The 56899-nt window shown below is 65.9% G+C and carries 49 protein-coding genes and 2 tRNA genes (1 of these 51 cut by a window edge); 19 read left to right on the top strand and 32 right to left on the bottom strand.

The window, feature by feature from the left end; genetic code table 11:
- The 7 genes from zwf to aceA all read right to left on the bottom strand — a co-directional run.
- Nucleotides 1-794, bottom strand: the 5' portion of a protein-coding gene (gene zwf / locus SMD10_RS17190; RefSeq protein WP_331686963.1) for a glucose-6-phosphate dehydrogenase. Its footprint begins 685 nt before the window's first position; only the first 794 of its 1479 coding nucleotides appear in the window; the start codon lies at nucleotides 792-794; its stop codon lies beyond the left edge, outside the window.
- Nucleotides 795-859: 65 nt separating this feature from the next.
- Nucleotides 860-3457: an HWE histidine kinase domain-containing protein gene (locus SMD10_RS17185; RefSeq protein WP_331686962.1), complete on the bottom strand. Its 2598-nt coding sequence runs from the start codon at nucleotides 3455-3457 to the stop codon at nucleotides 860-862.
- Complete coding sequence (locus SMD10_RS17180) at nucleotides 3454-4089, bottom strand: biliverdin-producing heme oxygenase (protein ID WP_331686961.1); 636 nt, start codon at nucleotides 4087-4089, stop codon at nucleotides 3454-3456. The genes SMD10_RS17185 and SMD10_RS17180 overlap by 4 nt, the downstream gene beginning before the upstream one ends.
- 147 nt (nucleotides 4090-4236) lie before the next feature.
- Complete coding sequence (locus SMD10_RS17175; protein ID WP_331686960.1) at nucleotides 4237-5529, bottom strand: NAD(P)/FAD-dependent oxidoreductase; 1293 nt, start codon at nucleotides 5527-5529, stop codon at nucleotides 4237-4239.
- The gene (locus SMD10_RS17170; RefSeq protein WP_331686959.1) at nucleotides 5522-7003 is read right to left on the bottom strand and encodes a glutamine synthetase family protein; all 1482 of its coding nucleotides are present in this window, start codon (nucleotides 7001-7003) and stop codon (nucleotides 5522-5524) included. The genes SMD10_RS17175 and SMD10_RS17170 overlap by 8 nt, the downstream gene beginning before the upstream one ends.
- A gap of 160 nt (nucleotides 7004-7163) precedes the next feature.
- Nucleotides 7164-7415 (bottom strand): SMc00767 family acetate metabolism repressor, encoded by a 252-nt coding sequence (locus SMD10_RS17165; RefSeq protein ID WP_331686958.1) that lies wholly within the window; start codon nucleotides 7413-7415, stop codon nucleotides 7164-7166.
- Between the two features lie 40 nt (nucleotides 7416-7455).
- Nucleotides 7456-8778: an isocitrate lyase gene (aceA, locus tag SMD10_RS17160; RefSeq protein ID WP_331686957.1), complete on the bottom strand. Its 1323-nt coding sequence runs from the start codon at nucleotides 8776-8778 to the stop codon at nucleotides 7456-7458.
- A 580-nt stretch (nucleotides 8779-9358) separates the two neighbouring features.
- Between aceA and SMD10_RS17155 the strand changes: the two genes are divergently transcribed.
- Both SMD10_RS17155 and SMD10_RS17150 read left to right on the top strand, forming a co-directional pair.
- The gene (locus SMD10_RS17155; RefSeq protein WP_331686956.1) at nucleotides 9359-10783 is read left to right on the top strand and encodes a helix-turn-helix domain-containing protein; all 1425 of its coding nucleotides are present in this window, start codon (nucleotides 9359-9361) and stop codon (nucleotides 10781-10783) included.
- 98 nt (nucleotides 10784-10881) lie between these two features.
- Nucleotides 10882-11673, top strand: coding sequence for an aspartyl/asparaginyl beta-hydroxylase domain-containing protein (locus SMD10_RS17150; RefSeq protein ID WP_331686955.1), 792 nt, complete (start codon nucleotides 10882-10884; stop codon nucleotides 11671-11673).
- Nucleotides 11674-11757: 84 nt separating this feature from the next.
- Here the strand turns inward: SMD10_RS17150 and SMD10_RS17145 are convergent, their stop codons facing one another.
- Complete coding sequence (locus SMD10_RS17145; protein ID WP_331686954.1) at nucleotides 11758-13617, bottom strand: AsmA family protein; 1860 nt, start codon at nucleotides 13615-13617, stop codon at nucleotides 11758-11760.
- Between the two features lie 178 nt (nucleotides 13618-13795).
- Complete coding sequence (locus SMD10_RS17140; protein ID WP_331686953.1) at nucleotides 13796-17599, bottom strand: ATP-binding protein; 3804 nt, start codon at nucleotides 17597-17599, stop codon at nucleotides 13796-13798.
- Nucleotides 17600-17896: 297 nt separating this feature from the next.
- Between SMD10_RS17140 and SMD10_RS17135 the strand changes: the two genes are divergently transcribed.
- Together SMD10_RS17135 and SMD10_RS17130 are read left to right on the top strand one after the other, a co-directional pair.
- Nucleotides 17897-17973: transfer RNA gene (locus SMD10_RS17135), tRNA-His, on the top strand.
- A gap of 55 nt (nucleotides 17974-18028) precedes the next feature.
- Nucleotides 18029-19231, top strand: coding sequence for a M20/M25/M40 family metallo-hydrolase (locus SMD10_RS17130; RefSeq protein ID WP_331686952.1), 1203 nt, complete (start codon nucleotides 18029-18031; stop codon nucleotides 19229-19231).
- A gap of 33 nt (nucleotides 19232-19264) precedes the next feature.
- Here the strand turns inward: SMD10_RS17130 and xseA are convergent, their stop codons facing one another.
- Nucleotides 19265-20857 carry an exodeoxyribonuclease VII large subunit gene (xseA, locus tag SMD10_RS17125; protein ID WP_331686951.1) on the bottom strand — a complete coding sequence of 531 codons (1593 nt, stop codon included), beginning with the start codon at nucleotides 20855-20857 and terminating at the stop codon, nucleotides 19265-19267.
- Between the two features lie 59 nt (nucleotides 20858-20916).
- Nucleotides 20917-21876 carry a LysR family transcriptional regulator gene (locus SMD10_RS17120; protein WP_331686950.1) on the bottom strand — a complete coding sequence of 320 codons (960 nt, stop codon included), beginning with the start codon at nucleotides 21874-21876 and terminating at the stop codon, nucleotides 20917-20919.
- Nucleotides 21877-22060: 184 nt separating this feature from the next.
- On the opposite strand from SMD10_RS17120, the gene SMD10_RS17115 reads away from it, so the two are divergent.
- Nucleotides 22061-22333, top strand: coding sequence for a DUF1127 domain-containing protein (locus tag SMD10_RS17115; RefSeq protein ID WP_331686949.1), 273 nt, complete (start codon nucleotides 22061-22063; stop codon nucleotides 22331-22333).
- Nucleotides 22334-22523: 190 nt separating this feature from the next.
- Here SMD10_RS17115 and SMD10_RS17110 read toward each other — a convergent pair whose 3' ends face one another.
- From SMD10_RS17110 to SMD10_RS17080, 7 genes are all read right to left on the bottom strand, one after another.
- Nucleotides 22524-23300 (bottom strand): hypothetical protein, encoded by a 777-nt coding sequence (locus SMD10_RS17110; protein ID WP_331686948.1) that lies wholly within the window; start codon nucleotides 23298-23300, stop codon nucleotides 22524-22526.
- A 122-nt stretch (nucleotides 23301-23422) separates the two neighbouring features.
- Complete coding sequence (locus SMD10_RS17105; protein WP_331686947.1) at nucleotides 23423-24796, bottom strand: glutamate--cysteine ligase; 1374 nt, start codon at nucleotides 24794-24796, stop codon at nucleotides 23423-23425.
- 121 nt (nucleotides 24797-24917) lie between these two features.
- Nucleotides 24918-25664 (bottom strand): 16S rRNA (uracil(1498)-N(3))-methyltransferase, encoded by a 747-nt coding sequence (locus tag SMD10_RS17100; protein WP_331686946.1) that lies wholly within the window; start codon nucleotides 25662-25664, stop codon nucleotides 24918-24920.
- Between the two features lie 113 nt (nucleotides 25665-25777).
- On the bottom strand, nucleotides 25778-25978 hold the full coding sequence (locus tag SMD10_RS17095; RefSeq protein WP_331686945.1) for a hypothetical protein: 201 nt from the start codon (nucleotides 25976-25978) through the stop codon (nucleotides 25778-25780).
- 178 nt (nucleotides 25979-26156) lie between these two features.
- Complete coding sequence (locus SMD10_RS17090; protein WP_331686944.1) at nucleotides 26157-26792, bottom strand: LysE family translocator; 636 nt, start codon at nucleotides 26790-26792, stop codon at nucleotides 26157-26159.
- A gap of 136 nt (nucleotides 26793-26928) precedes the next feature.
- Nucleotides 26929-27639, bottom strand: coding sequence for a L,D-transpeptidase (locus tag SMD10_RS17085; RefSeq protein WP_331686943.1), 711 nt, complete (start codon nucleotides 27637-27639; stop codon nucleotides 26929-26931).
- Nucleotides 27640-27874: 235 nt separating this feature from the next.
- Nucleotides 27875-28756 (bottom strand): L,D-transpeptidase, encoded by an 882-nt coding sequence (locus SMD10_RS17080; RefSeq protein WP_432757264.1) that lies wholly within the window; start codon nucleotides 28754-28756, stop codon nucleotides 27875-27877.
- 203 nt (nucleotides 28757-28959) lie between these two features.
- Here SMD10_RS17080 and SMD10_RS17075 point away from each other — a divergent pair, with 203 nt between their 5' ends.
- The 4 genes from SMD10_RS17075 to hisG all read left to right on the top strand — a co-directional run bounded on the left by SMD10_RS17075 (nucleotide 28960) and on the right by hisG (nucleotide 33404).
- The gene (locus tag SMD10_RS17075; protein ID WP_331686942.1) at nucleotides 28960-29610 is read left to right on the top strand and encodes a DNA-3-methyladenine glycosylase I; all 651 of its coding nucleotides are present in this window, start codon (nucleotides 28960-28962) and stop codon (nucleotides 29608-29610) included.
- A 380-nt stretch (nucleotides 29611-29990) separates the two neighbouring features.
- Nucleotides 29991-31586 (top strand): histidine--tRNA ligase, encoded by a 1596-nt coding sequence (gene hisS / locus SMD10_RS17070; protein WP_331686941.1) that lies wholly within the window; start codon nucleotides 29991-29993, stop codon nucleotides 31584-31586.
- Nucleotide 31587: 1 nt separating this feature from the next.
- A complete protein-coding gene (locus SMD10_RS17065; protein ID WP_331686940.1) occupies nucleotides 31588-32718 on the top strand; it encodes an ATP phosphoribosyltransferase regulatory subunit in 1131 nt (376 codons plus the stop codon).
- On the top strand, nucleotides 32715-33404 hold the full coding sequence (hisG, locus tag SMD10_RS17060; protein WP_331686939.1) for an ATP phosphoribosyltransferase: 690 nt from the start codon (nucleotides 32715-32717) through the stop codon (nucleotides 33402-33404). Before SMD10_RS17065 ends, hisG begins: the two co-directional genes overlap by 4 nt.
- A gap of 25 nt (nucleotides 33405-33429) precedes the next feature.
- Here the strand turns inward: hisG and grxB are convergent, their stop codons facing one another.
- The 5 genes from grxB to SMD10_RS17035 all read right to left on the bottom strand — a co-directional run bounded on the left by grxB (nucleotide 33430) and on the right by SMD10_RS17035 (nucleotide 39186).
- A complete protein-coding gene (gene grxB / locus SMD10_RS17055) occupies nucleotides 33430-34077 on the bottom strand; it encodes a glutaredoxin 2 (RefSeq protein WP_331686938.1) in 648 nt (215 codons plus the stop codon).
- A gap of 244 nt (nucleotides 34078-34321) precedes the next feature.
- Nucleotides 34322-34708: a DoxX family protein gene (locus SMD10_RS17050; protein ID WP_331686937.1), complete on the bottom strand. Its 387-nt coding sequence runs from the start codon at nucleotides 34706-34708 to the stop codon at nucleotides 34322-34324.
- 161 nt (nucleotides 34709-34869) lie between these two features.
- A complete protein-coding gene (locus SMD10_RS17045) occupies nucleotides 34870-35862 on the bottom strand; it encodes an SDR family oxidoreductase (RefSeq protein WP_331686936.1) in 993 nt (330 codons plus the stop codon).
- A gap of 83 nt (nucleotides 35863-35945) precedes the next feature.
- Nucleotides 35946-38057, bottom strand: coding sequence for a GumC family protein (locus SMD10_RS17040; RefSeq protein ID WP_331686935.1), 2112 nt, complete (start codon nucleotides 38055-38057; stop codon nucleotides 35946-35948).
- A 124-nt stretch (nucleotides 38058-38181) separates the two neighbouring features.
- Nucleotides 38182-39186, bottom strand: coding sequence for an endo-1,4-beta-xylanase (locus tag SMD10_RS17035; RefSeq protein WP_331686934.1), 1005 nt, complete (start codon nucleotides 39184-39186; stop codon nucleotides 38182-38184).
- A 175-nt stretch (nucleotides 39187-39361) separates the two neighbouring features.
- Between SMD10_RS17035 and SMD10_RS17030 the strand changes: the two genes are divergently transcribed.
- The gene (locus SMD10_RS17030) at nucleotides 39362-40663 is read left to right on the top strand and encodes a lipopolysaccharide biosynthesis protein (protein WP_331686933.1); all 1302 of its coding nucleotides are present in this window, start codon (nucleotides 39362-39364) and stop codon (nucleotides 40661-40663) included.
- Here SMD10_RS17030 and SMD10_RS17025 read toward each other — a convergent pair.
- From SMD10_RS17025 to SMD10_RS17015, 3 genes are read right to left on the bottom strand one after another with little or no spacing between them, the layout of a single operon-like run.
- On the bottom strand, nucleotides 40635-41522 hold the full coding sequence (locus SMD10_RS17025) for a DUF6492 family protein (protein WP_331686932.1): 888 nt from the start codon (nucleotides 41520-41522) through the stop codon (nucleotides 40635-40637). The two genes, SMD10_RS17030 and SMD10_RS17025, sit on opposite strands and share 29 nt — an antisense overlap.
- Nucleotides 41519-42316: a WecB/TagA/CpsF family glycosyltransferase gene (locus tag SMD10_RS17020; RefSeq protein ID WP_331686931.1), complete on the bottom strand. Its 798-nt coding sequence runs from the start codon at nucleotides 42314-42316 to the stop codon at nucleotides 41519-41521. The genes SMD10_RS17025 and SMD10_RS17020 overlap by 4 nt, the downstream gene beginning before the upstream one ends.
- 5 nt (nucleotides 42317-42321) lie before the next feature.
- Nucleotides 42322-43551: a glycosyltransferase gene (locus SMD10_RS17015; RefSeq protein ID WP_331686930.1), complete on the bottom strand. Its 1230-nt coding sequence runs from the start codon at nucleotides 43549-43551 to the stop codon at nucleotides 42322-42324.
- A gap of 164 nt (nucleotides 43552-43715) precedes the next feature.
- On the opposite strand from SMD10_RS17015, the gene SMD10_RS17010 reads away from it, so the two are divergent.
- The 5 genes from SMD10_RS17010 to SMD10_RS16990 all read left to right on the top strand — a co-directional run bounded on the left by SMD10_RS17010 (nucleotide 43716) and on the right by SMD10_RS16990 (nucleotide 47760).
- Nucleotides 43716-44708, top strand: coding sequence for a glycosyltransferase family 2 protein (locus tag SMD10_RS17010; RefSeq protein WP_331686929.1), 993 nt, complete (start codon nucleotides 43716-43718; stop codon nucleotides 44706-44708).
- Between the two features lie 160 nt (nucleotides 44709-44868).
- A complete protein-coding gene (locus SMD10_RS17005; RefSeq protein ID WP_331686928.1) occupies nucleotides 44869-45324 on the top strand; it encodes a DUF2948 family protein in 456 nt (151 codons plus the stop codon).
- Nucleotides 45325-45416: 92 nt separating this feature from the next.
- Nucleotides 45417-46709, top strand: a complete 1293-nt coding sequence (gene hisD, locus SMD10_RS17000) for a histidinol dehydrogenase (RefSeq protein WP_331686927.1) — start codon at nucleotides 45417-45419, stop codon at nucleotides 46707-46709.
- Nucleotides 46710-46716: 7 nt separating this feature from the next.
- A complete protein-coding gene (locus SMD10_RS16995) occupies nucleotides 46717-47190 on the top strand; it encodes a UPF0262 family protein (RefSeq protein WP_331686926.1) in 474 nt (157 codons plus the stop codon).
- A 90-nt stretch (nucleotides 47191-47280) separates the two neighbouring features.
- Nucleotides 47281-47760 (top strand): arsenate-mycothiol transferase ArsC, encoded by a 480-nt coding sequence (locus SMD10_RS16990; RefSeq protein ID WP_331686925.1) that lies wholly within the window; start codon nucleotides 47281-47283, stop codon nucleotides 47758-47760.
- Nucleotides 47761-47793: 33 nt separating this feature from the next.
- On the opposite strand, the gene yihA is transcribed toward SMD10_RS16990, so the two are convergent.
- The 4 genes from yihA to rpmH are packed head-to-tail and all read right to left on the bottom strand — an operon-like array spanning nucleotide 47794 to nucleotide 50891.
- A complete protein-coding gene (yihA, locus tag SMD10_RS16985; RefSeq protein WP_331686924.1) occupies nucleotides 47794-48489 on the bottom strand; it encodes a ribosome biogenesis GTP-binding protein YihA/YsxC in 696 nt (231 codons plus the stop codon).
- A 33-nt stretch (nucleotides 48490-48522) separates the two neighbouring features.
- Nucleotides 48523-50343 carry a membrane protein insertase YidC gene (yidC, locus tag SMD10_RS16980; protein ID WP_331686923.1) on the bottom strand — a complete coding sequence of 607 codons (1821 nt, stop codon included), beginning with the start codon at nucleotides 50341-50343 and terminating at the stop codon, nucleotides 48523-48525.
- Entirely contained in the window at nucleotides 50343-50732 is a 390-nt protein-coding gene (gene rnpA, locus SMD10_RS16975; RefSeq protein WP_331686922.1) for a ribonuclease P protein component, read from the bottom strand. The genes yidC and rnpA overlap by 1 nt, the downstream gene beginning before the upstream one ends.
- Before the next feature lie 24 nt (nucleotides 50733-50756).
- A complete protein-coding gene (rpmH, locus tag SMD10_RS16970; RefSeq protein ID WP_026501365.1) occupies nucleotides 50757-50891 on the bottom strand; it encodes a 50S ribosomal protein L34 in 135 nt (44 codons plus the stop codon).
- Between the two features lie 408 nt (nucleotides 50892-51299).
- On the opposite strand from rpmH, the gene SMD10_RS16965 reads away from it, so the two are divergent.
- The 4 genes from SMD10_RS16965 to SMD10_RS16950 all read left to right on the top strand — a co-directional run bounded on the left by SMD10_RS16965 (nucleotide 51300) and on the right by SMD10_RS16950 (nucleotide 55482).
- Nucleotides 51300-52070, top strand: coding sequence for a TVP38/TMEM64 family protein (locus SMD10_RS16965; RefSeq protein WP_331686921.1), 771 nt, complete (start codon nucleotides 51300-51302; stop codon nucleotides 52068-52070).
- Nucleotides 52071-52074: 4 nt separating this feature from the next.
- Nucleotides 52075-53517 (top strand): dihydrolipoyl dehydrogenase family protein, encoded by a 1443-nt coding sequence (locus SMD10_RS16960; RefSeq protein WP_331686920.1) that lies wholly within the window; start codon nucleotides 52075-52077, stop codon nucleotides 53515-53517.
- A 69-nt stretch (nucleotides 53518-53586) separates the two neighbouring features.
- Nucleotides 53587-55170 carry a HAMP domain-containing sensor histidine kinase gene (locus tag SMD10_RS16955; protein ID WP_331686919.1) on the top strand — a complete coding sequence of 528 codons (1584 nt, stop codon included), beginning with the start codon at nucleotides 53587-53589 and terminating at the stop codon, nucleotides 55168-55170.
- A 235-nt stretch (nucleotides 55171-55405) separates the two neighbouring features.
- A tRNA-Arg gene (locus SMD10_RS16950) sits at nucleotides 55406-55482 on the top strand.
- 491 nt (nucleotides 55483-55973) lie between these two features.
- On the opposite strand, the gene SMD10_RS16945 is transcribed toward SMD10_RS16950, so the two are convergent.
- Together SMD10_RS16945 and SMD10_RS16940 are read right to left on the bottom strand one after the other, a co-directional pair.
- Nucleotides 55974-56120 (bottom strand): hypothetical protein, encoded by a 147-nt coding sequence (locus SMD10_RS16945; protein ID WP_331686918.1) that lies wholly within the window; start codon nucleotides 56118-56120, stop codon nucleotides 55974-55976.
- Between the two features lie 42 nt (nucleotides 56121-56162).
- On the bottom strand, nucleotides 56163-56576 hold the full coding sequence (locus tag SMD10_RS16940; RefSeq protein WP_331686917.1) for a hypothetical protein: 414 nt from the start codon (nucleotides 56574-56576) through the stop codon (nucleotides 56163-56165).
- Nucleotides 56577-56899 lie beyond the last annotated feature (323 nt).

The raw sequence follows: 56899 nt of genomic DNA, 5'->3' as shown, positions 1-56899 counted from the left end.
CGCAGAGTGCCGGCTTCCATGGCGGCCGGCGGCTCCATGGCGACGAGGCACATGACCTGCACCATATGGTTCTGCACCATGTCGCGCAGCGCGCCTGCCTTGTCGTAATAGCCGGCGCGGCCTTCCAGCCCGACCTCTTCGGCGACGGTAATCTGGACGTGGTCGATGTAGCTCGCGTTCCAGATCGGCTCATAGAGGGTGTTGGCAAAGCGCAGTGCCATCAGGTTCTGCACCGTTTCCTTGCCGAGATAGTGATCGATGCGGAAGACTTGGTCCTCGCGAAAATGCCTGCCGATGGTGTCGTTCAGTTCCTTGGCGGAGGCGAGATCACGGCCCACCGGCTTTTCCACCACGATGCGGCTCGTCGACGTGGCCAGCCCTTCGCTGCTGACGCGTCGCGCGATGTCGCCGAAGAGGCCGGGCGCAACCGCGAGGTAGAAGGCCCGGATGCGCTCCGGTTCGGCCTCGTCGAGGAACGCCTTCATCTCGGCCCAGCCCTCGTCGGCGCGCGCATCGAGAGAGCGGTAGTGCAGGCGCCCGAGGAAGCGATCGACGGCTTCCGGCTTCTGATCGTCTGAGGCGACGTGGGCGTTCAGCGCCTCGCGGGCGAAATTGCGGTATTCCTCGTCCGACATCGTGCTGCGCGAGGCGCCGATGATGCGGGCCTGCTCGGGGACTTGGCCGTCCAGGTCGCGGTGGTAGAGCGCCGGCAGGAGCTTGCGCTCGGCCAAGTCGCCGCTGCCGCCAAAGACGACGCAGTCGAATGGGTCGACGGGAATGATCTGGCTGGACATCGGATTCCTCAAAGCAATCGGCGGAGTGGAACCGGTGCCGAGATGCCGCACGGGATCCGACGCTGTTAGTTCGTGCGCTTCCCCCATCGGGTCAAGGCCGCAACGATCGCCGTCACCAATTGCTCGCTGGAGAACGGTTTCTTGATCGTCTCGGCATTCGCCGCGTCACTCGGCAGCTCGAGCTGCTCTCCATAGCCGGTGGCGAAAATGAAGGGAACGCCTTTGGCGTTGAGATCGGCGACCAGCGGGAAGCTCGATTCGGACCCCAGATTGACGTCGAGCAGGGCGATGTCCACCGCTTCCTGTTCGATGATCCTGCGCCCCTCCGCGACGTCGGCGGCGGTGAAGACCGCCCGCATTCCATGTTCGACCATGGTCTGCTCGGCATCGAGCGCGATGATCATGTTGTCCTCGACGATCAGGCCGGTCAGGCCGGACAGCGCATTGGGCTGCGTCGAGGAATTGCGTGACTGTTCCATCTTGCGGGTCTGCTGAGAGAGCTTGTGTGGGGCCTGTTCGAGGCGGAAAACTTGCGGCGGCAGGACGAAGCGCGCTTCCAGTCCCGCCAGCTTGTAGTCGATCCGGGCTTCTCCACCCAGGTCGTGGGGGATGGAGCGCTCGATGATCGTGGTTCCAAAACCCCGACGCTTCGGCGGCTGAACGGCCGGTCCGCCCTGCTCCCGCCACTCCAGCTGGCAGCATCCGCCGTCGTCCACATGCCAGGTCAGATGGACTTCGCCGGCCGAATCCGAAAGGGCGCCATACTTGGCGGAGTTGGTCACCATCTCGTGGAAGACGAGAGCGAGCGTCGGAAAGGCCTTGGCCTCGATATAGAGGAGCGGACCGCCCATGCGCACGCGGCCGACCTTCTGGCTGAGATAGGCCATGACTTCGGTCTCGACGATCTCTCGCAACGAGGTCGTCGAATAGTTGGCGCTGGTCACCTGATCGTGGGCTCGGGCCAGAGCCTGAATACGGCCGCTGATGATGGAGGAGAACTCGTCGATGCCGCTCGCGCCCGGTTTGGACTGCGCCACCAGCGCGCGAATCAGGCTCAGGATGTTGCGCACCCGGTGGTTCAGCTCGGCGATGAGCAGTTCCTGCCGTTGGGCGGCGAGGGTCTGCTGGCGTTCGGTCTCCTCGTTGAAGCGCAGCAGCACTTCCAGGATGCTGACGCGCAAAGCCTCCGCGGCGCGGATTTCGGGCGAAGTCCAGGCCTCGGAATGGCCGCGAACCGTTTCCTTCCATTCCTCGAAACTCTTGCGCGGCGTCAGGCGAGGCCCATTCGGCCCGGTGACCATCTCCTTGCTCTCGGGATTGCCTGCCCAGGTGACGGTCTGAATGATCTCTCGGCGGAAGAACATCAGATAGTCGCGCGGACTGCGCGAAATCGGGATCGACAGGAGACCGGCCGCCTCCTCCACATAGTCGGCCGCGGGCGAATGCACCTCGGAGAGAAAATCGGTGGTATAGATCCGGCCGGCACCAGCCTGATTGAGGAAGCGGGCGAGCGCCGGAAGCGCGCTCTCGGGAGGACAGCGGCCGAAGGTGCGCCCCGTGCCCTTGCTCCAGACGGCAAAACCGTCGCACGGGATCATCTCGCGCAATTCGTCGGAGAAGTCGGCGAGCGCTTCGACGCTCGGTGTCGCCGCGACGATCTTGGAGACGAAGCGGTCGTGCAGGTCGCGCGCCAGCTCCTCGGCCGCCTGCTGTTCCTTATAGAGACGCCCTTCGATGATCAGCGAGATCATCTGTCCGAAGAGTTCGGCAGTCGAGCGCAATTCGAGCGAAAGATGGCGCGCCGAGTAGTGATGCAGCGCGAACAGGCCCCAGAGCTTGCCGTCGATGACGATCGAGATCGACAGCGACGCGCCCACGCCCATGTTCTTCAGGTATTCAATGTGAATGGGAGAAACGCTGCGCAGCACCGACAGGGACAAGTCGAGCGGCTGCCGGTGCGGATCGAGCTCCGGCACGATCGGCACCGGTTGGGCGTTGATATCGGCGATGATACGGATCTGGTTGCGGACATAGAGCGCCCGCGCCTGGATCGGAATGTCGGAAGCCGGATAGTGCAGACCGAGGAACGAGCCGATACCGCTCTTGGCCGATTCGGCAATGACATGACCGTCGCCGGCCGGTCCGAAGCGGTAGAGCATCACCCGATCGAAACCGGTGATCGCGCGGAGCTGGCGCACGCATTCACGATAGAGCCCGTCGAGCGATTCCTGGCGCTGTACCCGGGCGACCATGCCCTTGACGAGCGTCCCGGGATTGACCGAATGCCATTGGGTGGCCGGCTCGGCTTCGATGATGATCGAGGGGCCCGTGGTGTGCACCGCGATGTCGAACCGGCGCCCGTCCTCCATGAGGTCGAAGGCGTAGAGACGCTCGGTGGCATCGGGTGTCGACAGCAGCTGCAATCGCCCGCGAATGGCATGGATGGCCTGGGCGGGCAGAAGCTCGGTCACCGGCTCACCAAGCACCAGATGCGGATCGCAGTTGATGAACTCTCCGATATTGGCCGACACCCGCTCGATCAGCCAGTCGGACGAAACAGCCAGCAGAAAGCCAAAATTCTGGATACCCCCGAGCAGATGAATCGGCTCGCGATCGCAATTCGTCAGATCGACGTGATAGGGAGGGATGGGGGCGTCGTTCAAGAGGCTTCCGAAGGGTAATGGTGGCGGCTGCGAAGCGCATCAAGTGTCATGAGGAAGTAGGCGAAGGTTTGTCGGGCCGCTGCGATGCAGCGTTGTTCGTCCGCCGACGTAAAATCATTGTCTTGGAGCAGGGCGGCCACCATGTCCCATCGCCCGTCGCGCGATGCCGCTTCGTCAAGGAAGCGGGTCGGTATGTCCGGGTGGCGCTGAAGAGCGGCATGCTTTTCCATCGAAACGCGGATATAGCGCGCGCCGAGACGCGATCCTTCCGCCACGTAGGCAATGCCGAGGGCCTGCGGCAGGTCGGGCGTCGCCAGCTCGAACGGCGCGGCTTCGAAGGCCGGCTCGTCCAGCTGTGACAGATCATCGCCGAGGGCCTGGGCGCGAGCAGGCGTGATGAGGTCCGGCGCAGCCTTTTGCAACGTGCTCGCTGCCAGGATCGGGTCGATCTGTGAATAGCATGCCTGGTTCAGCCGCAGAAAATCGACGTAATCGGCCCGCGACGGCAGCTTTTCGATGCCTTCGAAGGTCTGATCGAGCCGATCGTGAAGCGTCCGCGTTTCTGTCCTCAGCGCTCCACGCAGGGCCCGGACCGAATCCGTCGAATCGATTGGAAAGTCGCTTTTCCGCATGGACCTTTTGGCGCGGCGTCAAGGAAGTGAAACCTCATAAGGGACTCGATGGAAGACTGGCAAGTTCCTGTTTCTAAAAATGGTTGTTGCCTGGCTACAGAAAGTCTTCGTGTCTATCAGGCTGCCTTATCTTTATTTCTGGTTTTGCTACACGCGATCTCGGATCGAAAACCAGGTCATCGCGAGAGACAGCAACGGCGTCCGCAGGACGCGGCCGCCCGGAAACGGCGGGATGTCAAGCGCTTCCAGCTGTGCGAGGCGCCGACCGTGGCCGACGACGCGTTCGGCATAGAGGCGCCCGGCAAACGGTGCTAGGGCCACGCCGTGGCCCGAATAGCCGGCAATCGCGGTCACGCCCGGTGCGACATCATGGACGAAGGGCAGGCGGCGTAGGGTGATTGCGACAAAGCCGCCCCAGACGTGGGTCAGCGGAACGTGCGCCAGTTGCGGATAGACCGACGCGATCTGTCGGGCGATGAGCTGTCGGCCGTCGCTACCGGCGGAATGATAGGTCTCGCGTCCTCCGAACAGGAGCCGGTTGTCGGCGCTCTTGCGGAAATAGCGCACGACGAAGCGCGAATCGTCCACCGACTCGCCGCCCGGCAGGATCGCGTCCGGGTCGTCGAGTGGCGCGGTTGCACCGATGAACGACCCGATCGGTGCGATGTGAGCCGCCAATCGGCGATCGAGGTGCCCGCCATGGGCATTGGTGACCAGCAGAACCCGCTCGGCCGAAATTTGCCCGGCCGGTGTGGCGGCGACGATCCGGCCGCTTTCGCGTGTGAAAGACGTCACCGGCGTGGCCTCGAAAAGGCGCGCGCCGGCCGCCTTGGCCGCTCGCGCGAGGCCGACGACGAGCTTCAGCGGATCGATGTGACCCGTGCCGGTGTCGCGAAGGCCGCCCCAATAGGCCCTGGAGCCGAGCCGGGCGGCTGTTTCCTCGGCGTCCATGATCGTCGCGTGCGGATAGAAGTAACGGGTGGCGAGCGTCTCCGCCTGCTCGTGATAGGCTTTGAGATAGCGGCGCTTGTGCACGACCGACAGCTGTCCGGCCCGATAGTCCATGTCGATATCGTGGGCTCGCGCGAAGGAGAAGAGATCGGCCTTGGCGTCCTCGGCGAGATCGAACAGCGCCTTGGCACGCTCGTACCCCACCAGCGGCTCCAGCTCGGACGGCCATAGGCGCGGGCCTGTGCCGATCTGGCCGCCGTTGCGCCCCGATGCGCCGTCGCCGCAGCGATGGGCTTCGGCGAGCGCCACCGAAACGCCGGATCTGGCGAGATGATAGGCGGCCGAAAGCCCGGTGAAGCCGCCGCCCACCACCAGCACGTCGACGTCGAGGCGGTCGCGCAGGGCGGGATAGGTCGGCCGCACGGCGAGGTCGTCCTCATACCACGAGCGGCCCGGCGAGATCGGCGATTGGTAGCGCGACTCAGACATTGAGCAGCAGGAATTCGCGCTCCCAGGGGCTGATCACCTGCATGAAGGTCTCGAACTCGCCGCGCTTGATGCCGGCATAGGTGGCGACGAAGGCGCGCGAGAATAGTTCGCCGAACGCGGCTTCGCTCTCGAACGCCGCCACCGCTTCGAGAAGCCCGCGCGGCAGCGAGATCTGGCCGTCCTCGTTGCAGGCCTGATCGGTCGGCTCGTCCGGTTCGAGGCCACCCACCATGCCGAGATAGCCGCAGGCGAGCGACGCGGCGAGCGCCAGATAGGGGTTGGCGTCGGACGACGGCAGGCGGTTTTCCACGCGACGGCCGGCGGCGTCGGCGATCGGTACGCGAAAGGCGGTGGTCCGATTGTCAAAACCCCAAGCCGTGTTGACCGGCGCGGCCATGCCGAAGGTCAGGCGCCGATAGGAATTGACGTAGGGCGCCATCATCACCAAGGCGCAGGGCACGTAGCGCTGCATGCCGCCGAGGAAATGGGTGAACAGCGGCGAGGGCGAACCGTCGGCGTTGGAGAAGATGTTGGCGCCGGAATGGCAGTCGAGCACCGATTGGTGGATGTGCAGCGCCGAACCGGGCTGGCCCTGGATCGGCTTGGCCATGAAGGTGGCGTAGATGCCGTGCTTCAGCGCCGCCTCGCGGATGGTGCGCTTGAACATGAAGACCTGGTCGGCCAGTTCGAGCGGGTTGCCGTGGCGCAGATTGATCTCGAGCTGGGCCGCCCCCTCCTCGTGGATCAGCGTATCGATCTCCAGCCCTTGCGCGTTGGAAAAGTCGTAGATGTCGTCGATCAGCTCGTCGAATTCGTTGACGCCACTGATGGAATAGGACTGTCCGCCCTGGATCTGGCGGCCCGAGCGGCCGGTCGGCGGCGTCAGGGGATAATCGGGATCGACATTGCGCGAGACGAGATAGAACTCGATCTCCGGCGCCACGATGGGCTCCCAGCCGCGCTCGGTATAGTGCGCGATCACCCGTTTCAGCACGTTGCGCGGCGTATAGGCCACGGCATCGCCGGCGGTGTCGACGAGATCGCAAATCACCTGTGCGGTCGGATCGCTTTCCCACGGCACGGCCGAGAGCGTCGAGAGATCGGGGACGAGCTTGTAGTCGCCGTCATTGGGCGAATAGCGGAAATCGCCGCTCTCGGCCGGATACTCGCCCGAGATCGTATGCAGGAACAGGGAAGAGGGCAGCGCCAGCGAGGTCTCGCCGGTGAATTTCTTAGCGGGCATCATCTTGCCGCGCGGGACGCCGGCGAGATCGGGCGTGATGCACTCGATGTCCTCGATGCCGCGATGGGCGAGCCAGGCCGCCGCCTCGCGCATGGAGGACACGCCGCGGCTGGACTCCAGGAAGGCCCGCCGCCCGCCACCCTCCGTCGGCGGGCGCGCCGGCTGGTCGCCGTTTTCCGCTTGCGCCGGAATGGACCTGCCTGTCGGGCGCGACTTGCTGTGATCGGTCATGGGATCATGTCGACATTGCGTTGCGCCGAGAAATGATAGGCGGCAATCGTGGCCGGAAAAGCGCCGCCAAAGAAAAGGGCCCGAGCGCGGAGAGCGCTCGGGCCCTTTTTACCTGTCGCCGGTGGTCGTCCGATCCTCCCGATCGAACGGCGGCGATGGGCTAGAGCTTGACGACCAGGGGGATCATCAGATCGCCCCAGTTGCCATTGCCGCAGTGGTGGCGCGAGGAGCGGACCAGCTCCACGGAAACGCCGGCCTCGACGGCGGCGATCACCGAGAGATTGAGGCGGTGCAGGTCGTTGGCCAGGCGCCGGACGGCGGCCTGCTGCGCTTCGTCCATCATCGTGGTCTGTTCTTCCGCCCGTTCCTTGACGCGTGTGGTGGGGCGCTTGGCTTCGATCGTGTCGCTCATGTCATTTTCCTCCCGTCGGGTTGGTTGTGCCGTTCGCGGCTCAGGCCGCGTCGCTGTGGCGAGACTGCTCCGCGTGCTCGATCTCGGTCTCGAACTGCGCGCTCTCCGTCGACTCGCCCATCGCGGTCGTTGACGACAAGCCGCCGGTGATCGCCATGGAGACGGCGTCGAAATAGCCCACGCCCACCTCGCGCTGGTGCTTGGTAGCGGTGTAGCCGTTCGCCTCCGCCGCGAATTCGGCCTCCTGCAGCTCGGAATAGGCGGCCATCTGGCGCCCCTTGTAGCCGCGGGCGAGCTCGAACATGCCGAAGTTCAGCTGATGGAAACCGGCCAGGGTGATGAACTGGAACTTGTAGCCCATGGCGCCGAGCTCCCGCTGGAACTTCGCGATGGTCGCGTCGTCCAGATTCTTCTTCCAATTGAACGAGGGCGAGCAGTTGTAGGCCAGCAACTGGTCCGGATGCTCCCTTCTGACGCCTTCGGCAAAACGGCGCGCCTGCTCGAGATCCGGCTTCGAGGTTTCGCACCAGATCAGATCGGAATACGGCGCATAGGCGTTGGCGCGTGCGATGCACGGCTCGATGCCGCTCTTCACCCGGTAGAAGCCTTCCGCCGTGCGGCCGGCGTCATAATCGACGAAGGGCCGGTCGCGCTCGTCGATGTCGGAGGTGAGAAGCTTGGCCGCTTCCGCGTCGGTGCGGGCGATGACGACGGAGGGGACGCCCATCACGTCGGCCGCCAGCCGCGCCGCGGACAGATTGCGGATATGGGCAGCCGTCGGGATCAGCACCTTGCCGCCGAGATGGCCGCACTTCTTCTCCGAGGCCAGCTGATCCTCGAAATGGACGCCCGCGGCTCCCGCCTCGATATAGGCCTTCATGATCTCGAAGGCGTTCAGCGGGCCGCCGAAACCGGCCTCCGCATCGGCGACGATCGGCGCGAACCAAGTGTCGACCGACAGCCCGTTGCCTTCCGAGGTCTCGATCTGGTCGGCCCGTTGCAGCGTCCGGTTGATCCTGCGGCACAGTTCCGGCCCGGCGTTGGCCGGATAAAGCGATTGATCCGGATACATCGCCGAGGCGGTGTTGGCATCGGCGGCCACCTGCCAGCCGGACAGATAGATCGCCTTCAAGCCGGCCCGCACCATCTGCATCGCCTGGTTGCCGGTCATCGCGCCCAGGGCGTTGACGAAGTCGTCCTCGTGGATGAGCTGCCACAGCCGATTGGCGCCGTTTTCGGCCAGACTATACTTGATCTCGACGGAGCCGCGCAGCCGCTTCACGTCGGCTTCGCCGTACTCGCGATGCACGGAATCAAAACGGCCCTTGGGCGCGGACGGAATCAGGTTGTAAAAATCGGACATTGTCGCCTCCTCTTCGATCCGATCCGGCGCGGTCACGAAAAAATCCATTCCGTCAAAAAGACTTGCGCCGGATTTCCTGACCGTGAACTTGGCGGGTGCGGCTTGTTTCGTGAAGAGAGAAGCCCCAAAATGACGCTGGATTTCGGGTCAAATTGTCGCAGCTTTTACTGCGGTGAAATGTCAAACTGTAAAGGTTGTAAAATTTACAGCGCATCTTGAACCGCGGTTTGTGGGGCTTCGGCCCATGGGAGGTCCGCGCATGTTAAACTTTTACCGATCGCCGTCGACGCTTTTTCAACTTTTCTCTGACAGTATCCAGGGTCGAACCAGCAAGTTGACCTTTAATGACCGAGATGGTTTTGGAGAGAAGAGCAATGATCTCGGCGACGATCGCAAAAATAGTTCGGCGTATAATCTGGAATACATATCATCCAGAGAGCCACTACATGCGGGGTCCCGGGCCGGCTTGTGCACGCCGCGCCGCGCGCGATCAACTGGCAGCTCGCGCCTAAGGCGATCCGGCCGATCCTTCGTTGTTGACGGCGCGCCTCGTCGCGCGCCGATCTAGCCGGCGAAGATCATGGCCGAGAACAAGATCTTCGCCGGGCCGCGCATGCGGCGGATTCGCAATGCCCAAGGCCTGACCCAGACCGCGATGGCCGAGGCGCTCGGCATCTCACCGTCCTATCTCAATCTCATCGAGCGCAACCAGCGTCCGCTGACCGTCCAGCTCATCCTGAAGCTCGCCGAAGTCTTCCGGATCGATCCGAGCGAGCTGCAGGCCCAGGAGCAGATCGGTTCAGCGAACGCGCTGCGCGAGGTCTTCGCGGATCCGCTGCTGGTCGATGAACTGCCGGGCGATCAGGAACTTCTGGAGATCGCCGCAGCTGCGCCGAACGCGGCTGCCGGCTTCGTCAAGCTTCACCGCGCCTATCGCGAAGCGCTCGATCGGCTGAGCGATCTGTCCGAGCTGCTTGCCCGCAAGGGGCACGAAGCGTGGAGCGTCGGCGCACGGCTGCCCTTCGACGAGGTGCGCGACGCCCTCGAGACGCGTCCCAACTATCATGCTGCGATCGAGACCGCAGCCGAAGCGTTTCACGAGAGCCTGTCGCCCGGCGACGATCTGGTCGGGGCGCTCAGGGCCTGGCTCCGGAGCCGGCATGACATCGCCGTGCGGGTCCTGCCCGTCGACATCATGCCGAACTGGCGGCGGCGCTACGACCGCCATTCGCGGCGCCTGTTCCTGTCGGAGCGGTTGACGGCGGCGGACCGGCTGCGCGAGATCGCCATCGAGGCGGTGCTGCTGGAGTTCGGTCCCGTGGTCGCCGCCGAGGTGGACACGTTCGGCTTTTCCAGCGCCGAAGCCAATCGGCTGGCTCGCTTCGAGCTTTCGCGATACGCGGCGCATGCGCTGATGATGCCGTATGCGGCCTTCCAGGCGGCGGCCGAGCGGACGGCCTACGACGTGGAAGCGCTGGCCAGCCGTTTCCAGGTTTCGTTCGAGCATGTGGTCAATCGGCTGACGACGCTGCAACGTCAGAGCGCCCCCGGCGTGCCGTTCTTCATGCTGGAGGTCGATATTGCCGGAAACCGGTTCCGGCGCGCGGGAGCCCGCGGCTTCCCGACCGACCGCTTCGGCGGCGATTGCCCGAAACTCGCCGTCTATGCCGCGTTCGCTCAGCCGGGGCAGACCCTGGTGGAGACCGTCGAAATGCCGAACGGCGCGCGGTTTCTCACGATCGCGCGGACCCTGGAAGGCCTGCAGGCCGGCTTCGACCAGCGGGTGCGGCGAACCGCGGTGCTGCTCGGCTGCGACGTCGATTTCAGGGATCGGACGATCTACGGTCGCCATTTGGGCGAGTCGGCGCCGGCCACCGAAATCGGCCGGGCGTGTCAGTTTTGCGAACGCCAGGCCTGCCTGGCGCGCGCCGCGCCGCCGATGACCCGGCCGCTCGGACTTGACGATATGGTGACAGGACTTTCCTCCTTCGATTTCCAGCGCTGAGGCCTATCTCCTCTTGTAGTTCGCCGCGTCGTGCCGCCGGTCGCATTGTGCCGGCCGGCCGGCGGCTGCGTCGCATGCGTTGGAAGGAGTTGCCTCAAATGCCAGACGTCCCTCAGCAGCAATTGAAGACCCAAGGCCTCGAAGACACCATGACGCGCCAGGGCATGGCCGCGCGAATGGTGCAAAAAATCGTCGACGGCGCCGAGGGTCTCAATCTCAAATACTCCTCGGTCGGCAATCCGCCGGTCTTTCCGACCGACGCCTTTCCCTGGGCGCGCGACGTGGAAGCGGAATGGAAGCTGATCCGCGCCGAGCTGGACAAGATTCTGGTGCGCAAGGGCGATCTGCCGGCCTTCCACGAGATCTCCTCGGAGGTCCGCTCGATCTCTTCCGACAACAACTGGAAGACCTTCTTTCTCTGCGGATACGGCATCAAGTCGGAGGAGGCCATCAGGCAGTGTCCCGAGACCTGGCGCATCCTGCAGAAGATTCCCGGCCTGAAGTCGGCGATGTTTTCGATCTTCGAGCCCGGCAAGCACCTGCCGCCGCATCGCGGGCCCTATAACGGCGTGCTGCGGTTCCATCTCGGCCTCATCGTGCCGGACGAGCCGGACAAGATCGGCATCCGCGTGAAGGATCAGGTCTGCCATTGGGAGGAAGGCAAGGCGCTGATCTTCGACGACGCCTATGAGCACGAGGCCTGGAACCACTCCGACAAGGTGCGGGTGGTGCTGTTCGTCGACTTCGAGAAGCCGACGAAGTTTCCGGCGAGCGTCACCAACAAGGCGGTGCTCAACATGGCCGTGTTCACCCCGTTCATCCGCGAAGGCTACAAGGCCCACAAGAAGTGGGAGAAGATGTTTTACGGCGAGGGCCAGAAACACCGCTGAACCCGTACAGACCTCGGGGTCGCGGCCGCCGTTGAACGACGGCCGCCGATGGTTTGTAACGGCGGCGGCTTTATCCCGAGGCCGTCAAAGCCCCGGACCCGTGGTCGCTCGACTGGTGATCGTCGGATTGGGCCATTCTCCGGCCAGGCGGAAGGCGACAGGGCGGCCGCGTCCGGGAAGGCCGGCGGTATTTTGCGCCTCGTCGATCGTCGGCCGGAACAGGCCGGAAATGTCGACGGCTCGCGACGTGGCGCCCAGCGAGCCGTTGGCTTCGAGCGTTCCCCCTGGCATCGCGACGTCGATGGCATCCAGGCGGATTTCCGGGCCGCGAGTCAGCAGCTTCACCGACAGCCGCTCGAACGGGACGGTCCTGGAGCGGACCGCGGCGAAGGGCCGCTCGCCGGGCTGGAGAAACAGGTCCGGGTCGATGCCCTGAACCTGCCCGCCGTTCGACCGGAGCGTCATGTCCAGCCGCGTGCGCCGCAGGATCGTGGCCCAGTTCGTCACGATCGTCGACAGGTCGGCGTCGATGTCGCATCGCCCGACGATGCCGACGCTGGAGAGGCCGCTCAAATCGAGCAGGGCAGCGGCGTCGACATCGTCCAGAGTCGCGGTTCCGTGGGCCTCCGGCCTGGCCTTGGTGACGTCGACGGTCACCCTCGCTTGAGCGCGCCCGTCCAGAAGCCCGACGTCTCCGATGTCGAAGGTGGCGATGCCGTTCTTCATCTTGATCGTGGTGGCGAGATCGCTGATCGGAACCGTCCCGATCGCCGCGCGGCCCGCCGAGAGCCGCAGATCGAGATCCAGTCTCTCGACGAAGTCGATGGGCAATGGCCGGTCGAAGTCGATCGGCGTCGTCGGAAACGGCGCGACGGCACGCTGCAGGTCGTCCAGCGCGAAGGTTTCGAACGCCAGTGTCCCGGCGATCTGCGGTCGCTGGTCGGCTGCCATCACCAGTTCCAGGGCGCCGTGTCCGCGGTTGCCCGCAAGCGTCACGCTGGCGTCCTGAAGGTTGATCTTCCGGCCGAAGGCGGCCAGCTGGCCCTCGAGCGCGAAGGCTCCGACGTCCGGCAGGTTGGTCGCCGAGATGCCGACCCAACGCAGGGCGCGCGTGAGCGACGGCGTTGCGGCATCAACGCTGCCTTGAAGGACGAGGGCGTTGCCAAGCGACCCCTGGCCATTGAAGGCGACTTCGAGCGGCGGAGCCGACAGATCGAATTCCAGTTGGGTCGTCTCGCCGTGCATCATGGCGGCGGGCGAAGCCGCTCTGACGTCGATTTCTGCCGGCTGTCCGTTCCACACGTAATTGCCGGAAACGCGCGCCGACTGGCTGCGGCTCGGCCACGTCGCCACGATATTGGCGCTGCTGACGCCCGAGCCCGCCGTCTGGCCGGCCAGCCGAAAGGCGCCATCGCGGATGACGACGGTGTGCAGATCACCCAAGCGTTCGAGCAGAAAATCCATGAACTGCGACAGCGGCATGCCGCTCGCGGGCTCCTGGCCGGCATGGGAGGCCGAGCGAAGGAAGGCGGCGGCCGACGTCAGTTCGGGCCGCACCAGTATCAATTCGGAGACTTCGGTGCGGCCGCGGATCGCCTGCCAGAAATCCAATTCGGCCTGCAGCCGGTCGACCTCCAATGTCTCCACGCCTTCGCCGATCCGCACGTTCGTCAGCGTCAGCACGGTGCGCGGCAGAAGCCGGAACGACGTCTCGCCGTCGATGCTGACGGGAAGGCCGGTCAATGTCTCCAGGCTGCTTCGGATGTCCCGACGGGCCACGGCCTCGTTGAGCGCGAAGGTCGACATCATCGTCGCCGCGCCGCCGACGGCCAGGAAAAGGAGGACGATCAGAAGGGCCGCAAGGCCAATATGGGGCCGCCACCGGTGGTTTCGGCTGGCACCGTCCCGCGCGGTGTTCGGCTCCGAACGGTTGGCTTGCAGCACGTCGTCTCCCTTTATTTTGGAAGCATCATTTAGCGGGTGTTCGGACCCGTTGCAAAAGGATATGGGCCGCTCTTCCGAAAACACTGCCAGGGCGAGGGACGCTGGCGGCACCAAGCTGTGGCGAAACGAGCGAAGCCGTCATCTGGGCCGGTCGGCCCGCCGCCGGACGGCGGCGCGTTCAGTCGGCCAGGACGCGCTGCGGCGGAAAGGCGATCTCCACCAGCGTTCCTTCTCCCGGAGTGGACTTGATGCTGAAGTGCGCCTCGTTCGCCTCGGTCATCGTCTTGGTCAACGGCAGGCCGAGCCCGGTGCCGTCGCCCCGTTCGCGCAGGCCGGTATGGACCTGCTGGAACGGCTTCAGAGCGATCTCGATCTCGTGCTCGGTCATGCCGATACCGCTGTCGCGAACCCGCATGACGACGTCGCCGCTCGGATTGTAGATGGTCGAGGCCACCACCTGGCCGCCGGGCGGCGTGAAGCGGATCGCGTTGGACAGAAGGTTGAGCGCGATCTGGCGCATCGAGCGGCGGTCGGCGACCACCGGCGGCACGGAAGAGGGCAGATTGGAGCGCACGATCACCCGGCCGCGATTCGCCTGAGGCTGCATCAGCGAGCAGGCCTCGCTGATCACGTCGTTGAGCGAGACCGCTTCGAACACCAGGTCCGCCTTGCCGGCCTCGACCTTGGAGATGTCGAGCAGGTCGTTGACGAGGTCGAGGACATGGTGGCCCGACCGCTTGATGTCGGTCAGATATTCCAGATAGCGTTCATGGCCGATGGGACCGAAACACTCTGATGCCATGACGTCGGCGAAGCCGATGATCGCGTTCAACGGCGTGCGCAGTTCGTGCGAGATGTTGGCGAGGAACTGGCTCTTGTGCAGGCTCGCCTCTTCGGCCTGGCGCCGCGCCTTGACGAGGTCGTCCTCGACTCGCTTCCAATGGGTGATGTCGCGGATGACGACGCAATAGCCGCGGCCCTCGGACAGCCGCGCGGCGGTGATGAACAGCGGAACGAAGCCACCCTGGGCAACCCGGCCGGTTACCTCGCGACCATCGTTGAGCATGGCGGGAAGGCCGTCGTCCTTCAGCATCTCGAGATAGTCGAAGGCCGTGCGCTGGCTCTCGTGCGCGAGCAGCGTCGACAGCGGCCGCCCGGCGCAGATCGTCGGATCCGTGGCGAAGATCGCCTGGGCGGCACCGTTCATGCCACGGATGTTGCCGTCGTGATCGAGCATCACCACGCCGTCGGTGGCGGTGTTGAGCACCGCCTGCAGCTCCTCGACCTCGCGGCGCAGATTGTCGATCTCGCTCAGGTCCTCGCTCGGCGGCTGTTCCGAGCGGGTCTCGACCGGCTGCGGCGTGAAGGAGATCACCAGGCAGGCGCGGTCGGCAAAGCTGACCCGCTGCAAATGAACGGCCACCGTCGCCGCCTCGCCGTCCGCACGGCGCAACGCCACGCGTCCGTCATGAAGGGGTTCGGTCGGTTCGGCGAACAGCGCGTCGAGACCGCCTGCTTCCGTCAGCATGTCGAGGTCTTCGTAGCCGGACAGCGCCAGGAACGGAGCGTTGGCATAAACGAGATGGTCGCGGCGCTGAACCAGGACCGCCAGGGGCAGCGATCCGAAAACCTGATCGAGACGCTCGCGCAGCGGCGCCAGCCAGACTGCCGTGTCGTCGTTGGGTTCGTCCTCGGGAAGCGACCGGTCGATTTCCGTCGCATCGGGGGAGTCGGCCGGCGCCTCGGGAGCCGGCTCGATCTCGGTCGATCCGTTCGCGTCGTCGGAAGTCGCCTCATGTGGGGTGTCTTCGGACCGAAGATCGGCGTCGTCGCCGGCGGCGGACGCACTGAAGTCGTCGGCCGTGACCGGACGCGCGTCGTCGGGCCAGGGTTTTTCCGTTTCGGCGTCCTCATGCCCGTTCCGCTCGCCAAGCTTGCGGCCAATGGCACGGAACGCGGCCGCTTCGGCCTCCGAGAGGATCGCCTCGCGCATGCGCCGATGGTCATCCGGCTGCGGGGTACCGGATGGTGCCGACGTGGCTTCGTCGGGCGGCGTTTCCCGACGGCCGAAGGGCTTCGTTTCCGCAGAAAACGTCGTGAAGATCGAAGACGGGCCGTCCGGTTCGACCGATTCCGGCGCGTCGGCAGCGAACTCGCCTTCGTCGTCGAGCGGCAGAGGCTCCGCGTCCTCCGCATTCAGGGGCAGCGGCTTTTCGCCCGACAACAGCAGACCGATCGCGTCGGGATCGTGCACGGCCTCGCTGAGCCGCACGATGCCGAAGCCGCGGAAGCCGTCGAACCGGCGGTCGCGCGCATAGGTGGGAAGGGCCGCCAGGTCGACGGGCACCTTGCGATCCGTCCCCTGGACCGGCCAGAAGACGCTGCGTCCCGACCAGGTGTCGCGGCGTTCCAAGAGGCGCCCGATCTCGCCGTCACGATCGAAATCGAAGACCTGGGCGACGTCGCGGAAGCTGCGTCCGATGACATCGGCGGCCTGGGGGCCGACGGCGGCCGCAAATTCGGGCGAGAACGAGCGGAACCGTCCTTCGGAATCGATCTGCCATACGAACCGAACGGAGGCGAGGTCGAACCGTGGTTCGAACGGACCCGCCCGAGCCGGGGCAACGGGGCTCTCATCAGCCGCCGCTTCGCGTGTTTCGGCGGCCTCCTCCGGCTCGACCGATGCGGGTTCCTCAGGCGCTTCGGCGTCTAGCGACGGCCCCTCGATCTCGCTTTCCGTCTCGTCGGCGACTTCCATGTCGGTCTCGATGTCGACGACGGCTCCGTCGGCGTCGAGAACCTCGACCTCGAAGCCGGCGGCCGATCGTTGCGGATCATCCGTGTCGACCACCTCCGACTGCGGCTCCTCGCTCGCTTGTTCGTCGACGGACGGCGTGCCGGCCGGCTCCTCCAGCGGGAGCTCATCCCGTGTTGCAACACGCGATGGCTCCTCGTCTGTCTTGAAATGCGGGTCGTCGCTTTCGATCGTATCGTCCGAAAGCTCGACGGGCTCCGGATCGACCGGATCCGGGCCATTCTCGGGGTCCAAGGGAAGGGTCGGCAGCTCGGGCTCGCTGCTCGTCTCGATCTCCGCCTCCGCCATGTCTGGGTCCGTGGGTGAGACCGGGTGAGGATCGCGACGATTGTGCCAGCGCTCGATCAAAGCGCCGATATCGAGGGTGCGGCGGCCGGACGGCAGCGGCTTGCGTTTCACCGAGAAGGAACGAGCGGCTGCGGGCGTGGCGGCCGGTGTCTCTTCCTCGTTGGAGGTCTCCGGTGGCGCGGGTGGCTCGGTCCCGTCGATTGCGGCGGTTTCTTCGGCCGGCGCAGCCTCGATGGCTTCGCTGGCCGGTTCGGCTTCGATCCAAACCAGCACCATTCCGTCCGCTACGCGGGCCAAATGGCGCGTCGTGCCCGCGTCCTGGGCGATCGCGATCGGTTCTTCACCGAGCCTGAAGGTTTCGGCCGAATCACCGGTCTCGGCCAGCGTCCGGTCGCTCATCGCTCCGGTCCGGGCGAGCACCCCCGAATCATCGAGCACGGCGGCGGCCGCCTCGTTCAGGCCGGCCTCTTCGATCAGGCGCCAAGCCATCGCTTGAGGATCCCGATCCACGGCGGCAAGCTCGGCGGCCACGAACAGGACGAAACCGCTCTGATCCTCGATCGGGTCGAGCACCGTCAGGTCGGCGACGATCGGCTTCATCGATCTCATGCCGGGCGCGCGCAGCATGAGCCGGGCCTGCCCGGCCTCCCGCAGCCGGCGGGCGGAACTCGCGATCTGACGAGCGATCGGCAGGGTTCCGTCGAGTGGAATCGATGGGTCCGACATGCCGACCGGCACGCCGAGAAGGCGCGCTCCGGGGCGGTTGGCCCAGATCACACTGTCGAGCGACGCCGACAGCACGGCCAGCGCGGCGCCGGAGGCGTTCGCCGTTCGTACGTCCTGCCGTGTCATAATGCCGAGCGCGGTCAATCCCGTCATAATTCCCTAGGACCCAATCGAGCCGACGCGTCGACCGTCGGTTATCGCCTAACAAAGAATTAATAAAGGCAGCGAAAAGCTGAATCTAGGAACTTTGGTCTCTTGTTCGACCTCATGGGTGAGGAAGGTTAATGTCGCCGGCTTTCGCGTGCATGATCGTTAAGGCAACTTCGGATCGAGGTCGATGACCGACGGCCGCCTTAGCCGGAGGGCCATGAAACCGGCGCTCATCGGGCTTGCGTATCGGCATGAAAGAATTTATCTGCAGGGCGCGCCTGAGGCGCAGCGAATGCGCGTGCGGTTGTAGCTCAGTTGGTTAGAGCGTTGGATTGTGGCTCCAAAGGTCGGTGGTTCGAATCCACCCAACCGTACCATCGCTTCCGTGGCTGTGATCGTGATTTCTGATCGGCAGCCATCGGCTTATCTGACATGACCTCTATCGACATCATCCTTGCCCATCCGGCCTTCCAGGCGGCACAGGCGCGATTGCGCGCCGAGCACGACCGTCTGGTGGACGAAATCGTCGCGTTGACGGAAACTCCCGCTCCCCCGTTCAAGGAGGAAAAGCGCGCGGCGGCCATGCTGTCGATGATGCGCGAGGCGGGCCTCGAAGAGGTCGCGCTCGATGCGGTCGGCAACGTCAAGGGGCGGCGCCGGGGGCAGGGATCGGGCAAGGCGATCGTCCTGGCGGCCCATCTCGACACGGTGTTTCCCGAGGGAACCGACGTGACGGTTCGGCGCGAGGGAACCAAGCTTTACGCGCCCGGCGTCGGCGACGACACGCGCGGACTGGCGGTTCTGCTGGCGTTCGCCCGGTCGCTCGACGCGGCCGGCATCGTCACCGAGCACGATCTTCTCTTCGTCGCCGACGTGGGCGAGGAGGGCAAGGGCGACCTCAAAGGAATACGCCACCTGTTCAGCGAGGGAGAGGCGCGGCAGCAGATCGCCGGCTTCTTTACCTTCGACAGCCCCGACATGGACCATCTCGTGGTGCGGGCCGTGGGCTCCAAGCGCTATCGGATCGTTTTCCGGGGGCCGGGCGGTCACAGCCTGTCGGCCTTCGGAAGCGTCAATCCGGCCTATGCCATGGCCGAAGTGGTCGCGGGGATGGCGAAGTTCGAGGTTCCCGCCGACCCGCGCACCAGCTATTGCGCCAGCGTCTTCGGCGGCGGAACCTCGATCAACGCGATCCCGGAAGAGGTCTGGGTGGAGGTCGATCTGCGCTCCACCGCAGCCGACGAACTTGCCAGGCTCGACCAGGCGATGCATCGCCTCGTCGCGGACGCAGTCGCCCACGAGAATGCGCGGGGATCGACCGAGACCGGCGCCATCACGGCCGAGATGCAGCAGATCGGTGACCGGCCGGCGGGTGAAACCCCGGTCGACAGCACTATCGTCGTCTCCTCGATCGCGGCCCTGCGCGCCTTCGGCATCGAGCCGGAGCTGACGGCGTCCTCGACCGATGCCAACATCCCGATGAGCCGGGGAATCCCGGCGGTCAAGATCGGCACCGGCGGTACCGGCGGACGGGCGCATTCGCTGGACGAATGGATCGACGTCGAACCAGAGGCGAGCCTGCGCGGGCTTTTCGCGGGGCTGGCAGCCGTGCTTGGCGTCGCCGGGATCGTCTGACGGCCTCCGGCCGGGCAAGCCCGACCCCGACTTTCAGAAAAGCGAGCCCTGCTCCGACAGCGAAGGTTTTTTGGCCTTCGAGCTTCGCCGTGGCGCGGCCGGCCGGGGCTTGCCGGCGGATGCCTCGTCCTCGGCGATTGCACGGCGGCGCTCCTTGCCGGCGAACTCGACCTCGAACGCGGCGCCCGGCTCCAGATCGCCGGCGCGGGTGATCGGCTTGTCGTCCTGATCGCGAATGATGGCATAGCCGCGCTTCAGCACCTGGGAAGGATCGAGGCTCGCCACCATGCGGGCGGCCGTCGCCAGTCCGGCGCGCTTGCGTTCCAACCCGAGCTCGAAGCTGCGGACGAAGCGGGCGGACAGTCCGTCGAAGCGAGTGCGGCTTTCGCCGCCGCGTGTGACGACCGTGTTGAGCCGCAGTCGGGCGCTGGCGCGCTCGAACCGCTGGCGGTGGTGCGTCACAGTCGATTCGAAGCCGTGCAGCACGCAAGAGTCGGCATGGCGCAGGTCCGCCCGCTTGTGGCGGAGCGGGTTTTCAAGGACGCCCGGCGACAGCCGGATCGCCGTTTCGCCGAAGCCTCGCCGCTTGTCCGAGACGGTCAGCCGCAGCGCGCGGCCGAGCGACGCCGCCGATTCGTCGAGCCGGCGACGAGGCAGGGCGAGCAGCATGTCCGGCGCGGGCAAGGCCCGGGCCGCAGCGGCCACGGCGCGGCGCTCGCGTTCGAGGCTGCGGGACATGGCTCCGGAATGGCGGGCGTAGAGGCCGGCCAGGGCGGCCGCGATCTCCGCCTTCACCGGCACGGCGATTTCGGCGGCGCCCGTCGGCGTCGGGGCACGCCGGTCGGCAACGTGATCGAGAAGCGTCCAATCGGTCTCATGGCCGACCGCCGAGATCAGCGGAATCGAGCAGGCTGCGGCAGCCCGCACCACCGCCTCGTCGTTGAAGCCCCAGAGATCCTCCAGGCTGCCGCCGCCGCGCGCCACGATGATCACGTCGGGACGCGGAATGGCCCCCTCTCCGGTGAGCGCGTCGAAGCCGGCGATAGCCTGCGCCACCTCGTCGCCCGATCCCTCGCCCTGCACCCGCACCGGCCAGACGATGACGTGCACCGGAAACCGGTCGGCGATGCGGTGACGAATGTCGCGGATGACGGCGCCGGTCGGCGAGGTCACGACGCCGATGACGCGCGGCAGATAGGGCAAGGCCTTCTTGCGCTCGGCGGCGAACAGGCCTTCGGCCTCGAGCTTCATCCGGCGCTCGTTCAGGAGCGCCATCAGCGCGCCGGCGCCCGCCGGCTCCAGCTGGTCGATGACGATCTGGTATTTCGAGGAGCCGGGATAGGTGGTCAGGCGGCCGGTGGCGATGACCTCGAGTCCCTCCTCCGGCTTGAAGGCAAGCTTGGCGTAGGCCGTCTTCCAGATGACCGCTTCCAGCCGGGCGCGCTCGTCCTTCAGCGCAAAATAGCTATGGCCGGAAGAATGCCGGCCCCGGAACCCGGAAATCTCGCCGCGCACGCGCACCAGCCCGAAGGCGTCCTCGATCGTGCGCCGGACCACGCCCGACAGTTCGGACACCGAGTATTCGGCGATATTGGAGCCCTGCGGCGAATCGGGAAGCATCGACATCGTCGTCATTGTGGCGAGACTGTTCCGCCGAGGTCAAGGCAGGCGGATGCCGCCCGCCTTCAGCGGCCGGCGGTGGCGAACGCCGCGCCGTTGCGCTGCAGGCGCACCGCCGAGCTGTCGGGCATCTGCTGCAGCTGTGGCTGCTGGCTGGCGGGCGGCACCATATTCTGCAGACTCTCGCGGATATGGTCGACCAGCGCTGTTACGACGGGACTTTCGGCGTTGCGCGCCCGCAGGACGCCAATCTCCGTGGGGGTCAGATGCGGAAAGCCCTCGTGCGGGCCGAGCACGCGCATGCCCGGCCGCAGCGCGCATTCGGGCAGAACGCTGATCGCGAGGCCCGAAAGAACCGCCGAGGTGACGATCTGGGCCGACCAGGAGGAGAACAGCACGCGATATTTGCGTCCCATCGCGTCCAGCGCCTCACAGCCCTTCCGGCGCCAGGCGCAGTCTATCCGGCCCAGGGCCAGCGGCAGAATCGTGCGATGATGGACGTCGTGCGCCGCCGAGGTGACGAAATGCAGCGGCTCGCGCCGCACGATCTCTCCGACATTGCTGAAGTCCCGGCAGTCGGAAACCAGGGCGACGTCCAGCTGGCTCTTTTCGACATGATCGGCCAGATAGGTCGACGGTTCGCAGGCGATCTCCAGCTCGACCAGCGGGTTGGAGCGGGAGAACCGCGCCAGGATCTCCGGCAGAAAGCGCTCGGCGTAGTCGTCCGGAAGGCCGATGCGGACATGGCCGGCCATCGCTTCCTCGTCGAAGGCCGACAGCGTTTCCTGGGAGAGCGCTAGGATCTTGCGGGCATAGGTGAGCAGCCGGTAGCCGTCCTCCGTCAGCCGGACGTTGCGGCCGTTGCGCTCGAACAGGGGAACGCCGAGCCGTTCCTCCAGCTTGCGCATCTGCATCGAAACCGCAGACTGAGTCTTGAAGACTTCGTCGGCGGCACGGGTGAAACTGCCCGTGTCGACGATCGCCACGAAGGTCTTCACCTGGTCGAGATCGAGCGGGGTCGACATGTGTTTTCCCATCAGCGCGAGTGATCATTGATATAAGCAACATTCGTTGGACTGATCAATAGGCGCCGCCTACATTCCACCTTGTCAGGAACACCTTCCCTTGCCCGTGAACGGCTTGCGCATGCCGCAACGCCGTCACGGGCGCCCTTTTCCTGACGACAATGGCTTGACAGGAGAAACAGCCATGGCCGTCATCGCGAAATTTCCCGCCTCTCGTGAGACGAAGTCTTTCTTTCCGAACGTCCGGATTGCGGTCGCTGCCCTCATTGCCATCGCCCGAGCCGTGACCAATCGCAGGCAAGCCCGCCGCCTCGCAGAACTGCCGGACCATCTGCTCACCGATATCGGGCTGAAACGGGACGACGTCTACGAGGCGCTCAACCGCGATTGGCGCGAGGATCCGACTTATCGTCTCGCCGTCACCGCCAGCCAGCGACGCCGGGTCATCCATCTCTGAGCGAAAACTTTCCGGCCCAGGACCCGGGCGGCGTCATCCCCGTGGCGCCTCCCGGTTCGGCGTTTTTGCGCACGGTCGTCAGGGCCATGACGCGCGGACCTATTGGCTGATCGAACGGGACAATGCCGAGGCTCGCCGCCTTTACGACACGGTGGCGACGGCGGCAGCTTTCATCAAATACCGCAGATAGCTACAGCGCGCCGCGCCAGGCCTTGGGCTCGAAGCGGCAGAACAGCGCCATCATCTCCAGCTTCTGATCGCGCGTCATCGTTCCGTCGAACGGATCGATGGGGCCATCGTCCGACAAGTGATTTCCCGGCCGCATCTGCATCGGTCTAGACCTCGTCCTTCCGCATTGGTCGGCCGCGTTGCCGTGCATTCGCGCATCGGCGAGCGCGCGAGCGAAAATCCGCTCCAGATCGTCGGACGCAAAGGTCGTGGAACAGGGCGGCGGCGCCATCCTGGGCCGATGGTCCTCTCGACGATCCAGCTGCCAGGGCACTTCGTTCGGCCGGGCGTTCATCGGTCCGGTCCTCGACAGGCTCGTGCTCGCGGCCAACGAACGGGCGGCCAGGGCCTGCGCAAGCGTCTCCAGGGTCAGCGCCACGAGCCCCGGCATCAGCTCTTCGATCGTGTCGGGTGCGATGCCCGTCGTTAGCGACGCACGGCGTGCCACCGCCGTCGCCAAGCCATCGGACCCGAAGAACGCCGCCAGGAACCGCCTGGCCGCCGGCGCGCAAACCTCCGGCGCCGCGCCGCCTTCGCAGGGCAGCAGAGCCAGCAGCATCCGCACGAACGCCTCGCGGGCGCCGATGCGGTCGGCCCGATCGAGCGCCAGCGCGAAGGCCGGGGCCAGCGCTTCCGCCACCTGCCGGATCTCGTCGTGGCTCAAGAGATAGCGATGTGCGAGCTGATCGGTCGCCAAGCCGCCGTCGCCGGCTGTCAGCCAGTCGAAAAAGTCGATCATGCCGCGTACCTCCCGTTCGATGAACTGGTGTTGACGCGATACATTTCGGGGACTGTGATGTGGAACGAACGCGTAGATTTTTAGAGCCGGAGCAATTCAGAATAGTTGGCCTGTCCAACGCGTCAATAGGCCAGATGCTGGAACAGGCGGGCCATCGAACGGTCCCATTGTTCGTCGTAGAGGCGGACCAGTTCCTCGGCGGACGTCGTGCCCCGGGCCACGACCTCTTCCAGCGGCGCCAGGAAGACGCTTTCGTCGTGGCCTTCTTCATTGCGCCGGTCGCGCGCCAGCAAGCCGCGGCGAGCGAGTTTGACGGTGGCGCGAGCCAACTCGAGCACCGTGCCATCGCGGAAGGGCGCGCGGAAGCCGCTCCGCGGCACTTCGTCGCGCATCGCCGAAACCTCCTCGAAGGTCCAGTCGCGCGTCAGCGCGTCGACCTCGTCCAGGATGGCCTCATCATAGAGGAGCCCGACCCAATAGGCGGGCAGGGCACAGATGCGCCGCCACGGGCCCCCGTCGGCGCCGCGCATCTCGATGAAGCGCTTCAGGCGCACGTCGGGAAACAGCGTCGACAGGTGGTTTTCCCAGTCGCCCATGGTGGGATCGGCATCGGCGATCTCGCCTTTCAGCGCGCCGTCCAGAAACTGCCGGAAGGTGACGTGGGTGGCCTGATGGTATCGGCCGTCGCGCATGACGAAATACATCGGCACGTCGAGCGCCCATTCGACATAGTCGCGATAGCCGAAGTCGGGCTCGAAGACGAAAGGAAGAAGGCCGGACCGGCGGTTGTCGACATCCTTCCACACCTCCGCCCGCCAGGACACCAGCCCGTTGGGCTTGCCTTCGGTGAACGGCGAATGGGCGAACAGCGCCGAGGCGACGGGCTGCAGGCGGCTGCCGATCTGCATCTTGCGCCGCATGTCGGCTTCGTCGGAAAAGTCGAGATTGACCTGGATGGTCGCCGTCCGGTGCATCATGTCGAGGCCACGGGTGCCGACGGTCGGCATGTAGGCGCGCATGATCTCGTAGCGGGATTTCGGCATGCGCGGCGTTTCGTCGAGCGTCCAGGTCGGGCTCGACCCGATCCCGAGGAACTCGATGCCGAGCTTCTTGGCCACCTCGCGAACCTGCCGCAGATGGGCGTTCGACTCGCGGCAGGTCTGGTGCAGCGTCTCCAGCGGAGCGCCGGAGAGCTCGAACTGGCCGCCGGGCTCGATCGAGATGGCACCCTGGCCGCTGTGGCCCGCCAGGCCGATGATGCGGTCCTCGTCCAGGATCTCGTCCCAGCCGTTGAGGTCGCGCATTCCTTCGAGCAACTTGCGGATGCCCCGATCGCCGTCATAGGGCACGGGCGACAGGTCGTCGGGGTAGAAGCCGAACTTCTCGTGCTCGGTGCCGATGCGAAACTGGCTGGCCGGCTTCTCGCCCTGGCGGATGTGGCCGACCAGGTCTTCGATGGAGGTGACAGGCGTCACATCGGTGGTATCGCGCGCCATGCAAATCTTCCTTGAACCCGGATCGCACCTGCCACCGACAGCGGCCGCGAACCCTCTTTGCGACTTTGGCACAGCGCCGCAAGTCTATTTCGCTAAACGGTGTGGTTGCCCTATCGTCAAATCAAGGGGCGATCCAGTCCCCGACGGCAGCCTGGATCACCGCCAGCGCGGCCACGGCAGCCGTGTCGGCCCGCAGAATGCGTGGCCCGAGCGAGATCGTGGTGACGCAGTCGAGGCCCGTGATCAACTCGCGTTCGGCGGAGGAAAAGCCGCCCTCCGGGCCGATCAACAGGGCGAGAGGCGATCGCGCTTCGCGGCGCAGGAGTTCGATCGGGCTCGCGGCATCCTCGCGCTCGTCGCAGAAGACGATTCGTCGCGCCGGGTCCCAGTCGGCGAGAAGCTTGGGCAGGCGCATCATGTCCCGGCAGTCCGGCACGGAGAGGATACCGCACTGCTCGGCCGCCTCGACGGCGTTGGCGCGTATGCGCTCGACATTGATGCGCGGCGCCTGGACATGTTGGGTCAGCACCGGCTGCAGCACGCCCGCGCCCATTTCGACCGCCTTTTGGACCATATAGTCGAGCCGGGCATGCTTCAGCGGGGCGAAGAGATAGACGAGGTCGGAGGGCGGCGTCTGGGCACGAAGCCGGCGCTCGGGGTGCAACTCGGCACCCTTCTTGCCGGCGCGCGCGACGCGGGCCGACCATTCGCCGTCGCGGCCGTTGAACAGGAGCACGCGACCGTTCTCGTCCAGCCTCATCACGTTGAGGAGGTAGTTCGCCTGGGTGGGCGACGCGGCGATCGGCTGCTCGGCGGAAAGATCGCCGTCGACGAAAAGCCGCGGGCTGCGGAAATCATAGTCGGGCATGCCGCAGGTCTTAGTTCGGTGTCTCCCGCTTCGCCAGAGGGGCGGAGAAGTTTGCCGACACGCCCCGCCGGCGCAAAAGCCGCGCGGCGGGGTTCTGGTCCGATGGCGGCCGCTTAGGTCGTGGCGTCGTCGATGCGGCTCGGCGAACTCGGATCGGAGGCCGGGAAGCTTTCGTCGAGCGCCTCGTCCACCTCTTCGTTTTCCGTCATCGGGCGTTCCTGGTTGCCCGGCGTCTTCTTGTCTTCGGTCTGCTCCACGCCCGCTCCGGACTTGTTGGTGTCGGGATCGACGTTGGTTTCGGGAGTTCTGCTCATCGTTTCGTCCTCGGCAGCTTTAGGGCGATCCCGTGTTCAGTTCGAACCGCAGTGCCGCTCTATCTTTGCGATTTTTCGGCGCGATGTGGGTCCGAGAAGTCTGCATCTTTTCGGCATCACGCGTTGGTGTCGGGAAAGGAACGAGAGGGGTGCGCTGGTGTTCCGCGCTTCTCGCCAATCAGGCGCGGCGGGCCAGCGCAGAAGCGAAGCCGGCGCCGATCAGGACGCTGGCGCCCAGGCGGGTGGCCGCGCGCAGCACGCGGGGCCGGGCAATCACCCGCCGGGCGCTCGAAGCCAGCAGCGTATAGGCATAGGCATTGACGACGCCGAGCACGACGAAGACCGCGACCAGCGTCGCGGCCTGCGGCGCGAAGGCATGCGCCGGATCGATGAACTGCGGCAGGAAGGCGATGAAGAAGACGATGCTCTTCGGATTCAGCAGGGTGACGAGAAAGGCGGCGCGGAAGATCCGGCCACCCGTCACCGTCTTTGGCTCTCCGGCGGCAAGGGTCGACGGGTCCGTGATGGGCGAGCGCCACATCCGGACGCCAAGAAAGACGAGATAGGCGGCGCCGATCCATTTCAGGGCGACGAACGCGGTGGCCGAGGTGGCGAGAAGCGTGCCGACGCCGATCAGCGACAGGGTCGCAGCGCAGAGATCGCCGAACCCGACGCCGAGCGCGCTGGCCAGGGCCACCGACCGTCCATGGCTGAGCGCCTGGGAGACGACGAGAACGATGGTCGGTCCGGGGATCGCCAGAAAGATCGCGGTGGCGAGGATGAAGGGAAGGAGAATGTCGAGGCTGACGGGCATGGAGGCGCTCCTGCTGCGAAAGGCCGATCAAGCCACCGGCACCCCGTCCTGTCCAGCCGAATTCGAGCACCGTCGCAGACAAACGAAAGCCCGCCGGGGGGCGGGCTTTCGGGGTTGAGAAAGAGTCTCTAGCGCCTCAACTGCCGAAGAGGGCCTCCAGCAGCCCGTTGGCCGCGCGGGTCTCGCGATAGATCTTGTCGCGGCCGCTGCCATCGGGGCCGATGACGACGACCTTGGTACCCTTGCCGGCCCGGTCGTACAGATCCTCGACATCCTCGTTCATCATGCGGATGCAGCCGGACGACATGTTCTGACCGATCGTCCAGGGCTGGTTGGTGCCGTGGATGCGGTACATGGAGTCGTGTCCGTTGCGGTAGAGATACATGGCGCGGGCGCCCAGCGGGTTGTCGGGGCCGCCCGCCATATAAGCCGGCAGGTTGCGGCCCTTGGCACGCTCGCGCCGCACCATCTCCGGGGGCGGCGTCCAGCCCGGCCACTCCGCCTTGCGGCCGATCTTCATGTCGCCCGACCAGCCGAACCCTTCGCGGCCGACGCCGACGCCGTAGCGCGTGGCCTTGCCGCCGTTTCCGACATGATAGAGGAAGTGGCGCTGGGTATCGACGATGATGGTGCCAGGCTGCTCGCGCGTCTCGATCCCGACGGTCTTGCGCTGGAATTGCCGATCCGGCTCGCGCTGCCGAACGGAGCGCACGCGGGACAGGTCCACCGTCTCCCACCGTGCCGTCGACGGATTATAGCGGCGAACTTCCTCGGCTTGGGCGGATCCCAGGGTCTGGACGCCCAGAAGAGCCGTAACCGCGGCAACCGCAAGCGGCATCTTTCTCATCAATCTTTCCCTCTCGGCTGGATTAAACCCCTTCGCAGGGTCATTTGGGACATGGGTCGGGCTGGCAAGTCGCCCCACCACGTTGGCGGCCGGCTGCGGCATCTCGGCAACAGCGGAATCGGGATCGGCGGCCGGCCGGCCGATCCCATTCCTCTTTCCAGGGCGCGCCGCCTTAAGGTCCTGGATTCGCGCCTCATTCCGCGCGCGGGGCGGCGAGGGCGGATGCGCTCATGGCCTATCGAACGATAACCCGGGTGCCCACGGCAACCTGATCGTAAAGTTCGATGACATCTTCGTTACGCATCCTGATGCAGCCCGAAGATACCGCCTTGCCGATCGACCAGGGCTGGTTGGTGCCGTGAATGCGGTAGAGCGTCGAGCCGAGATAGAGCGCCCGGGCACCGAGCGGATTGTCGGGGCCGCCCTTCATCACCACCGGCAGGATCCGTCCACGCTTCTTCTCGCGGGCGATCATCTGAGCTGGCGGCCGCCAGTCCGGCCACTGCCGCTTGGCGCTGACACTGTGGGTTCCGGCCCATTCGAAGCCCGGCTTGCCGACGCCGACGCCGTAGCGGCGAGCCTGGCCGCCGGCCATCACATGGTAGAGGAACTTCGCTTCCGTATCGATGACGATCGTGCCCGGAGCCTCGCTGGTCTGGTAGTCGACCGTCTGCGGCGCATAGATCGGGTCGAAGCCGGCCGCCTTCTGGACCGTTCGCGGCGTGGTGAGCGCCGCCTGCCGGGCAGGGGCCGGCACGCCCGGGGCGCGGCTGACCGCGGGGGCGCGGGACTGCACGGCCGGCCGTGCGGCCGGCGCCTGGCGCGGCGGGGCGGCGAACAGTGCCGTCGCGCGTGGATCGATGGTGATCGGGAAGCTCGAATCGCCGGCGCTGTAGACGACGCCGTTCCGATCCACCCGATGCTCGACGACCGGCTTGCGGCGATAGCCGGGCACCACGCCGCTGCCGGGCGAAAGCTGCAGCAGCCATTCGCCGGCGATCTCCGGCGAAACCTTGACCGGCGGGCGCGCCCCGTCCTGGGCGGCCGCGGGGCCAGCCATCAATGCGGCGAAGGTCGCCAGAGCGGCGAATTTGAACGGGGTCGGACGCAATGTCATGGCAGGTCCTGCTGACGATCGGGAAATGCCGCGGGCCGTCGGCCGGCGGTCGATGCGCTGATTGGACCTGAAAATCACAAGCGAAAGATGAATCGCTGTGCCCGCATGACGATTGTCCCCCGGAACGAATTGGTATGGTTAATGGATCGTCAAGGACCGGCGGGCGGCTTGCCAGGTCCGGATCGCTGGGCCATCAAGGGACGATGAGCGAGACCGTTTTCGATACAGGCCTGACCGATGCGCCGGACGGGCGAACCCGCTGCCGCTGGCATGGCGGCGATGCCGGCTACCTTGCCTATCACGACATGGAATGGGGCCGGCCGGTGGCCGACGACGACCGCCTGTTCGAGAAGCTCTGCCTGGAGGGCTTTCAGGCCGGGCTGTCCTGGCTGACGATCCTGAGGAAGCGCGAGGCTTTTCGCGAGGTGTTTCTCGGCTTCGCCATCGACCGGGTGGCGGCGATGGACGAGGCGGACATCGAGCGCATCCTTCAGGACGCCCGCATCGTGCGCCATCGCGGCAAGATCGCCTCGACGATCAACAATGCCCGCCGCGCCCAGGCAGTGCGGGCCGAGCACGGTTCCCTGGCCGCGTTCCTATGGTCGTTCGAACCGCCGGCAGAGGAGCGGCCGAAGCATGTCACCACGGAATGGATGCGGGCGAACACGGTGACGCCGGCCTCCACCCGCTTGTCGAAGGCGTTGAAGAAGCGCGGCTTCACCTTCGTCGGACCGACCACGATCCACGCCTTCATGCAGGCCATGGGCCTGGTCGACGACCATCTGGAGGGCTGCATCTGCCGGGCGGACTGCGAGGCCGAACGCGCGGCGTTCAAGCGGCCGGGCTTGATGTGATGAGCTCAGCTCATCATTGCGCTCTATTCTCCGGTTCTTGCGTGATCTTTCCGAAAACTCTGTCCCACTTTTTGGGATCATGATCCGGACCCTCACCCGTCCGCGCGGCGACTGCCGCGCGTCCACCCTCTCCCGCTCGCGGGAGAGGAATGGCGCATAACCTCGGGAACCCAGCAAAGGCGGTGCCGGCGATGCGGCCGTGCCGTCTCCTCCTTCTCCCCGCCGGGGAGAAGGTGCCCGCAGGGCGGATGAGGGGGTGAGGCGCCGGCCTCGCCAACCTTGCCGCTTGCCGGCCGATCGGATAACACCCGCCTGTCTTTTTTATCGTCCATGCGCCCCGCAGGGCGTGTGAACAATCGAACATCGACGGACGTCCCATCATGGCTCCCAAGAAGCCGAACAAGGTCAAGGCACGGGTGCCGCGCGGGTTTATCGACCGCACGGCCGACGATCTGCGCGCGCAGGACCAGATGCTCCATGGAATCCGCGAGGTCTACGAGCGCTACGGCTTCGAGCCCGTCGAGACGCCGATGTTCGAATACACCGACGCGCTCGGCAAGTTCCTGCCCGACAGCGACCGGCCGAACGAGGGCGTGTTCTCGCTGCAGGACGAGGACGAGGCGTGGATGTCGCTGCGCTACGACCTGACGGCACCGCTCGCCCGCTACGTGGCGGAGAACTTCGAGAGCCTGCCCAAGCCCTATCGCAGCTATCGCGCGGGCTATGTCTTCCGCAACGAGAAGCCGGGTCCGGGGCGCTTCCGCCAGTTCATGCAGTTCGACGCCGATATCGTCGGCGCGCCGAACGTCTCGGCCGACGCCGAGATGGCGATGATGATGGCCGACACGATGGAAGCGCTCGGCATCAAGCGCGGCGACTACGTCATCCGGGTGAACAATCGCAAGGTGCTCGACGGCGTGCTGGATGCCGTTGGGTTGAAAGGTCAGCCGGAGCGCCGGCTGACCGTTCTCCGTGCCATCGACAAGCTCGACAAGTTCGGGGTCGACGGCGTGCGATCATTGCTGGGTGATGGCCGCAAGGACGAGAGCGGCGATTTTACAAAGGGCGCTGAGCTAGATCATAAAGCGATAGCTCTCCTTACATCACTACTTGAGATTGCCAGCCAAAGCGAACTTTCTCTCAAAGAGCTATGGGGTTCTGATAAAGTAGAACGTATGCAGCCCGAAGCTTGGGAAAGTGGGCGGGCCAAGTTAGTGTTTGCCTCTATAGAGAATGTTCTTCGATTTTCGCCGGAGGAGACGGGCGGTCTTGCTGAATTAACTCAAATCTGGGATTCGATTGTTTCCGCCGGCTACGACGATGGCCGCGTGAAGATCGACCCCTCCGTCGTACGCGGCCTCGAATACTACACCGGCCCGGTCTTCGAAGCCGAGCTTCTGTTCGAGGTGCCGAACGAGAAGGGGCAGCCGGTACGCTTCGGCTCGGTCGGCGGCGGTGGGCGCTATGACGGGCTGGTCGCGCGCTTCATGAGCCAGCCGGTGCCGGCGACAGGCTTTTCTATCGGCGTGTCGCGCCTGATGACGGCGCTGAAGAACCTCGGCCGCCTCGGCACGGAGACACGCCCCGGTCCGGTTGTCGTCACCGTCATGGATCGCGATCGCCTCGCCGACTATCAGGCGATGGCGGCGAAGCTGCGCGCCGCGCTGAACGGCCCCGGAAAGCCAATCGTCCCGGTCGAGATGTTCCAGGGCAATCCGAAGCAGTTCGGCAAGCAGCTGCAATATGCCGACCGCCGCAACAGCCCATGCGTGATCATCCAGGGCGCCGACGAAAAGGCGGCCGGCAAGGTGCAGGTCAAGGACCTCGTGCTCGGCAAGGAGCTGTCGGCCGAGATCGCCGACAACGCCGAATGGCGCGAGGCGCGGGCCGGCCAGGAGCTGGTGGACGAGGCCGACATGGTCGCCGCCGTGCGTGCCATCCTCGACCGGCAGGCGGCGAGCCGCGCCCAGGGCTGAGATGGACGTGCTGGAGATCTCGCCCTTCGACGATGCGCTGCGCGGGCTGTTCACGGCGCGTGGGGCGGCGCTCGTCACCATGCCGATCCTGCAGCCGGCCGATCCCTATCTGGATACGGCGGGCGAGAGCCTGCGGCGGCGCATCTTCCTGACGCGCGGCGAGGGCGGCGAGAACCTCTGCCTGCGGCCCGACTTCACCATTCCCGTCTGTTTCGCCCACATCGCCCAGGGGCACACGCTGCCGCGCCGCTATTTCTATCGCGGCCTGGTGTTCCGCCAGCAGCGGCACGGCGCCGAAGAGTTTCTGCAGGCGGGCATCGAGGATCTGGGCGAGACCAACCTGGCGACCGCCGATGCCCGCGCCATGGCCGACGCGCTGGCGGCGCTCGACGTCTGCGGCATCAAGGGCGATCTCGACGTCATCCTCGGCGACCAGGGGCTGTTCGAGGCCTTTCTGGCCGCGCTCGGCCTGCCCGACGGCTGGCAGCGCCGGCTGATCCGCACCTTCGGCGAGGACGGCCTGCTGGCCAAGGCGATGGAATCCCTGGCGCGCGAGAAGGACGATCCTCTGGCGGGCCTCGATCCGGCGCTTCATGCGCTTGCCCAGCGCGGCGACGCCGGGGCTCTGACGATGGAAATCCGCACCCGCATGGAGGCGGCGGGTCTGCCCGCACGGGCCGGCCGCACGCCCGGCGAGATCGCGGCGCGCCTGATCGAGAAGGTGTCGGTTGCCGAAACGCGGCTCGATCCGGATTCGCTCGCCGCGCTGCGGGCGTTTTTGGCCATCGACTGCCCGCTGGATCAGGCCGGCGACCGGCTGCGGACGCTCGCCGCCGCCCGCGGGCTCGATCTCGGCCATGCGCTGGTGTTCTTCGAGGCGCGCAACCTGGCGCTCAGAGCCGCGAACGTCGATCTCGCCGCGATCCGCTACCGCGCCGCCTTCGGCCGCCCGCTCGACTACTATACCGGCCTGGTCTTCGAGGCGCGGGCGGCGGGCTCGACGGAGGCGCTGGTGGGCGGCGGGCGCTACGACCGGCTGCTCGACTATCTGGGCGCGCGCGAGGCGATCCCCGCCGTCGGCTTTTCCATGTGGCTCGACCGGATGGCGGCCGCCGAGGGAGGCGGACGATGAGCCTGACGCTGGCGCTGCCGTCCAAGGGACGGCTCAAGGACAAGGCTATCGAGCGGCTCGGCGCTGCCGGCATCAAGGTGACGTCGCATGAGGACGCACGCAGCTACCGCGCCGGCGTCGAGGGCGTCGAGGGCCTGGAAGTCCTGCTGCTCTCGGCGTCCGAGATCGCGCGCGAACTGCGCGACGGCGCGATCGACTTCGGCGTCACCGGCGAGGATCTGGTGCGCGAGACGATCGCCGAACCGGACGCCGCCGTGGAGATCGTGGCGCGCCTCGGCTTCGGCCAGGCCGACGTCATCGTGGCGGTGCCCGAGGCCTGGGTCGACGTGGACACCATGGCCGACCTCGACGACGTCGCCGCCGGCTTTCGCCAGAAGCACCGCCGTCGGCTGCGCATCGCGACGAAATACTGGCGGCTGACGCAGTCGTTCTTCTCGCGCCGGCATGGCATCCAGAGCTATCGCATCGTGGAAAGCCTCGGCGCCACCGAAGGCGCGCCGGCGGCCGGCTCGGCCGACATCATCGTCGACATCACCACCACCGGCTCGACGCTCGTCGCCAACCGGCTGAAAATCCTGTCGGACGGCCTGATCCTGAAATCGGAAGCCTGCCTGGTGATGAGCCGGCGCGCCCGCGACGAGGCGGATCAGCGCCTGGCCCGGGAGATCGCCGCCCGGTTCGATTGACCAGCGGTCTTCGAGGCGACCGGGATTACTGCGCGGCGGCCGCCGCCCGCAAGTCGTCGACCAAGGGCACGCCGGCGCGCTCGGCCATGCGGGCGCGATAGGCCGTGGCCTTGGGCGGAAGCGTCAGGCCGGCAACGATCGACAGCCCCCGAAGCAGTGGGAAGAGCAGGATATCGTCGATCGAGGGGTGCTCGGCATCGGGCAGGATGGCCTCCAGCTCGTTGAGGCCCGGCCGAAGCCGCGCGATCAGATCGTCGGTCTGGGCCAGAAGCTCGTCGAACCGGCCGAACTGCGCCTCCTTCTTTCGCGTGAAATAGGCGCGGGCCTCGGCCGTCCGGAACTCGGGAAAGACGGCGTCGGGCGTGCGCGGGATGACGAGACCGTTCATCACCGATCCCCATCGGGAAATCCAGTCGGTGATGGCGGTAGACGGCTCGCCTGCGAAGATCCGTTCGCCCGACAGGCTGTCCAGCTTGTGCACGATGTCGAGGCTCTCGCCCATGAAACCGTCGTCGTCCTCGAGGATCGGCAGCATCTTCTGGCCGATCATCGAGATGGGCGTTTCCTCGTCGTCATTGAGCTGGAAATGCAGTTCGAACGGGATGGCCTTCAGTCCGAAGGGCATGCGGGCGCGCACGCAGAACGGGCAATGATCGTAGACATAGAGTTTCATGTGGTCCTTCCTCGGTCCCGGGCATCGGCCGATCGCCGGCGCCCTCCGGCCCGCTCCGGCGACATCGCTTTCCGGGGCCGTCTTGGCCGACCCAGCCCTTGAAGCGCCCGATCCCGTCATAGACCTTAGCCGCACCGGCCGGAACGACGAAAGCGCCCGCCTTTTCAGGCAGGGCGCTTTCTGGGACGGCCGGCCCGCAGAGGCGCCCACTCCGGCGCCAGCGCAGGCTTCGGAGAGGTGGAGGTCAGGCGAGGCTGCGCTGGGCCGCTCCGGTCCGCGTGTCGACCGCAAAGGCGCCCGGACCGCTGGCCGCCAGCGCCAGGAAGCCGCCGGCCAATGCGATGTTCTTCATCAACGAGGTCGAATCGCCGAGATGGGCGAGCAGGCCCGTCGCCACACAGAAGAGGGCGAGCACGATGGCGACGATGCGGGTCTGGAAGCCCACCAGGATGGCGATGCCGCCCAGGAACTCGAATAGGCCGACGACATAGGCCATCAGCAGCGGCGCCGGAAAGCCGAGATTGGCGAGGTAGCCGGAGAATCCGGCGGCGCCCATCAGCTTGCCGAAGCCCGAGACGATGAACAGGACGGACAGAAGAAGCCGGCCGAGCGGGAGGAGATTGGCGGACATGCGCGCGCTCCGTTGAAGACGATCGGAGGCGAAGCTAGCCGATCCTGGCGCATACGATAGCCCGCAAGCCGGCAACTCTTCGTTCGCAAATATTGAACACCTACCTTAGAATGTTCACAATTTCACAATTGGGTGACACCCATCCCGCGCGGCCCTGTCCGTTACGAGCGATGGCGGCCGCCGGCCAACGCATATCCCACCAGCGCGGCAGCTCCGCCGGCCAGCGCGATGACGCCGCCGCGAAACAGTCCGCTGCCGACGCGAGTGACGCGCGCCACCTGGTCGCTGGAAAATCGCCCCTCTGCCGCATAGTCGCCGATCACGGGCTCGAACAGGTTGCCGTCATGGGACCCGAGCTGTTTGCGGTCGCTCAACTGTCCCTGCCAGGCCTTGATGCCGACCGGCCGGTCGAGCAGGTTCGGCGCGACCGTCTGGGCGGCCACCAGCTCCATGGTCGAACGGCCGATGAAGACCTCTTCGGTATCGCCCAGCGCCGCGTCGTAGATCGCCTGGGCCACGGCCTCCGGCGAATAGATCGGCGGCGGCGCGTCAGGCCGGACCGGCAGCTTGGAGCGGCACCAGGAGAATTGCGGCGTGTTGACCGTCGGCAATTGCATCATCGCCAGATCGACCGGCACGCCGTCGTGATAGAGCTCAGAGCGTAGCGCCGAGACGAAGCCATGAACCGCGTGCTTGGCCGCGCAATAGGCCGATTGCAGGGGGATCGAACGGTAGGCGAGCGCCGAGCCGATGAAGACGATCTTGCCGTTGCGGGCGGCGCGCATGTGCTTCAGTGCGGCTCGCGCGCCATTGACCTGACCGAGATAGACCACGGCGTTCACGCGCTCGAATTCCTCCGCCGTCATCTGGTCGAAGGGCGAATAGACCGTGGTCATCGCGTTGTTGATCCAAAGGTCGATGGCGCCCCAACTTTTCACGACGTCTTCGGCCGCCGCTTCCAGGGCAGCGGCATCGGTGACGTCGGCCGAGAAGGTCATGGCCTCGGCGCCGAAGCCACGGATCTCGCTGGCGGTCTTGTCGAGACGGCCCTGCTCGCGGGCGATGACCGCGACGTTCCAGCCTTCACGGGCATAAAGGCGCGACAAGGCTCGGCCAACTCCGGCCGAGCCTCCGGTGATGACCACTGTCGGCATGGTTAGCCCTCCTTATGATGAAGTCGGGGAGGGTAACCGGTAGTCGGCGCTGCGGTTCCGTCGAAAGGCGAAGCCGGGGCGCCTCAGGCCGAGGTCGACGAGCCGGCGGCCGTCCGGCGCCGACGCATCTCGGCCAGCGCCGTCTTGACCGCGGCGATGTCCTCGTGGAGCTGCAGCAGTTCGTTGTCGAATTCCTCGGCCAGCACGGCATCTGTGGCCGGATCGGTCGCCATCGCAGGGGCCGCGATGGCGCGGATGCGTTGGCGCAGCGTTGCGGCATCTTCGGCGATGCCGCGCGCGACCGGGTCCGAAACGTTGCCGGCCGCCTCGGCCTCGTCGTCGGCGGGGGCTTCGACCACGACCGTTTCGGCGGCGGGCGCATCGGCGTCCATAACTTCGATTTCGTCGATCTCCTCCGATACGGTGGAAGCGCCGTCTTCCGCCGGTCCCGGGTCGCCATCGTCTTGTGCGTCGGCGCTCTCATCCGCCCACTGCGGAGCATTTGCCGCCGCGTCGAGGCGTTGGGCCAGGATCGGATCGGAGAGCACGGGGTCGCGCGGCTTCGCGGAGGGCTCGATCGGGGTGGTGGACCGTATCTCGGTCGCAAGGTCGCTTGCTGCCGGATCGTCGTGAGCCGTGGTCGGGATTTCCGCGCCGGCAGGCTCCGGCTGCGTGACCACCATCTCGCGTGATTCGGATCGCACGGTCTGGTCCTCGTTCAGCGTCGAACGCAGCATGCGCGCCATGGCCCAGAGGAAGGCGAGACCCAGGCCGACGACGAAGCCGGCCACCGCGCCGATCACGACGATCATCCGGCGCGACAGGCCGGATGACTCCAACGGTCGGGTCGCGTCGGAAATGACGCGGACATTGGCGGTGTTGAGCTGCTCCTGTTCGCCGACCTCGCGAGCGCGCAGCAGGAAGGCCTCATAGACGGCCCGCGAGGCTTCGGCCTCGCGCTCCAGCTGCCTGAGGCGCACGAAGGCTTCGCCGTTCCTGACCTGCTTGGCCTTCAGCCCGTCGAGCTGCGCGGTCAGATCCTTTTCGGTCTGCTGGGCACGGGCGAGCTCGGTTCTGGCTGCCGCGGCGATGCGGTCCAGTTCGGTCTCGATTCCCTCGCGCGCCGACGCCAAGGCCTGCTCGGCGGCGATCCGCTGCGGATGCCGGGGGCCGAGCTTGGTGCGCAGGCTCGCGGCCTGATGAGCCAGATCCGAATAGGTGGAGCGCAGCCGGACGAGCGCCTCCGACGTGAGCTCCTCGGGAAGCGCGCCCTGCACGACATCGTCGACATTGGTGCCTTCCATCGAATCCACCTTCGAGCGCAGCGTCGCGATATCGGATCGCGCCTTGGCGAGCTCGTCGTTGATGCGCACCAGGTAGTCGTCGTCGATGAGGCGCCCGTTGGCGGCGATCAGGTTGTTGTCCGCCTTGTAGGTCTCGACGGCATTTTCCGCCTCGGTGACGCGCGTGCGCAGTTCCTCCAGGCGTCCCGACAGGGCGTCGGTGGCGCGTCGGGCCGTGTCCGACTGGATGCGCGCCTGCTCGTCCATGTATTTGGAGGCGATCAGATTGGCGAGCCGCGCCGACTTGTCGGGATCGGTGCTCTTGACCATCAGCGTCAGGATGAAGCTCTTGGGCTCCCGCGCGACGCCGATTTTTTCGCGCAGGTTCGCCGCCGTCAGCAGCCGGCGGTCCTGAACCTGCCGATCGTCCGCGCCGAACAGCGCTCCGACATGCGCCATCAGGGCGCCGAGCCCGACCGCCGTACCGCCGTTGAATTCCGGATCCGCCGTCAGGTCGGCTTCGTCGATGACGCCGAACAGGACCGTGTTGGAGGTGATGATCGAGGTCTGGCTTTCGATCAGCGCCAGCGTCGCGTCGCTCGCCAGGCCGCTCGGGGTCACCTCGTTCTGCACCACCTTCAGATCGCGGGGATCGACCATGATCTGCAACGCGGCCTGATAGGTCTTGGGTGTGGCCAGCGCGATGGCGACCGCGAGCCCGATGGCCGCAAGCGTGACGAACAACACCAGCGACCGCAGCTTCCAGACGGCCTGGAACAACTCCACCGGATCGAAGATCGAGCCGCTGGTGCGGTCCTCTCGAACGCCGATGCGCCGAACGCTCGAGGCGCTGGTCACCTTGAGCCGTGGAGCGGCGTCGGCATTCGGGCGATGAAGGGCGGAGGCAAACATTGGCCGGCCGTGGTCCTGTCAGGCTGCGGGGCGCAGGAAAATTCTGTCAGCCAAAAATCTCCCAACACGGCAAACAAAAGGTTAATTTGTTCGCACGGCGAAGTAACTCTCGGTACATTTCTCGCTAGCCGAGCCTGGCGAGGATGGTTTCGAGCCAGGGTTTGGGGCGCAGATCCGCATCGAGCGGCAGCGGCCGCGACGGCGAGCCGTCCGGACGCGGCATCACGTCGGGGATCCAGCTATAGCGGTCGGTGATGCCCCAGCAGATCACCGCCTCGGGCGTTTGCCCCGCGAAGAGCCCGGTGAGGAGGTCGCTGACGGCCTTCTCCGCAGCGGCATCCTGTTCGGCCGGGCCGCCGCGGATTTTCCAGTCGATGACGTCGAGCTCGGTGACGAGAAGCCCGACGCCGAGCCGCCTCAAAGCTTCGCCGAAGCAAGCCAGCGCCTCGATGTCGACGGCCAGTTCGGCATAGAGATGCCCTTGCACGCCGACCGCGTGGATCGGCACGTTATGGTCCTGGAGCTGGCGCACGATGTCGAGCACGACCTGCCGCCGGGCGTCGTAGCGGTCGCCTGCGAATTCGAGGTCGTAGTCGTTGATCACGAGGCGGGCCGACGGATCGGCGCGCGCGGCGGTCTGGAAGGCGAGCGGAATATGCCGCGGTCCGAGACGGCGCAGCCAATAGGTATCGCGCAAGGGGCCGCCAGTCTCGCGCGGATCGTGCGCCATCACCTCGTTGACCACGTCCCAACTCGTCAGCCGGCCGGCAAACCGATCCGCCACGGTTTCGATATGGTCGATCAGGATGCGCTCGGCCTCCCGCGGATCGTCGATCGCCTCCAGCCAGGCCGGCACCGCGCCCCACCAGACGAAGCAGTGGCCACGCGACAGCTTGCCGTGGTCGCGGGCGAACCTCACCAGCCGATCGGCGGGCTCGAAATTGAATGTGTCCCCGTCGGGCCGCAGCAGATCGAACTTCAGCGCGTTCATCGGCATGATCAGATCGCAACGATCGACGAAGGCCTGGACGTAGGCCGGATCGTCGTCGAAATAATCGATCTGGATCGCGCCGCCGAACGGCACCCGATGCTCTTTGGCCGCCAGGGGTCGCGGCAGGGCCGAGGCCATGGCGGCTCCGGCCGAGCCCAGGAGCAGGGAACGCCGCGTTAAGCTTCCGCCGCTAAGAATGGTCGAGATGTTCCGAACGCGCCGCCGGCCGGACATGACGCCCGCATGGCGATGTCGGTCGCGACGATCCGGAGATGCCATGGGTTCACTCGCTTGAGACCGGTAGATGGTTCGGATGACACGGTGGACCACGAAACTTAACGACCATCTAAGCCTGCTGACGGCCTACGGATCGCTCCTGGGCGGCTCCGCCGGGCGCCTGGTGCTATCGCTCGCCTATTTCGTCTCGGTCGCCAACGGCCTGTCTGTCGCCGATTTCGGATTGTTTGCCACCGCGTCGGCAACCGGCATCGTGTTGTCGCGCATCGCCGGCTTCGGGTTCGTCTCGCCGCTCTATCGCACCGCCACCGTCAGGCCACAGCTGATCGGCGTCTATACCACGGGCTTCCTGGTCAGCCTCGTCCTGTCGCTGCCCGTAGTGGCGCTCGCCGCCGTTGGTTTCTATCGGCTGTTCTTCGTCGGCGAGATGTCGGCCGGCGCCTTTGCCGCCGTGGTCGTCGCCGAGGTTCTGTTCTGGCGGCTGCTCGAGGTCGTGGTGATCGTCAACAACGGGCTCGGCCGCTTTACCCGCGGTGCGGCTCTGGTGATCATCGGCTCCGCGGTGCGGGCGGTCGCGGCGGTGCTGTTCGCCGGCCTGAGCGATCATTCGCTGGGCGCCTGGTCGCTCGCCTATTTGAGCGCCAATGCCGTGGCGATGCTGGTTGCGATTCTCGCCTTCTATCCGCGCCAGCGGCTGCGCTTCCGGCCACGTCTCTATCTGGCCCGGTGGCGCGACAGCGTTTCGGTGGCCGGCGCGGAGATCGTGTTCTACCTCCAGTCCGAACTCGACAAGATGCTGGTGCTGGCACTGGGCGGCGCCGAAACCGCCGGCATCTACGCGATTCTGATGCGTCTCATCGACCTCACCGCGCTGCCGGTGCGCTCGGCCAACACGATGATCGTGCAGAAACTGATGAAGGCGCCGCGCTGGCTGGATGCGTGGCGGACGAGAGCGCTGATCGAGGCCGGCGTCGCGCTGGTGTCGGTCGCCGGCCTGGCGTTTCTCGGCGGCGTGCTGGCCATCTATCCGACGCTTCTGGGCGACAACGTCGCGCAAGGCGCACCGCTCGTCTTGTTGACGCTGCTGGTGCCGGCCTTCCGCAATCTCGTCGAATACGAGAGCGAGCTGCTCTATGCCCAGGGTCGGACCGGACTGCGGGCGCTGATTCTTGGCCTGGTGGGTCTCTGCAAAGCCGGCCTGCTATCCGCGCTCTTCATGGTCGCGACCTCCACCGCGACGTGGATCCTCAGCCTCAACGGCCTGTTCCTGGTACTGTGGCTGGTCTCGGCGGCCGCCACCTATGCCGCGCTCGACTGGAACGGTCGAGGCTTTCGGCGTGACGCGGCTCTTACGCCAGTCCCGCAGCCCGGCGAATAAGCATCGGATCGGTTCCCGTGAAGGACTGAATGCCGATCGCCACCTGTTCCGGCGTCATCGCCGACAGGAAATCGGCGAGAGTCTTTTCGGTCATCGCGGCGCCTGTCCAGTAGATGTGGCAGAGCCGCTCGGCCGAAGCAAAGTGGCGGTCGGGGCGGTTTTCCAGCTCGTCGGCGAAACGGCCATAGATCATGCATTCGGAAAGGGCGCGGGAGGCGGCGAGCGCGGCGACCCAGGAACGGCCGGTCACCGCTTCGATGCGGCGAAGCATGCCGATCGCCGTGTCCCGCCGCCAGCCGATCAGCGTCGTGATGTAGTCGGTCTCGGTAATCTCCGGCGAGGGAATCCCCAGCACCTTGCCGGCCCGTTTCGACCAGGCGCGGTGTTCGTCCATATCGGGTTTGAAGGCGTCGGGCTCGCGAAAGAAACGCAGAGCGGCGCCGCGCCAGAAGCTCCGAGCATCGAACGGGCGCACGAAGACGACGTCGGAATCGACGTCGACGATGGCGTCTTCGTCCATTGTCTCGGTGAAGGCGATCTGGCGCAATTGCTGCACGTGCCAGCCGCGCAGCGGCGGACCCTTGGGCGACAGCCAGATGCGCCGCCGCCCGAAGCTCAAGGGGTCCGGAAACGGCCGCAGCCAGAAGGGCAGCAGGTCGCGCTCGTCGACCACGCGGCGTTTCGGCCCCTCGAACACCTTGAACATCGCGACGTCGGCGTGTTCCACCAGGAGATAATGGCAATTATGGCCCGTGACCCATCGATCGATGCTCTCGCACAGAAGGTGGCACCGGTCGAAATCGCCGCGATAGCTGGAGGTGACGAGGCCGATCGGCCGCGTCTGCGGACTCGCATTCACGCCTTGGGCTTCCTTCCGTGCAGCTTGAGGAGCAAAATCCGGAACAGGAAGACCGGATTGCCGACGACGTAGCGCCGCCACAGGCGCTTGGGCTCGATCCACAGGCGGTAGGCCCATTCCAGGCGGCTTCTGCGCATCCAGATCGGGGCACGCGGCACCTTGCCGGCGGCGAAGTCCAGAAACGCGCCAATCGCCATGACGACGCAGCCCTCGCCGGCGGTGATGCGGGTCGCCACGAAGAACTCCTGGCGCGGCACGCCGAGCCCCACCAACACGAGATCGGCTCTGGCCTGCCTCAGCTTTTCGAGGACCGCCGCGGTCTCGTCTCCGACGCCGAAATAGCCGTGCGAGACCGCCAGGAAGCGGTGTTGCGGAAACTCACCGCCGAGGTTCCGGGCGGCCGCTTCCACGATGCCGGGCTCGGCCCCCAGCAGCGCCACGCGCAGCGGCCGTCCGATCCCGCCGAGGACGGCCGGCGTCAGATCGGTGCCGTTGAGATTTTCCGGAAAGCGCTCGCCGAACAGGATGCGAGAGGCGATGTCGACGCCGATCCCGTCGGGCAGGACGATGAAATCCTGCAGGCAACGGCGATAGGCGGGGCGCTCGAAGGCGATGTTGGAGCAGTGGGCGTTGAGGAAGCCGATCCTGGTAAAGCGGCCGGCCGCGAGATTGGCTTCGAGCAGCGCGATGACGTCCGGCGTCCGGGCGGCGATGACGTCGACGCCGCCGATGTCGCGGACCGCAGCGTTCGGCAGGGCCTCGACTTGCGTCTCGATCGGCAGGGTATAGGCCATCGGCCTCATGACCCGTGCCCGGCCATCGGCCGGCGGCGATCGCTGGCCCCGTCGCCCGCGATCGATGCAGCCGCCGATGTCGGCGAGAACGCGGCAAGGCCGCGACGCAGGCCGTTCGACAGCGCCTCGCGCTGCCGGGCTGCGAAGCGGCTGCCGTCTTCGCGGCCGATCGTGCCGTCGCGCGTGCCGCGCACGAGGTCGGCAAGCGCGACGGCAAAGGCCGCCGGGTCGTCGGCGACCCGCACATTGGCGGGGCAGAAGTCGACGCCACGCAGGGCCGAGGGCGTCGCGACCGCAGGCATGCCCTCCTCGAAGGCTTCGATGGTCTTCAACTGGACGCCGGTGCCGCCCTTGGTCGCAAGCGCGATCACTCGGGAGGACAGGACGAAACCCTGGGCATCCGGCACGCGGCCGAGAAAGCGTACCGAGGCCGGGGCGGCCGGGGGCGGGCCATCGAAGCGGCCGGCGATCGCCACCGAGACATCGGAGGGCAGAAGCGGCGCCACCTCGCGCACGAACCAGTCGAGGCCGACCCGATTGGGCGCCCAGCTCCAGTTGCCGATCAGGCCGACATCGTGACTGCGCTCGCCATCGTCGGCGCGTTGCGGACGCCCGATGGACAGGGCAAGCGGAATGCAGCGCTCGCCGGCGTCGGGGCAGAGTCCGGCTGCATCCTCGGCGCTGAAGGTATGGACCAACCGGGCCTCGCGGCAGAGCCGTTGCTCGATCTTGGCCAGCAGCCGAGCCTCACGGCGATAGAGCCCGCGTTCGAGGGGCGACGAGGCATTGATCGCGTTTTCAGCCGCCGAGCGATGCTCGACATTGTGGGCGATGAAGATCGACGGCCGCGCGCTGGCCAGAAAGGGATAGGCAGCCGGCATCTGGACCGAGTTGAGGACGAAGCCGTCGACCTCGCCCGCGGCCGCGATCCGCGCCTCGATCTCGTCGCGCGACAGGACCGCCAGCTTGGCAGCCGCCACCGGCAGCCCTTTGGAGAAGGCCTGGGCGACCCATTCGATCTTCTTCGCCGTGCCGACGGCGGCGTTTTCGAATTCGATCTCTCCGAGTGAAATTTCGTTGACGCGCAGCGGCCGCTCGCCCGGACGCGTGAAGCCCACGAAGCTCAACTCGACGCCGCAACGCGTCAGCTCCTCGATGATCGCCCGTGTCGCGATCTCGAAGCCCGTAACCGGCTCGTGGTCCGGCAAGACTGAGCTGATGAAGGCAAGGCGCATAGATTTCCAGATTGGCCTATACTCGGTCGGGCCATCCTAACGGCACAGTACTTTCCGGCCTCCTAACACATGGGCTACAGTCTGCATTGAAACAAAATGTAATCCTTTTTGCTCATTGAAGCCTTGTTGACGACTCGGTGGGTAAGGCGTGGGCGAGAACTCTGATGGATACTTTCGACACACCGCCACGCTCCGCCACGATCGAGTGCCGTTCGGCAGGCCTCGATGCCGCTGGAAGGATCGTCGTCACGCTGCCCACCTTCCGCCGGCCGGAGCACTTGCGCAAAACGCTGTCGTCGCTCGTCGAGCAACGGCTGGACGAGCGGTTTACCGTCATCGTCATGGACAACGACGCGGAGGGCCGCGAGGGCGTCGCGGCCGCCCGGCCGTTCTTCGAAGAGGGCCGGCTCGAAGGCCTCGTCCTGGTGGCGCATGAGCGTGGCAACTGCTCGGCCTACAATGCCGGCTGGACGACGGCGCTCGGCGAATTTCCGCAGATGGACCACCTCCTGGTCATAGACGACGACGAATGCGCCGGGCCGCAATGGATCGAAAGCCTGATCGCGACGGCCGCGCGGTTCGACGCGGACGCGGTCGGCGGCCCGCAACTGCCGATGTTCGAGGGCGGATCGGCCCGCCTCTCGCGCCATCCCGTGTTCGAGCCGCATTACGACGCCACCGGCCCGGTGCCCATTCTCTATTCGTCCGGCAACGTCCTGTTGCGCCGCGGCCTGCTCGAGGCCATGGGGCCGCCCTTCCTCGACACCGCCTTCAACTTCATCGGCGGGGGCGACAGCGACTTCTATTCCCGCTGCCAGCGGAAGGGTTTTCGCTTCGCTTGGTGCGCGGAGGCGCCCGTCTACGAGACGGTGCCGGCGCGGCGGACCGAATTTTCCTGGCTCGCCGCGCGGTCGACGCGCGAAGGCGCCTTGTCGACGATCATCGAACGGCGGCGAGACGGCAGCTTCAAGGGTCGCCTGCGCCGCTGGGCGAAGAGCGCGGCGCTGCTGGCCGCGTCGCCCTTTCGTGCCGTCAAGCTCGGCTTGGAGACGAAATCCGCGACGATCGGCCTCTATCGGATCCAGGTGGCGATCGGCCGCATTCTCGGCGAACTGGGCGTGGTCAACGAGCAGTATCGGCAGCCGGAGCGGAACTGACGGCGCCAAGACTGCGAAACCGGGGGCCGATGCCTTCCATAATGGGTCTCAAGACCCTAGCTTTGGCACCGAAGCAGGTTTCGGAGGCGCGTCGCACGGTGTCCAGATCTGCGGCATGCTCGAGAGATGATGGCGTAACCGGGACCCGAGTAACGATTTCATGGACACTCTGCGCCTGATCGCGGTCGACGAAGAAGACCTGGCGATCCTGTCCGCCCATTGCCAGGATGCCGTTCTCCGCCTTGGGGACTGTCAGTATCGCCCGCACAGCAAGCAGTTCGTGTTGGCGATGAACCGCTTTGCCTGGGAGGCCGCTCCCCGGTCGCGCTGGGGAGCCCTGTTCGGGCCGAAGGGCTATGAGCGGCGCCGGGCCGTCCTGCACTTCGATCGTGTCGAGGCTGTCCATCAGGATCGGCTCGCGGCGGCTGGTCCGGACGAAATCCTGTCGTTGCTGGCGGTCCGGTTCGAGCCGACGACGGCGCCTTCGGGGCGGATCGAGCTTGTCTTTGCCGCCGGCTCCACGATAAGGCTCGACGTCGAATGTATCGAAGCGCAGCTGTCCGATCTCGGCGCGGCGTGGAGCACCAGCGTCAGGCCGGACCACGACAAGGCGTGATCGACGTCTGTTCGGCACTGCCGCAGCCTCCAATGCCGGGCGGACGGGCGCAAGCGCTTCTGCCGGATGCCGGATGATTGAGGAAGAAACCATTGCCCGTCAGGCTGAACAGCGCCGAGTCCGATTTTGAAGCCCGCTTCCGCGCCCTTCTTGGCGCGAAGCGCGAGGTCTCCGCCGACGTGGACGCGGCGGTGCGCGCGATTCTGGACGACGTTCGACATCACGGCGATCAGGCGGTGATCGCGGCGACCGCGCGCTTTGACCGGCTGGAGCTGACGCCTTCCACCCTGCGCATCGACAGCCACGAGATCGAGGCGGCGCTGGCGCAGACGGACGCCGCGACGCGCCAGGCGCTCGAACTGGCGGCCCGCCGGATCGAGGACCATCATCGTCGCCAGAAGCCCCAGGACGAGCGATACTGGGATGCGCTCGGCGTGGAACTCGGCAGCCGCTGGACGGCGGTCGAATCGGTGGGCCTTTATGTTCCGGGCGGTTTGGCGAGCTATCCGTCCTCGGTGTTGATGAACGCCATTCCGGCGCGGGTCGCCGGCGTCGAGCGAATCGCCATGGTGGTGCCGTCGCCGGACGGCAAACTCAATCCGCTGGTGCTGGCCGCTGCGGCGCTCTGCGGCATCGACGAGATCTACCGCATCGGCGGCGCCCAGGCCGTGGCCGCGCTCGCCTATGGCACCCAGAGCATTGCGCCCGTCGCCAAGATCGTCGGGCCGGGCAACGCCTATGTGGCGGCCGCCAAGCGGCAGGTCTTCGGCACGGTGGGCATCGACATGATCGCCGGCCCGTCGGAGGTGCTGGTCGTCGCCGACGGACAGAACGATCCGGACTGGCTGGCGGCCGATCTGCTGGCGCAGGCCGAGCACGACACCGCCGCGCAGTCGATCCTGATCACCGACGACGAGGCCTTGGCTGCGGCGGTCGAATCGGCGGTCGACCATCAGCTGCGGCACTTGTCCCGCGCCGAGACCGCCGGCGCCAGCTGGCGCGACTTCGGCGCGGTGATCGTCGTCGGCAACCTGGACGAAGCTCCCGCCTTGGCCGATCGGATCGCGCCCGAGCATCTGGAACTCGCGGTCGAAGACCCGGAGGCGCTGTTCGCGCGCATCCGCAATGCCGGCGCGGTGTTCCTCGGCCGGCATACGCCGGAGGTGATCGGCGACTATGTGGGCGGGACGAACCACGTGCTGCCGACGGCGCGCTCGGCGCGGTTCTCGTCGGGGCTCTCCGTTCTCGACTTCGTCAAGCGGACCTCGATCCTGAAGCTCGACGCTGGCCAGCTGCGTGAACTCGGGCCGGCCGCGATCGCGCTCGCCCAGGCCGAAGGCCTCGATGCGCACGGGCGCTCCGTCGCCGTCCGGCTCAATCTCTGAGAGCGTCATGGCGGGAGGCGGCAAGCTCATCCATGTCGATCTCGACGGCACGATCGGCCGCGCGACGCCCGATATCGAGCACGAGCGCAAGGTGGCGATCTTCGATCTCATCGAGGAGAACAGCTTCTCGCCGATCGGTGCCGAGCCGGACGGCCGCTTCAAACTACGGCTGTCGTTGATCGAGAAGCGGCTGGTCTTCGACGTGCGCGACGATGCCGACCACCCCGTGGTCAAGCACATCCTGTCGCTGACGCCGTTTCGGCGCATCATCAAGGACTACTTTCTCATCTGCGACAGCTATTACGAGGCGGTGCGCACCGCCACGCCGTCGCAGATCGAGGCGATCGACATGGGCCGGCGGGGCGTCCACAACGAAGGCTCCGAAACCCTGAAGGAGCGGTTGGCCGGCAAGATCGACCTCGATTTCGACACCGCGCGGCGGCTGTTCACCCTGATCTGCGTGCTGCACCGGCGGAGCTGAGATGACCCACGCTCCCGCTTTCCTGGAACCGCGATTCGGTCGTCGATCCGTCCGGCCGGGTCTTCGAAAGGTGCGGCAGGGAGGAGCCGGGTGAGCGGCCTGGCTTCTCTCGATCCGGCCAAAGCGGAGGCCGGCAAGCCGATCTCCTCGGTGCTCTTCGTCTGCGGACTGAACTCGATCCGCTCGCCGATGGCCGAGGCGCTCGCCAAGTCCCTGCTGCCGTCTTCCGTCTATGTCGTCTCGGCCGGCGTTAAGAAAGGCGAGCGCGATCCGTTCGTCGATACGGTGCTGGCCGAGCGCGGCCTCAGTCTGGGTGCGCGGCGTCCACAGCGCTTCGACGAGATCGAGGACGGATTCTTCGAACTGATCGTCACCATGTCGCCCGAGGCGCACCACCTGGTGCTCGATGCGACGCGCGCCGACGCGGTCGACGTCGAATTCTGGCCGACACCCGACCCGTCCGTCGTCGACGGGACCCGAGAGCAGATCCTCAACGCCTATCGCGATGCGCTGAAACGGATCGAGGCGCGCATTCGCGAGCGGCTGTTGCCTGCACAGGCCCAAGGCTGACCCGCCGGCCTCGCCGAGAGCGGGCAGAGGCGATCAGTCGCGAGGCGCGGCGAGCGACAGCAGCGCCAGGCGCAACTCGTCGAGGCCGACATCCTTTTCGGACGATGTGGCGATGATGTCCGGATAGGCGGCCGGGCGCTTGCGGATCGCCTGGGCCGTCGCTTCGATGAGCTTGGGTACGGCCGGCGCCTTGATCTTGTCGGTCTTGGTCAGAACGATCTGATAGGAGACGGCGGCCTTGTCGAGCAGGTCGAGCACCTCGGTGTCGTTGCCTTTGATGCCGTGCCGGGCATCGATGAGCACGAAGACGCGCTTCAGCGTCGAGCGGCCGCGCAGATAGTCGAAGACCAGCTTCGTCCAGGCATCGACCCGCTCCTTCGGCGCCTTGGCGTAACCGTAGCCGGGCATGTCGACGATGGCGAGCGGCGGCAGGTCGTCGGCCGCGCCGGAATAGCCGTCGGGAACGAAGTAGTTCAGCTCCTGGGTACGGCCCGGCGTATTCGAGGTTCGCGCCAACCCCTTCTGGCGGACGAGCGCGTTGAGGAGAGAGGATTTGCCGACATTGGATCGGCCCGCGAAAGCCGCCTCGGGCGGCCCCTCAGGCGGCAGCACCTTCATCGACGGCACGCCGCGGATGAACACCCAGGGCCGCAGGAAGAACCGCCGCGTGTCGGCAACACCCGCCGGCGCGGCCGTCTCCTCAGCTCCCACGGTTGGCTGATCGCCCATGTCGCGTCCTGTAGGTGGAGCCGGCAGGGGCTGTCAGCCCTTGGCCGGTTTCTCTTTTCGTCGGACCAGGTTCCTCAGATTGTCCCAGAGCTCGATCTTAGTGCCGTTGCGCTTCATGATGACCGACTGCTGGATGATCGACAGCGTGTTGTTGCACGTCCAGTAGATCACCAGACCGGCCGGGAAGCGCGCCAGCATGAAGGTGAAGATCACCGGCATCCAGGTGAAGATCATCTGCTGGGTCGGATCGGGTGGCGTCGGATTGAGCCGCATCTGGATGAACATGGTCAGGCCCATGACCAGCGGGAAGGCGCCGATCGCCAGAAATTGCGGAACGTCGTAGGGCAGCAGGCCGAACAGGTTGAACACGCTTGTTGGATCGGGCGCGGCCAGATCCTGGATCCAGCCGAAGAACGGCGCATGCCGCATCTCGATCGTGGTGTAGAGCACCTTGTAGAGCGAGAAGAAGATCGGGATCTGGATGAGCATCGGCCAGCAGCCGGCCGCCGGATTGACCTTCTCCTCCTTGTAGAGGCGCATCATCTCCTGCTGCTGCTTCATCTTGTCGTCGGCGAAGCGCTCGCGCATCTCGGCAATCTTCGGCTGCAGGTTCTTCATCCGCGCCATCGACTTGTAGGACGTGTTGGCGAGCGGGAAGAAGATGATCTTCAGGATGAAGGTGACGGCGATAATCGCCAGGCCGAAATTGCCCAGGAGGCGATAAAACCAGTCGATCGCGTGGAACATCGGCCGGGTGATGAAATAGAACCAGCCCCAGTCGATCAGCTGGCCGAAGTGCTCAATGCCGAGCGATTCCTCGTAGTGATCGATGAGATCCACCACCTTGGCGCCGGCGAAGACCCGCGTCACGACCTCGCCGGTGGAGCCGGGAGCGACCTCGACCGGATCTTCCTGGTACTGGCTCTGGTAGTATGGGCGGCCTTCCGCCGAATAGCGGAACGCGGGCTGGAAGGCACGGTCATTCTGGGGAATGACGGTCGTTGCCCAGTACTTGTCGGTGATGCCGAGCCAGCCGGATTCGGCCTTGTCCGGACGTACCGCGCCGTCCTTTTCGATCGACGAGTACTTCTCTTCCTTGAGCCCGTCCTCGCCGAAGACACCGAGCAATCCTTCGAACAGGATGTAGCTGGAAGCGACCTCGGGCTTGGAGAAGCGCACGACGCGCCCCCATTGCGACAGCGAAACCGGCGCGTCGGTGCCGTTGGCGATCTTGTCCGTGACGGTCAGCATGAACTGGTCGTCGACCGCGATGGTCCGGGTGAAGGTCACGCCCGCGTCGTTGGTGTAGGTCAGGGTGACCGGGCTGTCGGGTGTCAGGACCTGGCTTTCGTCGGCTTGCCACACCGTGGCCGGTCCGGGCAGCGTCCCGGCATCCTTGCCCGAATAGCCGAAGTCGGCGAAGTAGCCATCCTTCATCTGCTCCGGCGAGAGCAGCACGATCGACGGCGAACTGTCGTCGACCGTGGCGTGATAGTTCTTCAGCCGCAGATCGTCGAACCGGGCGCCGCGCAGGTTGATCGAGCCTTCCACCGCCGGCGTATCGATGCGGATGCGCGGGCTGCCCTGAAGTGCCGCGTCGCGCGAGACGGCGGCTTCCGGCGTCGAGGTCGCAGCCGGCACCACGCTTTCGCGGCCCGCAGGCGCGACGACCTGTTCCTGGTCGGTTCCGGCCGGCGTGGTCGGGGTCTGCAGCTGCCCGCCTTCCTTGGCCTGTTCGGCTTGCTCGGCCTGGCGCTGCGCCTCCATGCGCGGGGCCACGAACAGGTACTGCCACCCCACCAGCACCGCGATCGACAGCGCCATGGCGATCAGGAAGTTGCGGTTGTTCTCCATCAGACTTTCCCCGGTGGGCTCACGCGTTCCTGTCGCCCTGTCATGCGCGACACGCCCGCACCGCTGCGGGCCAAGCGACGTTCCAGCTCCTGCTTCAGCGAGCCGAACGGAACGTGAAGGACGTCGCGGCGGGCGACGATCACATAATCATGGCCGACGACCATGTCAGCCCCCGCTCCGAGGCGGACCGCCTCGCGCAGGCGCCGTTTGATCCGGTTGCGCTCCACCGCATTGCCGACCTTTTTCGTCACGGTCAGGCCTAGGCGTGGTGCTCCACCGTCACGGCGATCGAGCGTCTCGATAAAAAAGAAAGGGCCGTTCAAACGTCGGCCCCGTCGCGCGGCGAGGAAATCGCCGCGCTTCTTCAAGCGCTCGACGGCCACGGGCAAGCCTGTCCGAGGCTGCCGGCGCGCCTAGGCCGACAGCCGCTTGCGTCCGCGGGCCCGGCGAGCGGCGATGACCTTGCGGCCGCCGGTAGTGGCCATACGGGCGCGGAAGCCGTGGCGGCGTTTGCGGACGAGCTTGCTGGGCTGGTAGGTGCGCTTCATTGTTCATCCCCGCGATGGTTCGCGAGCCTCTCGATCGATCAAAGAATCCGGGTCAGGCCGACGGCTCCATAGACGCGCAGCCACGTCGCGCGGACTGCCGTCCGTTCGTGGGGGCGCTTATAGAAACAGGCCGTCGCAAAAGTCAATCCAGCTGGTTCGTTCGGTCCGTCGCGAGTCGAATAACAGGTGCGGGCATATGTCTCACGATCGTCTTCCTCGAACCTTCCGCGGCGACCGGACGAGCGTCGGGTGGCCGATGTCCTCATCCCAAACGGCGTCACGGCCCGTCACGGCCTTTCAATGTGCCGTGAGACTCCGCGTGAAGCGGTTTTCAACCATGGGAAGGCCGGACTAGAGCGTTAGCTCTGCAGAACGGTGGCGTTGCGGCCGCAAGGCTGGGAGAGACGAATGGCGTTGAAAACGGAGGCGAGCCCGGCCCATCGGGCCTCGGAGTCGCGATGGCGTTTCCTGCCGCTTGCCGTCATCCTCGCCGGATTGGGACTTGCCCTGGCCTTCGGACTGCCGAATGCCCTGTCTCTCGAATCCTTTCTAGAAACCCGACAGGCATTGCAGCGGATGGTGGACGACCACCTTCTCGTCGCCTCGCTCGTCTATGTCGCCGTCTACACCATTGCCGTCGCCTTCATCTTCCCGGCGCCGCTGGTCCTGACCATCGCCGGAGGCTTTCTGTTCGGCTGGTGGCTCGGCGGCTTGCTGACGGTCGTCGGCGCGACGGCGGGGGCGGCGGTTCTCTTCAAGGCGACGCAGACGGCCTTCGGCAGCTTTTTGCGGCGGAAGGCCGGCCCGGCGATCGGACGGTTCGCCGAAGGCTTCGAACGGGATGCCTTCTCCTATCTTCTTGTGCTGCGCCTCACGCCCGTGCTGCCCTTCGCGGTTCTGAACATCGGGCCGGCGCTGCTCGGCATGTCGCTCAGAAGCTTCGTGCTCGCCACCTTCATCGGCATCGTGCCGGGCGCCTTGGTCTATGCCTTCGTCGGCAGCGGGATCGACAGCGCTTTGGCTGCGGCCGGCAAGACGGCGACGCTCGCCATCGACGATCTGGTGACCTGGCAGGTCACTGCCGCGCTGTTTGCGCTTGCCGCCCTGTCGCTGCTCGGGCTCGTCTTGAAGAAATGGGTGCTCGGCGTGCGTCCGCGGGCTTCGCGAGAGGCCAGTTGAGCCGATGACGAGCCTCCTGACTCCCGACATCTGCGTCATCGGCGCGGGATCCGCCGGATTGACCGTGGCGGCGGCGGCCGCAGCCTTCGGCGTTCCCGTCGTTCTGGTCGAGCGAGATCGGATGGGCGGCGACTGCCTGAACGTCGGCTGCGTGCCGTCGAAGGCGCTGGTCGCCGCCGCGCATTCGGCCGCCGCCATCCGCCGCGCCCCACGCTTCGGTGTCACGGCAGGCGATCCGTCGATCGACCCGCAGGCGGTGCACGCCCATATTCACGCCGTCATCGATGCGATCGCTCCTCACGATTCCGTCGAGCGCTTCCAGGCGCTCGGCGTCACCGTGATCAGAGCTTCGGCGCGCTTTCTCGATCGCGACACGGTGGAAGCGGGCGACGTTCGCATCAAGGCGCGCCGCTTTGTGCTCGCCATCGGCTCCTCGCCGGCCGTGCCGCCGATTCCGGGCCTCGACGCGATCTCCTATCACACCAACGAAACGATCTTCGATCAGACGGAAATCCCCGATCATCTCGCGATCGTCGGCGGCGGGCCGATCGGCATGGAGATGGCCCAGGCCTATCGTCGCCTCGGCGCCAGGGTGACGGTCCTGGAAGCGGGCAGGGTCCTGGCCAATGACGATCCGGAGTTCAAGAGCGTGGTGCTCGCCCGGCTGGCGGCCGAAGGGGTCGCCGTCCGCCAGGGCGTCAAGGTCGTCCGCGTCGCGCCGACCGGCGAGGGTGCCGGCGATACAAGGCTGACGGTGACGGTGGCCGGCGAAGCCGGCGAGGAGACGACGATCCCGGCAAGCCATCTCATGATCGCGGCCGGTCGCGTGGTCAATGTTGACGGCCTCGGCCTGGAGGCTGCCGGCATCAATCACGGTCGAGCCGGGATCGTCGTCGGCCGCGATCTTCGAACGTCCAATCGCCGCGTCTATGCGATCGGCGATGCGGCGGGCGGACTGAAATTCACCCATGTCGCGGGCCACCAGGCCGGGTTGATCGTACGCGCCCTGCTGTTCCGGCTGCCGGTCCGCTATCGGCCGGATCGGATGCCGCGCGTCACCTATACCGACCCTCCGCTCGGCCAGGTGGGCTTGAGCGAGGCGGAGGCTGCCCGTCGCGGTGAGCGCTTCTCGGTGATCCGCCTGCGCTATGACGAACTCGACCGGGCGCAGGCGAGTGGGCACACCGAGGGACTTCTCAAGCTGATCGTGGGCCGCGGTGGCCGGCTTATCGGTGCCGGGATCGTGGGCGAAAGTGCCGACGAGGTCACCAATCTCCTGGCGCTGGCGCTGTCGAAATCGATGCGCGTCGGCGATCTGGCCGGTTTCGTTTCGCCCTATCCGATCGTCGGGGAGATCGTAAAGCGGGCCGCGACCGCTTACTATAGGCCTTATGCCGAGCGCCGCTCGATTCGCTTGGCCCTGTCGCTCCTGCGCCGACTGGGCTGACAGTCGCTCCCCAATCGCACCCGTGTGCCTGACCATGACCCGCCCCCCCGATTCAAGGAGATGCGCGGAGTGCTGACCGCGTATAAGGTAGGCGGCGAAGGGACGAATCCGCGTCAGCGAGGGGTGGACGTGAGCGAGGCGGTCAAAGACCGGAACGCGCAGCAGGCCGCCGTCAAGCGGCCGTTTCCCGCACGCCGTTTGTCGACCAGCCTGTTGTGGGTGACGATGCTGTCGGTGATGACGGCCGAAGTGCTGATCTTCGTGCCGTCGGTCGCCAATTTCCGTCATGAATGGCTGCGTCGGAAGATCGAGACCGCGGCCGTGGCGGGCTTTGCCACCGAGGGCCGGATGCCCGATCAAAGCCCGTTGCTGGCGCCGGAACAAGGCGCCGGCCTTCTGCGGTCTCTCGACGCGGAACTGGTCGCCCTGCAAATGGACGGCGCCTCGCATCTTCTCGCCCGGGCCGAGATGCTCAATCCGATCGAGCAGCAGATCGATCTGGCGGGGCAGGGCCCGGTCGGTATGATCGTCGATGCGTTCGACAGCCTGCTGTTCGGCGGCGACCGGACGATCCGGGTCTATGGGCCGGTGGGCGACGGCACGGTGACCGCCGAAGTGGTGATGTCGGAAGCGGGCGTCCGCGGCGCGATGCTCGTCTATGCGCGCAACATCTTCTTTCTGTCGCTCGGGATCTCGTTCTTCACGGCGCTTCTGGTCTTCCTGGCAATCAACCAGCTGCTGATCCGCCCGATCCGTCGGATGACCGGCGCAATGATCGCCTTCGGTGAAAATCCCGACGATCCGGAGCGGGTGATCGTGCCGAGCGGCCGGGGCGACGAGATCGGCCTCGCCGAGGCCGAACTGGCGCAGATGCAGTCGTCGATCGCCACCATGCTGCGCGAGCAGCGTCATCTGGCCGACCTCGGCCTCGCCGTTTCGAAGATCAACCACGATCTGCGCAACATCCTGAGTTCGGCCCAATTGATCTCCGATCGTCTGTCCGGCCTTCAGGATCCGCAGGTCCAGCGTTTCGCACCCATGCTGATCCGCAGTCTCGACCGCGCCGTGGGCTACACGCGCTCGGTCTTGTCCTATGGCCAAGCCGTGGAGCGGGCGCCGCTACGGCGCCGCGTCGCGCTGCACCGGCTGGTCGAGGAGATCTTTGCGGAGATGGCGGTTCCGCCGGAAAGCGGTATCGAACTCATCGACGACGTGCCGGAGGATCTGGAGATCGCCGTCGATCCCGACCAGTTCTATCGCGCGCTCGCCAATCTGGTGCGCAACGCCGTCCAGGCACTCGACAGCGAAGACGAGGCCGGCGCCGTGGTGCGCCGGGTGTTGATTTCGGCCGAGCCGGAGAGCGATGCCGGGCTGCTGATCGGGGTCGAGGATACCGGGCCGGGCTTGCCGGAGCAGGCGCGCAGGAACCTGTTCCTGGCGTTTCGCGGCTCGGTGCGGTCCGGCGGCACGGGACTGGGGCTCGCCATCGTGGCCGAGATCGTCCAGGCCCATGGCGGGACGATCCGTCTGGTCGAACGTCAAAGCGCCGGTACCCGCTTTGAGATCCACCTGCCTCGCTGTGTAGAGGAACAGAACGGATCGACGGCGCCGCAGTTCGCCGGCACCAGCGAGTCCGCCGAGCTTGCCGATTGACGCGACACTCCGGCGTCGAGAACGCCGCCGACCGCCGACCGCAGCTTGCGCCGGTTCATTTCTCAAGGGTGGATCGGCGCCCGTCCCGCAGGCTTGCCAGGCCGGCAGCTTCGCTGGGGAAAGGCTGGCGCAGGCCATCCTCCAGCTTTGACGGCTTTATGTCATCCTGCGCTTGCATTTGCCGATCCGAGTCGCTAGGTAGCCGTCACGCCGGGCGGCAGTCGCCGCCGGGTACGCGCCCGTAGCTCAGCTGGATAGAGCACCAGACTACGAATCTGGGGGTCAGGAGTTCGAATCTCTTCGGGCGCGCCATTTTTTTCAATAGCTTAGCGGGATTACACCGTTTCAGAACGGCAATTTGAAACGGTTTTGGACGATTGGATATCCTGTCGCGCCTGATCGTAGCGTAGTGCGATTACACGGCTCGGTGGGCGACGCCGAAAAGGTTCGAGGCCTACGAGTTCAATGCGGATAGTGTTCGCGGCGAGGGAAGGCTTTCTAATCGAAATCTTGCCAAGGTTGGGGTCGTGGGTTCGAATCCCATCGCCCGCTCCAAAAATTCCCTTTAAAAATCAGTGAGTTGATCTATTCCAGGCCGCATTCTTACTGCTTTGAATCGATGCCGGACACGGCATTCAATGCAGATTCGAAGCAGTTGGGAGAAAGTCGCCGGATAGCGAAGCGGGCGTTCGGCGTGTTGAATCAAAGCGAGACGCCCACGAGCGGTCGCTCGGCACTGGCCGCTCACCTCCTGCGCAAAGCGGAAAGTGTCACCCATGTGTCCGGTAAGGACTGGGGATACTTCAGCCTTCCTGGGCGGGCGACTGAGCGAAGCTGCTCCAGGTAGTTGGCCAAACGGCCGATGTGATGAAGCCGATGCTCTCGTCGACATCGCTGAATGCTTTTCCGCCATAGTCCATGTGAAGACGCTCGTCATCGGAATAGGTCATCCACGAGGCGCGCTGGCTCGCGTCAAAGCAGTTCGCCTCCAACTATTCGTAGTCTCGGCGTTCCGGAAGAAGCGTCCAAGCAAGCCGCACGGCTTCCTCCCAATCGGCGGCCAAGCGGACAGGCACGCCGAAGACGGCCGAGAGAATTTTGACCTGTATTCGTCTCAGCGCGTGCACCGTTCGATCCGCGTCAATGCCGATGATCCCCTTGCAGACGTCGGAGAAAGTCCGCTTGTTTCTTTTTGCCCAGAGAATGAGCGCCTTACGGTCTTCATGGGATTCTGTGTGGCCGTGCGCAGGGTTCTCGACGAGAAGCACGAAGGGCGTCGCCAACTCCAGCAGGAGGTTCATCTCGGCGGTCCAGCATTCGGCCGATCCAGGGGCGAAACGCTCTGGCGTGAGCCGCACAAGAGGAAAAGCCGCGACATCATGCAGCGAGAATTCGGCAGGATTCATGGGATAATAACTGTGGAATCGTCGGCGACTTTACCAAAGACGCCATTGGTGGGTTCAAAACGTGGGTTGCAGGCATCCTGGAGTGAGGAGGCGCAAGACAATTAGCCGCACAGAGCAACTTGGACTTGCGTCAGGAAAAGCGAAGACCGCATCTTAAGACAGAGCAACCTGGACAGTTCTTCTGTAACGGGCCGTCCTGGGTCAACCCCAATTTCCCTACATCCTGTCGCCGAGGTCATGCTTCTGTCCGCAGTCGCTGAAAGGCGCTGCATGATGGAGTGGGAATGGGACCAGCCGATCGATCTAAAAAGCGCAGTCACCTG

Origin of the sequence: Consotaella aegiceratis (genome assembly GCF_036541425.1) — a bacterium.
GTDB lineage: Bacteria > Pseudomonadota > Alphaproteobacteria > Rhizobiales > Rhizobiaceae > Consotaella > Consotaella aegiceratis.
The sequence above is the reverse complement of the archived record's forward strand: the minus strand, read 5'-3'. Positions and strand labels throughout refer to the sequence as shown.

Bases quoted from the DNA above. Each gene is read 5' to 3' on its own strand.
- SMD10_RS17005 (WP_331686928.1), top strand. From the start codon at position 44,869: ATGGACACTCTGCGCCTGATCGCGGTCGACGAAGAAGACCTGGCGATC.
- SMD10_RS17050 (WP_331686937.1), bottom strand. From the start codon at position 34,708: ATGTCCGCCAATCTCCTCCCGCTCGGCCGGCTTCTTCTGTCCGTCCTG.
- SMD10_RS16945 (WP_331686918.1), bottom strand. From the start codon at position 56,120: ATGACCTATTCCGATGACGAGCGTCTTCACATGGACTATGGCGGAAAA.
- SMD10_RS17080 (WP_432757264.1), bottom strand. From the start codon at position 28,756: ATGACATTGCGTCCGACCCCGTTCAAATTCGCCGCTCTGGCGACCTTC.
- hisG (WP_331686939.1), top strand. From the start codon at position 32,715: ATGAGCCTGACGCTGGCGCTGCCGTCCAAGGGACGGCTCAAGGACAAG.
- SMD10_RS17040 (WP_331686935.1), bottom strand. From the start codon at position 38,057: ATGTTTGCCTCCGCCCTTCATCGCCCGAATGCCGACGCCGCTCCACGG.
- SMD10_RS17095 (WP_331686945.1), bottom strand. From the start codon at position 25,978: ATGAGCAGAACTCCCGAAACCAACGTCGATCCCGACACCAACAAGTCC.
- SMD10_RS17175 (WP_331686960.1), bottom strand. From the start codon at position 5,529: ATGTCTGAGTCGCGCTACCAATCGCCGATCTCGCCGGGCCGCTCGTGG.
- SMD10_RS16965 (WP_331686921.1), top strand. From the start codon at position 51,300: ATGGCGTTGAAAACGGAGGCGAGCCCGGCCCATCGGGCCTCGGAGTCG.
- SMD10_RS17180 (WP_331686961.1), bottom strand. From the start codon at position 4,089: ATGCGGAAAAGCGACTTTCCAATCGATTCGACGGATTCGGTCCGGGCC.
- rpmH (WP_026501365.1), bottom strand. From the start codon at position 50,891: ATGAAGCGCACCTACCAGCCCAGCAAGCTCGTCCGCAAACGCCGCCAC.
- SMD10_RS17035 (WP_331686934.1), bottom strand. From the start codon at position 39,186: ATGGCCTCGGCCCTGCCGCGACCCCTGGCGGCCAAAGAGCATCGGGTG.
- SMD10_RS17065 (WP_331686940.1), top strand. From the start codon at position 31,588: ATGGACGTGCTGGAGATCTCGCCCTTCGACGATGCGCTGCGCGGGCTG.
- SMD10_RS16960 (WP_331686920.1), top strand. From the start codon at position 52,075: ATGACGAGCCTCCTGACTCCCGACATCTGCGTCATCGGCGCGGGATCC.
- SMD10_RS17150 (WP_331686955.1), top strand. From the start codon at position 10,882: ATGCCAGACGTCCCTCAGCAGCAATTGAAGACCCAAGGCCTCGAAGAC.
- yidC (WP_331686923.1), bottom strand. From the start codon at position 50,343: ATGGAGAACAACCGCAACTTCCTGATCGCCATGGCGCTGTCGATCGCG.
- SMD10_RS17105 (WP_331686947.1), bottom strand. From the start codon at position 24,796: ATGGCGCGCGATACCACCGATGTGACGCCTGTCACCTCCATCGAAGAC.
- SMD10_RS17020 (WP_331686931.1), bottom strand. From the start codon at position 42,316: ATGGCCTATACCCTGCCGATCGAGACGCAAGTCGAGGCCCTGCCGAAC.
- xseA (WP_331686951.1), bottom strand. From the start codon at position 20,857: ATGTCGATGCTTCCCGATTCGCCGCAGGGCTCCAATATCGCCGAATAC.
- SMD10_RS17085 (WP_331686943.1), bottom strand. From the start codon at position 27,639: ATGAGAAAGATGCCGCTTGCGGTTGCCGCGGTTACGGCTCTTCTGGGC.
- SMD10_RS17130 (WP_331686952.1), top strand. From the start codon at position 18,029: ATGACCTCTATCGACATCATCCTTGCCCATCCGGCCTTCCAGGCGGCA.
- SMD10_RS17165 (WP_331686958.1), bottom strand. From the start codon at position 7,415: ATGAGCGACACGATCGAAGCCAAGCGCCCCACCACACGCGTCAAGGAA.
- SMD10_RS17155 (WP_331686956.1), top strand. From the start codon at position 9,359: ATGGCCGAGAACAAGATCTTCGCCGGGCCGCGCATGCGGCGGATTCGC.
- SMD10_RS17140 (WP_331686953.1), bottom strand. From the start codon at position 17,599: ATGACGGGATTGACCGCGCTCGGCATTATGACACGGCAGGACGTACGA.
- SMD10_RS17045 (WP_331686936.1), bottom strand. From the start codon at position 35,862: ATGCCGACAGTGGTCATCACCGGAGGCTCGGCCGGAGTTGGCCGAGCC.
- SMD10_RS17090 (WP_331686944.1), bottom strand. From the start codon at position 26,792: ATGCCCGTCAGCCTCGACATTCTCCTTCCCTTCATCCTCGCCACCGCG.
- grxB (WP_331686938.1), bottom strand. From the start codon at position 34,077: ATGAAACTCTATGTCTACGATCATTGCCCGTTCTGCGTGCGCGCCCGC.
- SMD10_RS16940 (WP_331686917.1), bottom strand. From the start codon at position 56,576: ATGAATCCTGCCGAATTCTCGCTGCATGATGTCGCGGCTTTTCCTCTT.
- SMD10_RS17110 (WP_331686948.1), bottom strand. From the start codon at position 23,300: ATGATCGACTTTTTCGACTGGCTGACAGCCGGCGACGGCGGCTTGGCG.
- yihA (WP_331686924.1), bottom strand. From the start codon at position 48,489: ATGGGCGATCAGCCAACCGTGGGAGCTGAGGAGACGGCCGCGCCGGCG.
- SMD10_RS17170 (WP_331686959.1), bottom strand. From the start codon at position 7,003: ATGACCGATCACAGCAAGTCGCGCCCGACAGGCAGGTCCATTCCGGCG.
- hisS (WP_331686941.1), top strand. From the start codon at position 29,991: ATGGCTCCCAAGAAGCCGAACAAGGTCAAGGCACGGGTGCCGCGCGGG.
- SMD10_RS17010 (WP_331686929.1), top strand. From the start codon at position 43,716: ATGGATACTTTCGACACACCGCCACGCTCCGCCACGATCGAGTGCCGT.
- SMD10_RS17015 (WP_331686930.1), bottom strand. From the start codon at position 43,551: ATGCGCCTTGCCTTCATCAGCTCAGTCTTGCCGGACCACGAGCCGGTT.
- aceA (WP_331686957.1), bottom strand. From the start codon at position 8,778: ATGTCCGATTTTTACAACCTGATTCCGTCCGCGCCCAAGGGCCGTTTT.
- SMD10_RS16995 (WP_331686926.1), top strand. From the start codon at position 46,717: ATGGCGGGAGGCGGCAAGCTCATCCATGTCGATCTCGACGGCACGATC.
- SMD10_RS17075 (WP_331686942.1), top strand. From the start codon at position 28,960: ATGAGCGAGACCGTTTTCGATACAGGCCTGACCGATGCGCCGGACGGG.
- SMD10_RS17120 (WP_331686950.1), bottom strand. From the start codon at position 21,876: ATGTCGACCCCGCTCGATCTCGACCAGGTGAAGACCTTCGTGGCGATC.
- SMD10_RS17115 (WP_331686949.1), top strand. From the start codon at position 22,061: ATGGCCGTCATCGCGAAATTTCCCGCCTCTCGTGAGACGAAGTCTTTC.
- SMD10_RS17030 (WP_331686933.1), top strand. From the start codon at position 39,362: ATGACACGGTGGACCACGAAACTTAACGACCATCTAAGCCTGCTGACG.
- SMD10_RS17100 (WP_331686946.1), bottom strand. From the start codon at position 25,664: ATGCCCGACTATGATTTCCGCAGCCCGCGGCTTTTCGTCGACGGCGAT.